The 42,876-nt window shown below is 63.3% G+C and carries 44 protein-coding genes and 1 tRNA gene (1 of these 45 cut by a window edge); 18 read left to right on the top strand and 27 right to left on the bottom strand.

Going from position 1 to position 42,876, the window contains the following annotated elements; all coding sequences use genetic code 11:
- Together HYH08_RS30730 and chpT are read right to left on the bottom strand one after the other, a co-directional pair.
- On the bottom strand, positions 1 to 672 hold a 672-nt coding region (locus HYH08_RS30730), incomplete at its 3' end, for an Hpt domain-containing protein (protein WP_220013567.1).
- A gap of 197 nt (positions 673 to 869) precedes the next feature.
- A complete protein-coding gene (gene chpT, locus HYH08_RS30725; protein WP_220013566.1) occupies positions 870 to 1,523 on the bottom strand; it encodes a histidine phosphotransferase ChpT in 654 nt (217 codons plus the stop codon).
- A 229-nt stretch (positions 1,524 to 1,752) separates the two neighbouring features.
- Between chpT and HYH08_RS30720 the strand changes: the two genes are divergently transcribed.
- Positions 1,753 to 2,541 (top strand): 3'(2'),5'-bisphosphate nucleotidase CysQ family protein, encoded by a 789-nt coding sequence (locus tag HYH08_RS30720; protein WP_220013577.1) that lies wholly within the window; start codon positions 1,753 to 1,755, stop codon positions 2,539 to 2,541.
- Here HYH08_RS30720 and HYH08_RS30715 read toward each other — a convergent pair.
- Positions 2,531 to 3,016 (bottom strand): YHS domain-containing (seleno)protein, encoded by a 486-nt coding sequence (locus HYH08_RS30715; protein ID WP_220013565.1) that lies wholly within the window; start codon positions 3,014 to 3,016, stop codon positions 2,531 to 2,533. The two genes, HYH08_RS30720 and HYH08_RS30715, sit on opposite strands and share 11 nt — an antisense overlap.
- Positions 3,017 to 3,154: 138 nt before the next feature.
- Here HYH08_RS30715 and HYH08_RS30710 point away from each other — a divergent pair, with 138 nt between their 5' ends.
- From HYH08_RS30710 to HYH08_RS30700, 3 genes are all read left to right on the top strand, one after another.
- Positions 3,155 to 3,760 (top strand): DUF1134 domain-containing protein, encoded by a 606-nt coding sequence (locus tag HYH08_RS30710; RefSeq protein WP_220013564.1) that lies wholly within the window; start codon positions 3,155 to 3,157, stop codon positions 3,758 to 3,760.
- A gap of 121 nt (positions 3,761 to 3,881) precedes the next feature.
- Positions 3,882 to 5,180 carry a coiled-coil domain-containing protein gene (locus HYH08_RS30705; protein ID WP_220013563.1) on the top strand — a complete coding sequence of 433 codons (1,299 nt, stop codon included), beginning with the start codon at positions 3,882 to 3,884 and terminating at the stop codon, positions 5,178 to 5,180.
- Between the two features lie 158 nt (positions 5,181 to 5,338).
- Positions 5,339 to 5,413: transfer RNA gene (locus HYH08_RS30700), tRNA-Val, on the top strand.
- 33 nt (positions 5,414 to 5,446) lie between these two features.
- Here the strand turns inward: HYH08_RS30700 and HYH08_RS30695 are convergent.
- Complete coding sequence (locus HYH08_RS30695) at positions 5,447 to 6,040, bottom strand: nitroreductase family protein (RefSeq protein WP_220013562.1); 594 nt, start codon at positions 6,038 to 6,040, stop codon at positions 5,447 to 5,449.
- A gap of 173 nt (positions 6,041 to 6,213) precedes the next feature.
- Here HYH08_RS30695 and HYH08_RS30690 point away from each other — a divergent pair, with 173 nt between their 5' ends.
- Positions 6,214 to 6,690: a hypothetical protein gene (locus HYH08_RS30690; RefSeq protein ID WP_220013561.1), complete on the top strand. Its 477-nt coding sequence runs from the start codon at positions 6,214 to 6,216 to the stop codon at positions 6,688 to 6,690.
- A 126-nt stretch (positions 6,691 to 6,816) separates the two neighbouring features.
- Positions 6,817 to 8,526 (top strand): glycosyl hydrolase family 17 protein, encoded by a 1,710-nt coding sequence (locus tag HYH08_RS30685; RefSeq protein WP_220013576.1) that lies wholly within the window; start codon positions 6,817 to 6,819, stop codon positions 8,524 to 8,526.
- A gap of 52 nt (positions 8,527 to 8,578) precedes the next feature.
- On the opposite strand, the gene HYH08_RS30680 is transcribed toward HYH08_RS30685, so the two are convergent.
- Positions 8,579 to 8,797: a DUF6894 family protein gene (locus HYH08_RS30680; protein ID WP_220013560.1), complete on the bottom strand. Its 219-nt coding sequence runs from the start codon at positions 8,795 to 8,797 to the stop codon at positions 8,579 to 8,581.
- Between the two features lie 192 nt (positions 8,798 to 8,989).
- Positions 8,990 to 9,169: a hypothetical protein gene (locus HYH08_RS30675; RefSeq protein WP_220013559.1), complete on the bottom strand. Its 180-nt coding sequence runs from the start codon at positions 9,167 to 9,169 to the stop codon at positions 8,990 to 8,992.
- A 173-nt stretch (positions 9,170 to 9,342) separates the two neighbouring features.
- Between HYH08_RS30675 and HYH08_RS30670 the strand changes: the two genes are divergently transcribed.
- Both HYH08_RS30670 and HYH08_RS30665 read left to right on the top strand, forming a co-directional pair.
- Positions 9,343 to 9,681 carry a hypothetical protein gene (locus HYH08_RS30670; RefSeq protein ID WP_220013558.1) on the top strand — a complete coding sequence of 113 codons (339 nt, stop codon included), beginning with the start codon at positions 9,343 to 9,345 and terminating at the stop codon, positions 9,679 to 9,681.
- A 104-nt stretch (positions 9,682 to 9,785) separates the two neighbouring features.
- The gene (locus HYH08_RS30665) at positions 9,786 to 10,310 is read left to right on the top strand and encodes a hypothetical protein (RefSeq protein ID WP_220013557.1); all 525 of its coding nucleotides are present in this window, start codon (positions 9,786 to 9,788) and stop codon (positions 10,308 to 10,310) included.
- Positions 10,311 to 10,395: 85 nt separating this feature from the next.
- Here the strand turns inward: HYH08_RS30665 and ftsH are convergent, their stop codons facing one another.
- On the bottom strand, positions 10,396 to 12,198 hold the full coding sequence (gene ftsH / locus HYH08_RS30660; protein WP_228748176.1) for an ATP-dependent zinc metalloprotease FtsH: 1,803 nt from the start codon (positions 12,196 to 12,198) through the stop codon (positions 10,396 to 10,398).
- 482 nt (positions 12,199 to 12,680) lie between these two features.
- On the opposite strand from ftsH, the gene HYH08_RS30655 reads away from it, so the two are divergent.
- The gene (locus HYH08_RS30655; protein WP_220013555.1) at positions 12,681 to 13,202 is read left to right on the top strand and encodes an Hsp20/alpha crystallin family protein; all 522 of its coding nucleotides are present in this window, start codon (positions 12,681 to 12,683) and stop codon (positions 13,200 to 13,202) included.
- A gap of 249 nt (positions 13,203 to 13,451) precedes the next feature.
- Here HYH08_RS30655 and HYH08_RS30650 read toward each other — a convergent pair whose 3' ends face one another.
- Together HYH08_RS30650 and HYH08_RS30645 are read right to left on the bottom strand one after the other, a co-directional pair.
- Positions 13,452 to 14,195, bottom strand: a complete 744-nt coding sequence (locus HYH08_RS30650) for a S1C family serine protease (protein ID WP_228748175.1) — start codon at positions 14,193 to 14,195, stop codon at positions 13,452 to 13,454.
- Between the two features lie 147 nt (positions 14,196 to 14,342).
- Positions 14,343 to 15,101 carry a CBS domain-containing protein gene (locus tag HYH08_RS30645; protein ID WP_220013554.1) on the bottom strand — a complete coding sequence of 253 codons (759 nt, stop codon included), beginning with the start codon at positions 15,099 to 15,101 and terminating at the stop codon, positions 14,343 to 14,345.
- A 172-nt stretch (positions 15,102 to 15,273) separates the two neighbouring features.
- On the opposite strand from HYH08_RS30645, the gene HYH08_RS30640 reads away from it, so the two are divergent.
- The 3 genes from HYH08_RS30640 to HYH08_RS30630 are packed head-to-tail and all read left to right on the top strand — an operon-like array spanning position 15,274 to position 19,321.
- Positions 15,274 to 16,806: a thymidine phosphorylase family protein gene (locus HYH08_RS30640; RefSeq protein ID WP_220013574.1), complete on the top strand. Its 1,533-nt coding sequence runs from the start codon at positions 15,274 to 15,276 to the stop codon at positions 16,804 to 16,806.
- Positions 16,803 to 17,723, top strand: coding sequence for a ribose-phosphate diphosphokinase (locus HYH08_RS30635; RefSeq protein WP_220013553.1), 921 nt, complete (start codon positions 16,803 to 16,805; stop codon positions 17,721 to 17,723). Before HYH08_RS30640 ends, HYH08_RS30635 begins: the two co-directional genes overlap by 4 nt.
- Complete coding sequence (locus HYH08_RS30630; protein WP_220013552.1) at positions 17,720 to 19,321, top strand: MBL fold metallo-hydrolase RNA specificity domain-containing protein; 1,602 nt, start codon at positions 17,720 to 17,722, stop codon at positions 19,319 to 19,321. Before HYH08_RS30635 ends, HYH08_RS30630 begins: the two co-directional genes overlap by 4 nt.
- Positions 19,322 to 19,357: 36 nt before the next feature.
- Here HYH08_RS30630 and HYH08_RS30625 read toward each other — a convergent pair whose 3' ends face one another.
- The 7 genes from HYH08_RS30625 to HYH08_RS30595 are packed head-to-tail and all read right to left on the bottom strand — an operon-like array spanning position 19,358 to position 25,723.
- The gene (locus HYH08_RS30625; protein ID WP_220013551.1) at positions 19,358 to 20,038 is read right to left on the bottom strand and encodes a YoaK family protein; all 681 of its coding nucleotides are present in this window, start codon (positions 20,036 to 20,038) and stop codon (positions 19,358 to 19,360) included.
- A gap of 1 nt (position 20,039) precedes the next feature.
- On the bottom strand, positions 20,040 to 21,533 hold the full coding sequence (locus HYH08_RS30620) for an alginate export family protein (RefSeq protein WP_220013550.1): 1,494 nt from the start codon (positions 21,531 to 21,533) through the stop codon (positions 20,040 to 20,042).
- A complete protein-coding gene (locus HYH08_RS30615) occupies positions 21,475 to 22,404 on the bottom strand; it encodes a VOC family protein (RefSeq protein ID WP_220013549.1) in 930 nt (309 codons plus the stop codon). Before HYH08_RS30615 ends, HYH08_RS30620 begins: the two co-directional genes overlap by 59 nt.
- Entirely contained in the window at positions 22,401 to 22,868 is a 468-nt protein-coding gene (locus tag HYH08_RS30610; protein WP_220013548.1) for a DoxX family protein, read from the bottom strand. Before HYH08_RS30610 ends, HYH08_RS30615 begins: the two co-directional genes overlap by 4 nt.
- A 1-nt stretch (position 22,869) precedes the next feature.
- Positions 22,870 to 24,756, bottom strand: coding sequence for an amidohydrolase (locus HYH08_RS30605; protein ID WP_220013547.1), 1,887 nt, complete (start codon positions 24,754 to 24,756; stop codon positions 22,870 to 22,872).
- Positions 24,753 to 25,043: a XapX domain-containing protein gene (locus HYH08_RS30600; protein ID WP_220013546.1), complete on the bottom strand. Its 291-nt coding sequence runs from the start codon at positions 25,041 to 25,043 to the stop codon at positions 24,753 to 24,755. The genes HYH08_RS30605 and HYH08_RS30600 overlap by 4 nt, the downstream gene beginning before the upstream one ends.
- Positions 25,044 to 25,072: 29 nt before the next feature.
- Positions 25,073 to 25,723 carry a hydrolase gene (locus HYH08_RS30595; protein WP_220013545.1) on the bottom strand — a complete coding sequence of 217 codons (651 nt, stop codon included), beginning with the start codon at positions 25,721 to 25,723 and terminating at the stop codon, positions 25,073 to 25,075.
- 291 nt (positions 25,724 to 26,014) lie between these two features.
- Here HYH08_RS30595 and HYH08_RS30590 point away from each other — a divergent pair, with 291 nt between their 5' ends.
- Positions 26,015 to 26,839, top strand: coding sequence for an alpha/beta fold hydrolase (locus HYH08_RS30590; protein WP_220013573.1), 825 nt, complete (start codon positions 26,015 to 26,017; stop codon positions 26,837 to 26,839).
- A 96-nt stretch (positions 26,840 to 26,935) separates the two neighbouring features.
- Here the strand turns inward: HYH08_RS30590 and HYH08_RS30585 are convergent, their stop codons facing one another.
- The 7 genes from HYH08_RS30585 to HYH08_RS30555 all read right to left on the bottom strand — a co-directional run bounded on the left by HYH08_RS30585 (position 26,936) and on the right by HYH08_RS30555 (position 32,394).
- The gene (locus HYH08_RS30585) at positions 26,936 to 27,640 is read right to left on the bottom strand and encodes an alpha/beta fold hydrolase (protein WP_220013544.1); all 705 of its coding nucleotides are present in this window, start codon (positions 27,638 to 27,640) and stop codon (positions 26,936 to 26,938) included.
- 151 nt (positions 27,641 to 27,791) lie between these two features.
- Positions 27,792 to 28,718, bottom strand: coding sequence for an AraC family transcriptional regulator (locus HYH08_RS30580; RefSeq protein WP_349631475.1), 927 nt, complete (start codon positions 28,716 to 28,718; stop codon positions 27,792 to 27,794).
- Between the two features lie 166 nt (positions 28,719 to 28,884).
- Positions 28,885 to 29,808 carry a ring-cleaving dioxygenase gene (locus HYH08_RS30575; RefSeq protein WP_220013543.1) on the bottom strand — a complete coding sequence of 308 codons (924 nt, stop codon included), beginning with the start codon at positions 29,806 to 29,808 and terminating at the stop codon, positions 28,885 to 28,887.
- 377 nt (positions 29,809 to 30,185) lie between these two features.
- Positions 30,186 to 30,863 (bottom strand): hypothetical protein, encoded by a 678-nt coding sequence (locus HYH08_RS30570; RefSeq protein ID WP_220013542.1) that lies wholly within the window; start codon positions 30,861 to 30,863, stop codon positions 30,186 to 30,188.
- 42 nt (positions 30,864 to 30,905) lie between these two features.
- Positions 30,906 to 31,388, bottom strand: coding sequence for a transcription elongation factor GreA (greA, locus tag HYH08_RS30565; RefSeq protein ID WP_220013541.1), 483 nt, complete (start codon positions 31,386 to 31,388; stop codon positions 30,906 to 30,908).
- A gap of 59 nt (positions 31,389 to 31,447) precedes the next feature.
- Positions 31,448 to 31,930, bottom strand: coding sequence for a hypothetical protein (locus tag HYH08_RS30560; protein WP_220013540.1), 483 nt, complete (start codon positions 31,928 to 31,930; stop codon positions 31,448 to 31,450).
- A 110-nt stretch (positions 31,931 to 32,040) separates the two neighbouring features.
- Positions 32,041 to 32,394 carry a hypothetical protein gene (locus tag HYH08_RS30555; RefSeq protein WP_220013539.1) on the bottom strand — a complete coding sequence of 118 codons (354 nt, stop codon included), beginning with the start codon at positions 32,392 to 32,394 and terminating at the stop codon, positions 32,041 to 32,043.
- A gap of 321 nt (positions 32,395 to 32,715) precedes the next feature.
- Here HYH08_RS30555 and HYH08_RS30550 point away from each other — a divergent pair, with 321 nt between their 5' ends.
- Together HYH08_RS30550 and HYH08_RS30545 are read left to right on the top strand one after the other, a co-directional pair.
- Positions 32,716 to 32,949, top strand: a complete 234-nt coding sequence (locus tag HYH08_RS30550) for a DUF3551 domain-containing protein (RefSeq protein ID WP_220013538.1) — start codon at positions 32,716 to 32,718, stop codon at positions 32,947 to 32,949.
- Positions 32,950 to 33,289: 340 nt separating this feature from the next.
- Complete coding sequence (locus HYH08_RS30545; protein WP_220013537.1) at positions 33,290 to 34,831, top strand: peroxidase family protein; 1,542 nt, start codon at positions 33,290 to 33,292, stop codon at positions 34,829 to 34,831.
- Positions 34,832 to 34,915: 84 nt separating this feature from the next.
- Here the strand turns inward: HYH08_RS30545 and HYH08_RS30540 are convergent, their stop codons facing one another.
- The 3 genes from HYH08_RS30540 to HYH08_RS30530 all read right to left on the bottom strand — a co-directional run bounded on the left by HYH08_RS30540 (position 34,916) and on the right by HYH08_RS30530 (position 38,473).
- Positions 34,916 to 35,902, bottom strand: a complete 987-nt coding sequence (locus HYH08_RS30540; protein WP_220013536.1) for a Bug family tripartite tricarboxylate transporter substrate binding protein — start codon at positions 35,900 to 35,902, stop codon at positions 34,916 to 34,918.
- 210 nt (positions 35,903 to 36,112) lie between these two features.
- Positions 36,113 to 36,631, bottom strand: a complete 519-nt coding sequence (locus HYH08_RS30535; RefSeq protein ID WP_220013535.1) for a hypothetical protein — start codon at positions 36,629 to 36,631, stop codon at positions 36,113 to 36,115.
- Positions 36,632 to 36,925: 294 nt separating this feature from the next.
- On the bottom strand, positions 36,926 to 38,473 hold the full coding sequence (locus HYH08_RS30530) for an acetolactate synthase large subunit (RefSeq protein WP_220013534.1): 1,548 nt from the start codon (positions 38,471 to 38,473) through the stop codon (positions 36,926 to 36,928).
- A gap of 265 nt (positions 38,474 to 38,738) precedes the next feature.
- Here HYH08_RS30530 and HYH08_RS30525 point away from each other — a divergent pair, with 265 nt between their 5' ends.
- Both HYH08_RS30525 and HYH08_RS30520 read left to right on the top strand, forming a co-directional pair.
- Positions 38,739 to 39,314 (top strand): L,D-transpeptidase, encoded by a 576-nt coding sequence (locus tag HYH08_RS30525; RefSeq protein WP_220013533.1) that lies wholly within the window; start codon positions 38,739 to 38,741, stop codon positions 39,312 to 39,314.
- A 205-nt stretch (positions 39,315 to 39,519) separates the two neighbouring features.
- Entirely contained in the window at positions 39,520 to 40,335 is an 816-nt protein-coding gene (locus HYH08_RS30520) for a DUF2927 domain-containing protein (RefSeq protein ID WP_220013571.1), read from the top strand.
- Between the two features lie 157 nt (positions 40,336 to 40,492).
- Here the strand turns inward: HYH08_RS30520 and HYH08_RS30515 are convergent, their stop codons facing one another.
- The gene (locus HYH08_RS30515; protein ID WP_220013532.1) at positions 40,493 to 41,620 is read right to left on the bottom strand and encodes a threonine synthase; all 1,128 of its coding nucleotides are present in this window, start codon (positions 41,618 to 41,620) and stop codon (positions 40,493 to 40,495) included.
- Between the two features lie 356 nt (positions 41,621 to 41,976).
- Between HYH08_RS30515 and HYH08_RS30510 the strand changes: the two genes are divergently transcribed.
- On the top strand, positions 41,977 to 42,876 hold the 5' portion of the coding sequence (locus tag HYH08_RS30510) for a GTP cyclohydrolase II (RefSeq protein ID WP_220013531.1). The gene runs 357 nt beyond the window's last position; the window shows 900 of its 1,257 coding nt (coding positions 1-900); it begins with the start codon at positions 41,977 to 41,979; its stop codon lies off the right edge, out of view.

Raw genomic sequence — 42,876 nt, 5'->3', positions numbered from 1 at the left:
GGCGGGAGCTTCAGCGGCCGGCGCGGGCTCAGCCTTGACCTCGGCCTTGACCTCGACCTTGGCGACCGGCGCGGGCACCGGGGCTTCGATCGCGGTCTCGCGGAAGGCGCGCTCGAGCTCGTCCAGCGAGACCTCGCCCGGACGCAAGGGCCGCTCCAGGGTCTGGTCGATCAGCGTGCCCTGGGTCATCTCCTTGGCGGGAGCAGGTGCAGGTGCGGCAACCGGTGCTTCCGGTACCAGCGGGGGCGCTTCGGCAACGGGAGCAGCGGCAGCGGCGCCTGCCGCCATTGCCGCCATGCCCTGCTCGACCATCGCTTCCAGCTTGTCGATGAGGTCGCGGTCGTTGCCCTCGGGCTCGGCTTCGGTGGCCTCGAGGCCGGCGAGGATTTCCTTGATGCGGTCGATCGAGGACAGGATCACCGTCACGGCCTGGCCGGTCACCGGCATGCCGTCGCGGAATTTGCCCATCAGCGTCTCGCCGGCATGCGCCAGCGCTTCGAGCCGGGGCAGGCCGAGGAAGCCGCACGTCCCCTTGATGGTATGAACCAGGCGGAAGATGTTATCCAGGATCTTGGCGTTGTTCGGCTCCTGCTCGAACTTCACCAGCTGATTGTCGACGGTGTCCAGGCTCTCGCTGGTCTCCGTCAGAAACTCCCGCAACAGATCATCCATGAAAACAGGCCTTCATACAGGGAGGGCGCACACGACTCGTGATGCGCCATTTCGGAATGGGGCCAGCTTCACCGCAAAGCGTTTAATAATGGTTGAGTATGTGCAAATGAGGGGAACCAACAAACAGATAAGGCGCTCCGGACAAGCCGAAGCGCCTCGTAAAGAATGCGTTAACGTCTCGAGCGCGGGCCGCGCGTCTACGAAGCGGCAATGATGATGGCTTCGCCTTCGGGTTTCAGCGTCACGGTGAGCCCGCAGGCCTGCGCCAGCAGCCGCGTATAATAAGGCTGGATCGCGTGCGCATCGGCGGCGGGGCCGCGTTCGCCGCTGAGCAGCTCGGAGATGTTCTGCGGCAGGCGCGCATTATGTCCGGTGGCGGTGATGCGGAAGCTCATGGTCTCGCCCTCACCGATCGGATCGATCGTCAGCATCCCGCCGCGCGGGATCGTGTGCTGGGACACCACCAGCATGTTGAGCAGCAGCTTGACGCGATTCTTCGGCAGCAGCAGCCGCGGCAGATTCCACGTGATCGAGCACTTGCCGTCCTCGATATGGCCCTTCGCCATGGTCTGGGCGTCGCCGAGGTCGATCTGCGCGCCGGACGAGCCGGCCGCGCCGAAGGCGAGGCGGCAGAACTGGAGGCGGGCGGAGGCCGTCTTGGCGCTCTTGCGGATCAGGTCGAGCGCGAATTCGCGATCTTCCGGCTTGGGGTCGTCGTCGAGCACTTCGAGCCCGTTGACGATGGCACCGACGGGGCTGATGAGATCGTGGCAAACCCGCGAGCACAGCAGCGCGGCGAGTTCGAGCATATCGGGAGCAGTGGCAGTCGCGGGCGACGAGGCGTCAGACATATAAAGGGGTCCTGGAGGGTTCCTGGAATTGCACGGCACTGGACGCCGCGAATCACGCATGCTTGACGGATGCTGCGGGTTCTAACATTCGCCAGCCTGTGGCAGCTAGCTTGGGATAGGTTCGAAGCGGCCATAAAGGGCTGCGGGCGAATCAATGGAGCGGGGAAGAGTTGCCGATGAATGAGGCACGCAAGTGAGGATCATCGACGCCAAGGCCGCATCCGGATTGATGGAGCCGCTCACCGCACTGATCGTGAAGGCAGGCGAAGCTATTCTCGGCATCAACCGCGGGGCGATGCGGGTCGACGGCAAGCAGGACGGCTCGCCGGTGACCGAGGCCGATCTTGCCGCCGATCGCGTCATCGTCGAGGGCCTTACGCAGCTTGCGGGCGACATCCCGACGCTGTCGGAGGAGCGGACCCATTTCGCCACGCCGCCGTTTCACGGCAGCTTCTTCCTGATCGATCCGCTCGACGGCACCAAGGAATTCGTCGCTGGCCGCGATGAATTCACAGTCAACCTCGCCCTCGTGACCGAGGGTGTGCCGCTGCTCGGCATCGTCAGCGCGCCCGCGCTCGGGCTGCTCTGGCGCGGCATCGTCGGCCGCGGCGCCGAGCGTGTGAGGTTTGACGGCGCGACCATCGGCGCCCCCGAGCCGATCCACACCCGCAGGCTGCCGGCACGGGGCGAGCCCTGGATCGCGGCGGTAAGCCGCTCGCATGGCGATCCCAGGAGCGAAGCCTTCATCGACGGCAGGCCCCACGCCGAACGAAAGACCTGCGGCTCGGCGGTGAAATTCGGCCGGATCGCCGAGGGCAGCGCCGACATCTATCCCCGCTTCGGGCCGACCTGCGAGTGGGACGTCGGGGCCGGCTGCGCGGTCGTGACCGCGGCCGGCGGCAAGGTCACCGACGACAAGGGCGGCGAGATCCGCTTCGGCCAACGGCAGGACACCGGCTTCATCATCCCGGCCTTCGTCGCCTGGGGCGATCCGCAGGCGGTAGGCACTACTGACTGAGCTGGTCCTGCAGCGCCGGCCAGCGCTTACCGACCTCATAGAGGAAGCGCTCGGGGTCGGCGGCGAAGGCATCGCGATTGGCTTCCCGGCTGAACAGATAAAGCCGCTGCGCCACGATCGTGAAGAATCGGGGATTGCCGGCAATGGTGACACCGCGGGCGATGTCGACCGGGTCGTAGCCGCCATACTGCGGGCCATAAACTTCAGGATGGGCCAGGAAGGAGGCCCGGTTGCCCTCGTTGCGGAAGCGCCAGACCGCGCCCCAGAGATTGGCTTCGAACTCGGCCGTGCCCTGAAGGGCCGCGCCGTCGACGAAATAGGCGACGGGATCGAACCCCTCGATGGCGACACCCGAGAAGCGGTTGACGACGATCCGCTCGGTGGTGGCCGCCTCGACCGGCAACCAGGAGCAGGCCATCCCAATGCCCGCCAGCAGGCAGATGCGGCGGCTGATCAAGGCAATTCCGGGGCGCAAAGGGCTATCTTCCTGCCGTTGTGCCGTCATAGTTGCTGCGGATAACATCCGAGTCGAGGGGACATCCGGCGCAACCTAGGACCGTGCCTGTTGGCGTCAGGTTAAGGAAGCGACGGGATTCGATACCAGGGGTTTTTTATGACTTTCGCATCACGCCTTGCTGCGCTCGCGCTTGCCGCGATGGTCGGCTGGATCGTGCCGGCTTCGGCCCAGCAGGCGCCGCCGCCCAATCTGCCGCCGCCGCAGCGAACCCCGACACCCAACACCTATGGGCCGGACGAGCTCGTCACCGCCGGCCACCGTTTCTTCGGCAACGTCTCGCGCGGGCTCGCCTCGATCATCGAGAAGGCAGTCAGCCAATGGGGCCTGCCGAACGGCTACATCCTGGGCGAGGAAGGCTCCGGCGCCTTCGTCGCCGGCCTGCGCTATGGCGAAGGCACGCTCTACACCAAGAACGCCGGGGACTTGCGCGTCTACTGGCAGGGTCCCTCGCTCGGCTTCGACTGGGGCGGCGATGGCGCGCGCACCATGACGCTGGTTTATAATTTGCCCGCCACCAACGCGATCTACCAGCGCTTCGCCGGCATCGACGGCTCGGCCTACATCATCGGCGGCTTCGGCATGACGGCGCTCACCGCCAACAACATCGTGCTCGTGCCGATCCGCTCCGGCCTGGGCTTACGCCTCGGTGCCAATATCGGCTATCTCAAATACACGCCAAACGCGACCTGGAACCCGTTCTAGCGCTTTCCTTCTCCCGCCTGCTGACGGATCAAGGTTAACGACAGAGCGGGGCTGGCTTTTTGCCGGCCCGCCATGGCATGGTCGTTGGTGAATCTTTCCTTAAGCTTGGGAGTTCTGGCCCATGGTCGAACCGATCATGTACCTCGCGATCGGTTTCCTGCTGTCGATGCTGTGCGGGCTGGCCATCGTGCCGCTGGTGCATAACCGCGCGGTCCGCCTGACCACGCGCCGGCTCGAGGCCGCCACCCCGCTGTCGATGGCCGAGATCCAGGCCGACAAGGACCAGCTCCGCGCCGAGTTCGCGATGTCGGCTCGCCGGCTCGAAATGAGCGTCGAGCAGCTCAAGAACAAGACCACGAGCCAGCTCGCCGAGCTCGGCAAGAAGAGCGATGCCATCAATCGCATGAAGATCGAGCTCGGGGAGAAGAACGCCACGATCTTCGCGCTGGAGGCGCGCGAGAAGGCGGTGAAGGAGCAGCTGCGCGCCACCGAAGAGGAATTCAACGCCAAGACCGAAGCGCTGCGCGCCGCCGAGATTGCGCTGAGCGACAAGCAGGCGGAGCTTGCCAAGATCAACTCCGAACTGTCCGACCGCTCGATGATGGCGGAGAGCCGCCAGGTCGAGCTGGTCGCCGTGCGCGCGCAGATCGAAGAACTCAAGAACCGCGTCGGCGACGCCGAGAAGGAATTTGCGGCGACCCAGGCGCGGCTGGCGCAGGAGCGCACCGAATCCGAGACCGCCACGCGCGAGCTCGGCGATGCGCGCGGCCGCGTCGAGAATCTGAGCCAGCGCGTCACCGACCTCGACCGCCAGCTGATGCTGCAGGTGAAGGAAGCCGAGATGCTGTCCGGACGCGTCGCCGACCTCGAGGGACGCCTTGCCACGCAAGGCAAGCTGCTGGCCGAGCGCGACTACGAGAACAACCAGCTCCGCCAGGCCAACGAGGCCTCCGAGCGTACCATCAAGGAGCTGCGCGTCGAGATCGCGGCCCTGAGTGGCGGCAAATCCTCGGCGGCCTTCGAGGCGATCCGCGCCGAGAAGGCCGCACTGGAGGAACAGCTCGGCATCGCCCGCGACGAGCGCGCAAAACTCCAGCGCGACATCAACGCGATCCAGCAGCAGGCAGAAAGCTCCTGGGCGACCGAGCGGATGGAGAACGCGCTTCTGCGCGAGCGCATCAACGACATCGCCGCCGAAGTGGCAAAACTCGCGATGCAGCTGGAAGGCCCGAACTCGCCGATCGAGGCGCTGCTGGCGGCCGAAGCCGGCCAGCCGCCGAAGCCGGCCCCGCGCCCCGCCAACGACGCCGCAACCCATGGCGCCGCCGCTCCCAGCCTGCCCGAAGGCGGCGGAACGCTGGCCGAGCGCATCCGCGCGCTGCAGGCCCACGCCTCCCGCGCCCGCCAGCAGGGCGCGTAAACGGGCCGAAACCCGGCCTCAAAGCCGGATGGGCCGATCGACGCAGGTTTTCAGGCCGCCGGGCCACCTCGAAACTTGACACCACCGGCCCGCACTTCTAAATCGCGGGCTTCAATGCACCGGCCGGCCAAAAGTCCGGCCGCTTGCATGATGGTCCCGGGCGCATAGCTCAGCGGGAGAGCGTTCCCTTCACACGGGAGAGGTCCAAGGTTCGATCCCTTGTGCGCCCACCATTTCCGCGCTTTGCAGACGACCAGCCTCCAGCATTACGAGAGCCAGGACAGGATGACAGGCGGTTTTCGTACGCCTGCCGGAAGCGGGCCTTTCGGCACGCCCACGATGATGGGAGCGACCGCCGCCCCGGCTTCCGGGATGCCCAACTCGCGCTTCACGTCCGGAGTGTTGAGGATACCGACGGCGAATCCGATGCAGCAGGTGCCATATCCCTTCGCGGTGGCCGCCAGCATCAGGTTCTCGGCCGCGAGCCAGCAGTCGGCTTCCACGAACGGCCCGCCTGCGGTGCAGCCGATGACGATCAGTGTGCCGGCGTCGTAGAAGATGTTGAATTCAGGATCGGACAAGACGGCAAGCGCTTGCGGCTCATGTCCTTCAAAGAACGACGTCGCCTGCTGTTGCGCGAGCAGCAGAGCCTTTGCCTCGTCCGAATATTTCCGCAGGCGTTCTCTATTCTGGATCACTGCAAAAGCCCACGGCTCGCGATGGACCGCGGTCGGGGCCTGAATGGCCGCATCGATCAGCTCTTCGACGACGTGCTTCTCGAGCCGTTCCGGCCCGTAACTGCGGATCGCTCGTCGATTCCGAATTGCACTGATCGTATCCAATTTTGTTTCGGTCAACATCGACGCCTCCTGTTGAACGAGCTCACAGTAGGCGTGACCGCGCGCTGAAGATTGAGCTGACGCAAAGTGAGGATTCCGGCGGCTGGTCCGACACCGACGCCTGGCTTTGATTCAGCGCAACAAAGCCGTCTGGTCCCCTGATAGCTTTCGCCGATCCAGTGAGGATTGGTCAAATGAAGCTACGAAATTGGTGCGCGATCCTGGCAGCCTCGGTGACGGCGGCGGCGTCTGTCGCAATTGCACAGCCCGACTTTCCGCCCTCCCCTAACGCAAAGTATACGCCTCGTCTGGTTGAGACCATGAACGCCGCGCAGAGTCAGCACCTGAAGCTCTGGTACGCCGGCAAGGCGAAAAATTGGGACCTGGCCAATTTCGAGCTACGTCAATTGACCGACAGCCTGGCCCAAGCCGCCATATTCTATCCCGGCATTCCAGTCAGCAACGTCACCACGATGAAAGATCCGCTGCTGTCGATCGCAGACGCCATTACGGCGGGCGACAGCAATCGGTTTACAGCTTCCATGCGTGGCCTGACCGACGGCTGCAACGCGTGCCACGCCTCGATGGAGCGAGGCTTCATTACCATTGGCATACCGACCGACCAGCGCCCGCCAGGAAATCAGATATTTTCGGTCCCGGGAAAGCATTAGCTCCCCGAGAGGCATCGGCGACGATCCGCAAAAACTCAAGCGAGCTATGCTGAGGCGCCCACAAAGGCGGCATGACACATGCATGTCGCACGCGTCGAAAACGGCGTCCGTGTCAGTCCAGGGCGAATGAAGCGAGTCACCTCCCATCACATGCCGTTGACGCTTCTGCTGGTGTCGCTGGTCACCATCGCCATAGCCTGGTGGTGGCTCGGCTTGCCGGTCGATCTGCCGCGCGCGCCCATCGATCCGAACAACAAGCTTCAATGCATATCATACGCCCCTTTTCGCAATCACCAGACGTCGCTTTCCCCGGCGACCCAAGTGTCGCGTGAGCAGATCGCGGAAGATCTCGCCCTGCTTGCCGGCGTATCCAATTGCGTCAGGACTTATGCGACGGATCTCGGCCTCGATCAGATCCCGGAGCTTGCAGCCAAGCAAGGACTGAAAGTCATTCAGGGCATTTTCCTCGACAAGGATCAGCAGAAGAACGCGATGCAGATAGCGACGGCCGTCCGCCTCGCGAAGCAATACCCCGAAACGATCATCGCGCTTGTCGTCGGAAACGAGACCCTGTTGCGCAAGGACATCACGGCCTCCGATCTCGCCGCCAAGATACGATCAGTCAAGGCGCAGGTCGCCGTCCCCGTCACTTATGCCGATGTCTGGGAGTTCTGGCTGAGCAACGCCGAACTTTATGACGCCGTCGATTTCGTCACCGTCCACATCCTGCCGTATTGGGAAAATGTGCCAATCCGAGCGGAAGCTGCCGCCGCTCATGTCGGCGCCATTCGCCGCCGGATAGCCTCGGCATTTCCAGGCAAGGAAATCCTGATCGGAGAAATAGGCTGGCCGAGCGCGGGACGAATGCGCGAGTCCGCCCTTCCCTCGCCGGTCAATCAGGCGCGGGTGGTCTCCGAAATCCTCGATCTGGCTCAGCGCGAGAATTTCCGGGTCAATCTGTTCGAGGCTTTCGATGAATCCTGGAAAAGGGAAATCGAAGGCACGGTTGGCGGGTCCTGGGGCCTTTTCGACGCCGCGCAGCGCCGCCTGAAATATCCGCCGGGGATTGCCATCAGCAATTTTCCAATGTGGAAGCTGCAGATGGGCAGCGGGATAGGGCTGGCAATACTGATATTCGGCGCGGCGTGGCTCTCGTTGCGCCGCAATTTTGGGAAGGCCGGGCTCGTGGCCTGGTTCGCGGTCGCGATATTGGCGACGGCATCGGGAATCTTGCTTGGAGTGGCCGCCCAAAAGATGATCGATGAGAGTTACGGAGCCGGTGGTTGGCTGCTCTGGGGTTCGCTCCTGCTGGCGGCAGGCGCTTCGCCGCTCTTTGGTGCCGCAGCCATCATGTCGGGACGTTCATCGCCCACCTTCCTGGACTTGTTGGGTCCGGGACTCTACCGAACTGGATCGATGCTCGCGATCCTGCACGGAGCGGTCTGGATCGCAACTGTCGTGATCGGCACGGCGACCGCGCTCGGCCTTGTATTCGATCCGCGCTTTATCGATTTTCCTTATGCCGCTCTGACCATGGCAGCAGCGCCCTTCGCGGCCGTGATGCTGGTCAATCCCGTCAACGGCGGGATTCGCCCTATGGCCGAGTCGATATACGCCGGCCTATTCCTGTTTGCAGCGATCTACATAGGGTTCAATGAGGGGCCGGCCAATTGGCAGTCACTGTGGACTTGCGCAGTGTATCTCCTGCTCGCCGCGACCCTGTGGCGGGTGCGCGTTCGACAGCAACGTGCGCCGTCGAACGAACATCGCCGCGATCAGCTTCGCGTTGAAAGCGCGTTTGAGCTGCCGGATCGGCAACTTCAGTACGATCGTTGATCTTACGCCCACATCTTCGGGAGCCGGCGCCAGTCAATATCCAAAGGCTCGATCAGATGCTTCGCGGGTAAACCTGCTCACGGTGAACTTCGCGGCCGCTTTCGTCGATGACGACGATCCGCAAGTCCGGATTGCCTGCCGGTCTATTCGTACGCACTTGGTCCGCCAACTGCTTGCTGTGCGCAATCGCAGCGCCATCACTGACCAGTTCAACGCCTGCCTTGTCCCGAACGGGAACACCGTCCCTCATGTCGAAATAGTAGGTGGGCATCGGCGTGATCCTGCGGCCCGGCTCAACAGGCTGAGAGCAAAGAAAAGCCGCCGAGGACTTTGGGGCGCGCGCCTCGGCGGCGACTTGGCAACGTAGTCTTCTTGGAAACGTAACCTTGGGGCAGCTACGCGAAAAAACCTAAACCGGCTCGCACCATCTCCACTTGATCGGGATCAAAGGTGGCTCGACCCGTTATCGGGATCTGGTATCGCGCGCCAACTCACCTGTCGCGCCGTTGACCAAGTGAATTCTCGTACAGGCCGGACAATTCACCACCATAATCGCTGCATCCTCTTTTTTCGAGGACGGCTCGGCGACGAAGTGTTGAACGTTCATCCCGGTGTTGGGACAGCGGAACAGGATATTGGACATGGTATCTCCGTGTCCCTTACCTCTTCCCTGGCCGCCGCCAGATCAATTCGGGAAGATCACTTAGGTGTCACACCTCAGTGGTATTTTGACACCACCCTCGAGCGGAACCTGATATCGCCGGAGCGTCCCTTGGGTGGTAACATTTAACGGTTACGCGTAACGGGGAGCGCGCCATGCACCGGTATGTCGCCCGGGCCAATGTCGACCACTACCTAGGTATTCTGAAAGATGCCACGCTCACGATGCAGCAACGGAGCACGACAACGTTGCTGCTCGTCGCCGAACTGGACAAGCTGAGCAACGATGCCGAGCACCTCGAGTTTGCCGAGAGCAAAGTTGCAGTCAGCCGGCAACAGGTCGCGCAGGCGGCATCCGTCCGCGACTCCCTCGCTGCGGGCACGCCGCAACGCCAAGAGGCAGATCGGCACTTGATCCATCTCGAGAACGTTCACACTCTGCTCGACGATTTCTGTCACCGCTTGCGAAACCAGGTCGGGCCACGCCCGGAATGACAACGAACGCGGCGCTTGGCGCTGACATGTGGCGATGTCCCTTTGATGGACATCAACATCCGCCACGGGCTCGCAGGTATGGTTAGCCAAAACAGGAGCTGGCCATGATCGGAATTACATTGACGGCGGATCAGATTTGCAACGCGCCAATCGAGGTGCGACGCTGGATCGAGCATGAAGTCATCACCGGCCTTCGCCTGGCACCGAAAGCGTCCGCTGCGTCGGAGGCGCATTCATACCGTCTGGCTATCTGCAGTGAAGACGATATGGCTGCGGTCTTCGGCCGGTTGCGCGGAATGCCTGTCGCGCTGAGCGTGCTGTTCGAGTTCAGGCATCCCGGAATCTCCTTCGGAAACCCGCCGGTAAAGAGCTTTCGGTTGATGGACATATTGCATAACAGCAAGCTGGAGAGCATCGACCAGGTGATGATCGGCCTGGGTGCCATCAGCTCGGCTCTGGCCGAGCTGCGCGGCGATGCCGGCGCACGCTTCTGCGACTTCGACAACGAAGGACATTGTTTCGTGGCTCCGGAAACCCAGGCAAGCATCGCCAAATTGTGGCATGACGTCGTGATCAGCCAGCAGTCGGCCGATGCTCGTCGTGATCCCCTGATGCACGCCGTGGGCTGACGCGCGGGCGCGCTTTCGGCAGCATATTCGGGTTGCCGGGCCGGGTCACGGCGGTGCCGACCCAACAAACACAGCCGGGCCTCGTTCACGCGGCGACCGGCTGGCTTCTTTCGACGCCCTTGGCGAGCAGCGGCGTAAACTGCTCTGCCGTCACGGTTTCATTGGCAATCAATAGTTCGACGCCGGCGTCGAGGTCGGCACGCCGCCGCTCCAGAATATCGCGAGCACGGCGATCACCCTCCTCGATCAGGTTTCGGACCGCGAGATCAATCTCGCGGCCGGTCGCTTCGGCGGCGACGACGACCGCATCCTGAGCCGCGAGAAATGCCCGAGGTTTGGGTGCATAGGTGCGCTGCCCGACCACCTCGTCCATACCGTATTTGGTGACCATCTCGATGGCGACTTCGGTGGCGCGTTGAAGATCGTCGGCAGCCCCGGTCGAAATCGCGCCGTCGAAGATCAGACGCTCCGACGCCCGCCCACCCATCAGCACCGCGATGCGGTTCTTCAGCTCCTCGATCGTCAGCAGGAACCTGTCTTCGGTCGGACGCTGAATGGTGTATCCGAGCGCACCGATCCCGCGCGGTATGATCGAGACCTTCTGCACCGGATCGACGCCGGGGAGGCTCGCCGCCACGAGGGCATGCCCCATCTCGTGATAGGCGACCCTGCGTCGTTCGTCCTTGCCGAGCACCCTGCTCTTTTTCTCGACGCCGGCGACGATCCGCTCTATCGCGGTCACGAAATCACCGAACGAGACCTCGTCACCGCCCCGCCGCGTCGCGGCAATTGCGGCTTCGTTGACGAGATTGGCGATGTCGGCTCCGGTAAAGCCGGTCGTGAGGCCAGCCACCTTGTCGAGATCGACCCCATCACCCATGCGAATCTTGCGGACGTGCACCTTGAGAATGGCGATGCGCCCGGTCTTGTCCGGGCGGTCGACGAGGACCTGCCGGTCGAATCTTCCCGCCCGCAGAAGCGCGGGATCCAGAATTTCGGGACGGTTGGTTGCGGCCAGCAAGATGACCCCGGCGCTGGGGTCGAAGCCGTCCAGCTCCGACAGGAGCTGATTGAGGGTCTGCTCCGTCTCGTCATGACTCGAGAACGACAGCGGTCCCCGGCTGCGTCCGAGCGCATCGAGCTCATCGACGAAAATGATGCAAGGAGCAGCCTTGCGGGCCTGCTCAAAGAGATCGCGGACGCGCGCCGCGCCCACCCCGACGAACATCTCGACGAATTCAGAGCCCGAGATCGAGAAGAATGCAACACCGGCTTCTCCGGCTACGGCGCGGGCGAGCAAAGTCTTTCCCGTTCCAGGCGGCCCAACCAGCAGGATCCCTTTCGGGACGTGGGCGCCGAGGCGACCGTAGCTCTTGGGATCCTTCAGAAACGAAACTACCTCCTGGAGCTCGAACTTGGCCTCATCGACGCCTGCGACATCCGCGAACGTGACCTTGATGTCTTTCTCGACATAGACCTTGGCACGAGACTTCCCGATCGCCATCAGGCCTCCAAAACCCTGGCGGCCGCTCACGCTACGCCCGAGCCAGAACCAGATGATGAAGAAGAAGACCACCGGCAAGATCCAGGACAGAAGGCTCTGAAGGAAGCCGCTTCCAGGAACGCCGGTCACGGTCACGCCCTTGGCCGCGAGCTTTTCGGCGAGCGCCATGTCAACCCGTGCGGTCACGAACGCCGATTTGCCGCTTGGAAGCTGGTCCTTCAATTTCCCTTGAATGGAATCTGGACCGACGGAGACTTCGGCCAATTTTTCTTGGCTGAGTAACTGCTCGAACTGGCTATAGGGGATGGTCTCTATCGTCTCGTAGGTCTTGACGATGAATTGCAGAACGACGAGCAGCATGCCGCCAGCGAAAATGACAGCCATCGTTATGGCCTGATTTCGCGAGACCTGATTGGGTTCCACCTGGCGTCTCCTCGTTCACGTCAACCGCAAAATGTTAGTTCGCAACAGCGAGGTGCGCTTGATTCAGGTCAACGCAGCCTTGGCCCTCCCTGAGAAGGTCTTGCGTGGCGCGTCGCTCCTTGCGGACGCAGGTCAAGCGCTCATACGTGAAACGTACTGACCGCTCGGTACCAAGATCTGTGGCATAGGATCAAACCTGGTTGGAAATCAGCGCGTGTCTCACTCTCTGCCGTACTCGTACTGACGAATGCAAAGCAATAGACGAACAAACGCGCGGCGTAATGCGCTCCTGGCTCTAACGGCGTCCTCGGATGACAAGTGGGACTGTTCGATGAATTCTCGACCGTTCAACGCCGCGCTTGAGCGAAATCAACTTTACAACCGACGGCCGCGGCTACTCTTCCTGCCGACCGAGATGGTCAAAACTCGAAGGAGACATGATCATGGCAACCGAAACCAAATTGCCCGTCACGAAATCGCCCGCTGCCCCAGCCGTCGCCGGAGAGCCCTGGCGGCCCTTTCAGGCCTTGAGAAACGAGATCGACCAGATCTTCGACGATTTCGGTAACGGCTTCTGGAATCGACCGTTCCGGTCGCTCGCCCGGCTCGAGCGCGACTTCCCGAAGTCGATCTCGGCGCCGGCCGTCGACGTCGCCGAGAGCGACACGGCGTATGATATCACCGCCGAACTGCCGGGCTTCGACGAGAAGAACATCGATATCAAGGTCACCAATGGTGGCCTCACGATCAAGGGCGAGAAGCGCGAGGAAACGGAGGAGAAGAAGAAGGACTACTACGTCTCCGAGCGCCGCTACGGCACGTTCGAGCGCTCCTTCACCCTGCCGGAAGGCGTCAACGCCGACAAGATCGAGGCGACGTTCAAGAATGGCGTGTTGAAGATCGTGCTTCCAAAGACCGAGGAAGCCCAGAAGCCGGCCAAGACGATCAATGTAAAGGCGGCTTAGCGGCGCGCCGAGGCGAGGCTGCGTCGCAGCCTCGCCTAAAGGCTGCAAACCCGACGATGCTCCGCGTCGCGGTTTTCGTCGGCTTCGCCGCCGGCCACCTGCCGGCGAGCGCCGCGACTTCTCGTTCTTGCGCTTGTGATCTTAGGAAGCGCTGTTCAGCTGCAGCGTCGCTCGGCGTTCATGGCGGCTATCGAGCTTGCCGTCGATTCGCCGTACAGCGACCGGTGAGTTCCTCGCTTGGCAGAGACTCTATTGGGCCGCGACAAAAAGCCTCCTGACCGCGGCTGTCGGCACTGCAAAGGCGAAGCCGCTCCTTCGCGCGACCACCACGCCGATCAGTCTGCCTTTGAGATTCACCAGCGCTCCGCCCGAGCTTCCTTGGCTGACGAGAACATCTGACTGTATCAGATCGCCATTCGCGATGCCCGGGTGGGAACGGTGCAAGGCAGACACGATGCCAAATGTCACGCTCTGCCCCCAATTCTGTGGATTTCCGATCGCAATCACCGGCTCTCCCACGTCGGGCACGCTCGAAGACTCGAGAGTCACCGCTTGAAGGTTGCCAGGCTCGATCCGGAGCAGCGCAACATCATCCCGCTCGGATCGCACAAGCACAACGGCATCGACCTCTCGCCCGTCCTGGAGCGATGCCTTTACGACCGTCGCGCCGGCAACCAAGTGATTTGCGGTGACAATCAGGCCGACCAGGGCGTCCACCACGACGCCCGCACCCTGCCGCTCTCGAAGCCCGGGGGAATCCGGAAAGCCCGCCTCAGGATCGAATATCCGCGGCTCGGATGGCACGCCCCAGCCTCGTATGCCGACCACGGCCGGTGAGATGCGCTTCGCGAGAGCAACGACGCCCATCGTCGGGGCCCGCTCTCTCTCGTCTGGGTAGTCATCGGCCCAACTGCGACTGGAGCCGGCGACGAGCAGCAGAGCGCAGAGAAAGACGCAAATCCCGAGATATCGGCGGAATATGTCTCTTCGCATGGCGCCCTCTCAGGCCGATCCGAGTTACGTTTACCCGCGCAGTCTAATGAACCAGGACCACGTGGGATTTGAGGATTCGCAAATTGCCTCGACTCCTCCCGGGGGCGGGCTTCGGATACTCGACTGAGACAGCCGGCGCCTCAGACGCTACAGCGGCTCGTCATCCAGCGTAGACGGCTCCGTCTGAAGCGAAACGAAATCGCCTCCGCCGTAATCATCCTCCGGGTCTGGATGGGTTGAATGGACGCAGAGGCGGTCATCTACCCGCCGAACCCCGGGAACATTCTCGCAAGTCACGACAACAGCGCGGTGTGCGTTTTCCCCCTTGACGACACCACGCAGCGTCACCGCACCGTCCTTCACGCTGACGTTCAGGCCGATCGGCTGCCATGGTGTCCTGGTCAGCGCCGCGAGAACCGAGCGGCGCAGATGATTGTCACCTTCGGAATAGCCCGAAGCGCTCGTCAGCGGCCCGGCAACGGCTGACAGGAAGTCGGACCGTGTGATCATGCCCACGATGCGGTCATCACGCATGACAGGAATATGATTCAGGTGCCGCCGCTCCATCATGTCCGCCACTGCACCGAGCGGTGTCTGCTCCTTGATGGTCACAGGCTGACGCGTCATCACCTGCTCAACCGTGCGTCCATGCTCCTTCACGAACTCACCCGCGACCCGTTCCGTCCCGAGCAGCATCGAAAGCAATCGATTACGCTCGTGCTCGGTTCCGATCTCGCTACGCCTGAGAAAATCGCTCTCGCACAGGATGCCGACGAGATTTCCCGCCGAATCCACGACCGGCAGGCCGCTGATATGATGCTCAAGCATCAATCTGACGGCATCGGCGACCGGAGCCTCGGGCCGTATTGTCAGGACTCGCCGGGACATGATGTGGTGCGCGCGCATATCGTTCACTCCGGAATGGCCAACGAGTATTTGCTGGACACAATGATGTCTTGATGGAGATCAACGCCGTATTGCGGCTCCCCCACTCCTGGCATGGGGCCACCATTGATCTGCCGCAAGCCAGCCCGCCGCGCGAGCTCTATCCTGATTCAAATTGCGAAAAGAAATGTCGATGTCCCCGATTCCTCCCGGCCGCGCCCAGCTCAAGTCCCGCCATGTCAATCTCGACACCGGACGTGAGAATGTCGTGGTGATCTCTCGCCGCTCGACGGCGCTGCGCCCGGAGCTGTTTCGGGGCTTTTCCAGAGTCGAGCTGCGCAGTGACTCGCAGACGCAGCTCGCCACCATGCTTCTCACCGATGACGACAGCCTGGTTGGACCCGACGAACTCGGCATGGCGGAACCCGCATTCAGGCGTTTTGGACGGCCGGAGGGTAGCTACATCACCATTGCCCCGGCGCCCTCCCCGCAGAGCCTCGATGCAGTTCGCGCCAAGATTCAAGGCAAGACACTCGAGGCTCCCGAGATCGGCGCAATCGTCGACGATCTGGCGCATTATCGCTATTCGGACATGGAGACCGCCGCGTTCCTGGTCAGCTCCGCCAACTTCATGACATCCGGCGAACTGATCGCTCTCACGGAGGCCATGGCAAGAGCGGGCACACAACTCAAATGGAATGCGAAAACCGTCGTCGACAAGCATTGCATCGGCGGCATTCCCGGCAATCGCACCTCGATGATCGTGGTACCGATCGTAGCCGCCCACGGTTTGACGATCCCGAAGACGTCCTCACGGGCAATCACGTCGCCCGCCGGAACAGCCGACACCATGGAGGTGCTGGCGCGGGTCGATCTCAGCGTGGACGCGATGAAGGAGGTCGTCGCTTCATGCAACGGCTGCCTCGCATGGGGTGGTCACGTCAATCTGTCGCCAGCGGACGACATCCTGATCAGCGTCGAGCGGCCGCTGGCTCTGGATACGCACGAGCAAATGGTCGCGTCCATCATGTCGAAGAAGCTGGCCGCCGGATCGACCCACCTTCTCATTGATCTCCCCGTCGGGCCTCACGCAAAACTCACGACAGCATCGGAAGCCATGCGCTTGCGCAAGCTGTTCCAGTTCGTCGGAGATCGCTTCGGACTCAAGGTCGAGGTCGTGACGACCGATGGGCGCCAACCGACCGGCAACGGAATTGGTCCTGCACTGGAGGCGGAGGATGTCATGTCCGTCCTCGCCAACGCCCCTGAAGCGCCGCGCGATCTTCGCGACAAGTCGCTGCGCCTTGCAGCCCATCTTCTGGAACACGATCCTGACCTGAGGGGCGGAGCAGGCTACGCGCGTGCATCCGAGCTCCTCAGCAGCGGAGCGGCGCTCCGTCAGATGATGAAGATCATCGAGGCCCAGGGCCCGGCGCCCTCCAAGAACGAGCTCGGCAATCTCACCGTCGACATTCGGGCCGAAAGAAGCGGGGTCGTTTCGATGATCGATTGCTTACGCCTCAACCGGCTGGCTCGAACCGCAGGCGCCCCACTCGACAAGGGTGCGGGCATCAAATTGTTCAAAAAGCTGGGCGATCGCGTCGAGCAGGGAGAGCCGCTTTACCGGATTCACGCATTCGAACCGTCCGGCTTCGACCTTGCGGTCGGCATGGCGCAGCTGGATTCTGCTTACCGGCTAGAGGCAGGAGCTGGAGTATCTCAATGACCCCGAGCGCCGTCCAATGGCTCCCCAGCTCCGCCCATTTCGGGCCTCTGCTGGCGGAAAGTCTCGGAATTCCGGGGCACGCAATCGAGCTACATCGATTTCCCGATGAAGAGTTGCGAGTGACCGTCGGCCCAGCTGCGACGACAACGATCGTCTGTTGTTCGCTCGACCGTCCCAATGAAAAACTGATCGCCCTGTTGCTCGTAGCCGAGGCCTTGCGGCGTAACGGGGCGACGCGGCTGGTGCTCGTCGCCCCCTATCTGGCCTACATGCGCCAGGATGCAGCATTCCATCCGGGCGAAGCGGTCAGCCAGCGCGCGATCGGCACGCTTCTGGCGAACAATTTCGATCGCATCATCACGTTCGACGCGCACCTGCATCGCACATCCAGTCTCGGCGAGGTCTTTCCGGGAGCCGAGGCGGATAATCTCTCCGCGGCCTCGGCAATTGAAGCGTTGCTCCGAGCCGACCCAGTTTCTCCCTCGACGGTCGCCGTCGGTCCCGACGAGGAGTCGCGAAGCTGGATAGCCGATATTGCCGGCCGATTGGGACTCGCTTACTGCATCGCACGGAAGCTTCGCAAGACCGATCAATCGGTCCAGATCACACTGCCCGACCCGAGCCTGTTCGTCGAACGTCCAGTCCTCCTGGTCGACGATATCGTGTCGTCCGGCGGGACGCTGACAGCCTGCGCCAACGCCCTGACCGCGGCCGGCGCCGCGTCCATTCAAGCGATCGTCGTCCACGCGCTATTTCCGCCGTCGCTGATGCCGATCTTCGGCCGTGACGGCATCCAGTCCATTCGATCCACCGACAGCGTGCAACATCCGACCAACGCCATCAGCCTCAACAATCTTCTCGCGCACGCATTGCGAAACGAGCTGGGTCGCAGGCCGCTGAACAGGAGCCAGACGTGAGCATCACAATCCAAATCTGCGGTGCCGCGCGTACGGTGACCGGCTCCTGCTATCTATTCGATACGCCGGCGGGGCGCTTTCTGGTCGATTGTGGATTATTCCAGGGGTCGAAAACGCTCAAGGCGCTGAACTATGGCGCGTTCCCGTTTCGCCCGTCGGACGTCAACGCCGTCTTGCTGACACACGCTCATATCGACCATAGCGGACTCCTTCCAAAGCTGACGCGCGAGGGTTTTGCCGGCCCAATCTTCGCAACTCGCGGCACCATCGATCTTTGCTCCTACATGCTTCCCGACAGCGGTAACATCCAGGAAACGGAGGTTGCGGTCCTCAACCGAAGAAATGCCGCACGCGGACGGGCCGCAGTCACACCCATCTATACGCAAGCCGACGCGATTGCGGCGCTCGATCAGTTCCGGCCTGTCGAATATCAAGCATGGTATCCGGTGATACCGGGCGTGCGCGCCCGCAATTGGAATGCGGGCCATCTGCTCGGATCGGCTTCCATTGAGCTCGAGTTTGCCGATCAAGGCGACGATGGACGCCCTTTGCGGGTTCTGATGTCGGGTGACATCGGGCCGGACGCCAAGCTGCTGGAGCTGGATCCGGAGGGCCCCACCGGCCTCGACTACGTGTTCTGCGAGTCGACGTATGGTGACACGGACCGTCCGTCCACGACTTCTGCACTTCGTCGGTCTCATCTGGCGCAGGAAGTGCGCGACGCTGCCGCTGGACGCGGTGCACTGCTGATCCCTGCTTTCGCGGTTGAACGCACCCAGGAACTGATCGCCGACCTTGCCGACCTGATGGCTCGGGGCGATATTCCCGCCGCGCCCATCTTCCTCGATTCCCCTCTGGCGATCCGCGCCACGGAAGTCTTTCGGCGACATACGGCAAGCCTCGATCCGGCCGTTGACCTCGACCGGCTCCTGACATCGAGCCAGCTGCGTTTCACGGAGACTGTCGACGAGAGCAAGTCGATCGCCAGGCTCACCGGCTTTCATATCATCATTGCCGCCAGCGGCATGTGCGACGCCGGCCGCATCCGCCATCACTTGAAACGATGGTTGTGGCGCAAGGAATGCACCGTTCTGCTCACGGGATTTCAGGCTCAAGGTACGCTCGGACGCTTCCTGCAAGATGGTGCAAAAGCTGTGAGAATCCAGGGCGAGGAAATCAAGGTCGGAGCGAGAATTCGATACATCGACGAATATTCCGGGCATGCCGACGGGCCGGAGCTCGAGCGCTGGATCGCCTCTCGCCGCCCCATTCGCCGCGGTCTGTTCATCGTACACGGAGAAGAACGCGCGCTCGGAGGCCTTCTGAACCGGATCGCGGAGCGAATCCTGCCGACCGCGCAAATCTTCACTCCGATGCTGGACGATGCCTACGACCTGTCGACAGCAGCCCCGACATCGGTCGATGTCGCCCGCCGCCGCAGACTCGCGCCAGACGCCGTCGTCAATCTCGACTGGCACAACGACATGTCGAAGCTCGTTCTCGACATCAATGATCAGATTGAATCCGCTGCCGACGATCGGGCACGCGGCGTCATCGTCCGGAGGCTGCGAAGGGCGCTCGAGCAGGCAGGGACATGACGACCGGCGGCTCGCGATGGACCTATTCCGCCGCAGTCAGGTTGGATCGCGAGGTGCCAAAAACACAGCAGGCAGGGCGATCACCGGCGGAAGGACGAAACACCAGGTGCCGAGCGCCGCATAAAGGCCTGCGCCCGCAGCGCAACCTATGGCGAACGCCACCACACTCGCGACCATCTTGCCGAGGCGCGGCTTCGCCACCGAGAGCGCGGCCGTCGGCGCGCCGCGCAGCACGTCGGCCACATCGATCATGATTTGAGTCGTGGTGCCGGTCATCAGCGTGCTTGGCGGCTCCGTCCCCATGTGGATGCGGTGCGCAGCATTCTGAATTGCCATCGCCGCAACCAGGACCATGCCGGTGCAGATCGCTTGAAGGCTGTCACCTTTGAGGAACGGGCCGTAACGTACCGCAAGAGCCCCTCCCAGTGCCAGCAGGAGCACCTTCAACGCCAGCATGGAGCGGAAGATCGGCAGCCCGACAGAGGGAAGCAGGAAGCTGAACATTCGGGTGCCAACCACGACGAGGCAGAATACCGGGAGCGCGAGCAGCTTGGCGAGGCCGCCAGACGTCCCCTGTACCATCGCGGCGCCGAAGGTGACAAAATTGCCGGTCACGTGCGCCGTGAACAGTCCCTGAAGCGCCAGGAATCCGGCGGTGTCCACGAGCCCCGCATTGAGGCTCATCAGAAGTGGGAGCGCGAGGATCTGTCGAGGCATGTTACCAACCATATTGGAGCTGAACACCGAGATAATTACCGGTGTGCCCGCTAGCGCGGATGATCGTGTCGCCCACGTCGAAGTGCACCGCCTCGACGGCGCCGGTGAGGTGATCGTTGAACGCGTAGTCGAGGCGAAGCTGGCCGTAGGACCCGATCCAGTTGCTGCCCTTGCCTGCGGTTCCCGCGATCGCCGCATTGGGCTGGACATAGATCGCGTCCGCCGTGGTTTCCCGCCACTGCAAGCCGAGCGCGGCCATGACCTTCAAACGATCGATCGGGCTGACGGTGATCGACGGCTTGAGATGCAGGATGTTGGCATAACTCGCATAGCCCGCCAGCGTGAAGTAGTAGCCGTTCGGAAACAACGGATTGAAGGTCCCGACGATACCGTCCCCCGGATGGTGATCGCCCGAGCCGGCGTCGAACTGGACGCCGAGGCGCGGCTGCCAGATCGCGCCGGCCATCGTATAGCCGGTTCGCGCGCCAACAGCCCACGCACGAATATCCGTCGTGCCGACTTGCCCCACCTGTCCCATGGCCTCGAGGTCCCAGTCGAATCCGCTCTTCTTGCCCGCGAACCTCACGTCGAAGACATGGCGGTGCTCTTCTCCGGAAGCGTCGAGGTATTTGGCGCTGCTCCGCTCGTATAGCGAGTAATAGCCCGACAGTTCGTCATCCCCGAACACCCTGCGTTCGACCCGCAGCGTGCTGAAGCGGAAACTGTCGTTCGAGATATCGTCGAAGGGGCGAACATCGAAATACTGCACGGGGCGGCTCACAAATCCGATGAAACGCCAGTCGCCAGTCTCCCAGTCCACCCACAGGGCGTCGAAGGATTGGCGCACGTTCGGCCCGTCTCGCGACGATACGAAGCGTTGCAGGTCGAATGCGAAGTCCTGGCGCCCTGCGCGAGCTTTCAGAGTGCCACTGCCGAACGTGTTGACGTACTCGACGAAGGCCAGGCGCAGGTCGAGGCGATCCTGATCCACCGGAGAAATGGTCTTCTTGTCGAAGGCGCGATCGTCCTCCAGCTGAACGAAGGCGCGCCAGTTCTCATTGAAGTGCACGTCGGCGTGGATCTGCAGGCGCTGCAGCAGGTAGCTGTCGCCCGGTGTCTTGCCTGTTCCGAAGCCGGCTGCGTCGTTCGTCTCGAAGCGCTCGCGCAAGGTGGCGCCGAGCGAGATGTAGCTCTTCGGATCCGTTGCCCACAGCGGAATGTACTTGAGACCATCGAACGGTTCAGTCCGCAGTCCCGGATCGGCGAGGACCGACCAGTCCTCGGCCCAGCGGTTCGCCTGGATCGCCGGCCGCTTCGGAGATGCAACCTCCTCGTCGGCCGCGAGCGCGCAGTCGGCCCCGATACCGAAGCTTGCCAGCGCAAGCACGATCCGGAAGCCGCGCAAAGCGGCTCGAGGCGGCCTGACTACCTTCACCTCATTTGCCGCCAGTCTGCGCCGCGCTCTTCTGCGCTTGAGAATGAATTTCGGCGACATAGCCGCCCGGGAACATCACGATAGCCGCGGAGCGACCCTCCGACGTGGAGGGTTCGACGAGCACGCTTGCTCCGGCCTCCTTGGCCTTTCCGAGAGTGGCCGCCAAATCGGTAACTTCATAGCCCGTCGTCTCCCGCCCGTACGGATAGGGCAGATGACCATCGGTGACCAGAACGGCCATCTTGCCAAACGCGGACTCGATCCGGATCCGGCGGAAGGTCGCGTCGGGCCGCCCGATCTCGACACCCGGCGCCTTCGCTTCGTCGGAAACCACCTTGCCATGCGAGAAGGCAAGGAAGCTGCGCGTGAAGGCGGCTGCCCGATCCGCTGAAACGTAGACGCGGTTTTCCGGGACATGCTCGAAGGCGGCGTAATCGGGCTTGGTGGTGTGCCAGTAGATCTGCAGATTGACGCCGCCCGGCCATTGGATGACAGCGTCCCGTCCGATCGGATCGGGGAAGGTTGACACGATCACATCAGCGCCCGCCGCGCGCGCCTGCTTGATGGCAACGTCGATGTCGGTGACCAGATAGCCATTGCGCTCCGCGCCGAACGGATACGGGATCGGAGTCTTGAAGCCGAACAGAGACACGGTGCCAACCGGCGTCTGGAGCAGTTGCGATGTCGTGCTGCTCGGCGTCGGCGTCACCGTGGCGACGACCTGCTTGGTGCTCTTGCCGCCGAAGGTCGCAAGAAAGCTGCTGACGAACTTGTCGACGTCCTCGGGCGCGACATAGACGTGGGTGGTGTCGTATTGCGGGGCGACGGCAACCAGCGCGTCGGTCTTCGCCGGCTCCCTGGCAACGGCAGGTCCGACCGCAGCGACCGCGACGACGGCGCCCCAAAGCAAGATGGATCTGGTCAATTTCATCGGGAAGCTCCTTGGACGATTGTCGATGGCCCAACCACGGCCGGGCGGCAAGAGGTTTGCTCGGACATGATCGCGACGACGACCAGTCCCGCGATCAGTCCGAGATGTTCGAAGAAGCTGTTGGTGGCGATGAACCGTTCGTGACCGTTCATGGTCCAGAAGGCGTTTGCCGTGAGCATCGCCACGAAGGTCAGAACGCCGAGCCCGCCCGCTCCCAGCCAGACCAGCCTGTTGACCACCACGAGCAGAGAGCCGCCGAGTTCGATGGCGATCGCGGCCGAGGCCCATAACCATCCTGGACTTAGCCCGAAATGCTCCTGCTCGGCGATCGCGCCCGGGACGTCGAACAGTTTTTCGAAACCGCCGAGGATATAGGCGGAGACGAGGGCAAGACGGGCCGCATGCCCCAGAAGCGGCCGGCGCAGGATCCAGGCGATCGCGCTCGGGGTCGTGCCGGACGCCATGTCAAACCGCCCAGCACGCGCATCCGAGAGCGCCCCAGAAGCTCCTGAGGTCCGAGACCGGCAAGCGGCTCGCAAAGGCCGACGCATGATCGTGCCCGTGCACGCCACAGGAATTCGAGCAGCCGCACGCCTGCATGGCGCGCATCGCCAGATTGCCCTGCTTCCCTTTCGCCTTGTCGTCCGCCCAGGCGGCGTAGCCGCCGAAGCGGCGAACGGGCGACCAGTCCGGCATTGCCGGCGGCGGCGTGACGGCCTCCAGTTTCGAGAAATCACCGGCTCCGTAAACGATCCGGCCCCCGACCATGGTCAGCAGCGCCGTCGTGTCGGCGATCTCGGCCTCGCTGCAGGAGAAGTAGTCGCGATCGGGAACGACGAGGTCCGCGAGCTGGCCGACCTGGATACGCCCCTTGTTGCCCTCCTCGTTCGAGAACCAGGTGACGTTCTCGGTCCACATCCGCAGCGCGGTCTCGCGGTCCAGGCAATTGCGTTGCGGCGTGATCCGCAATCCGCCCACGGTCCGCCCGGTCACGAGCCAGGACAGCGACACCCAGGGATTGTAGGAGGCCACCCGGGTCGCATCGGTGCCGGCCGACACCTTGACGCCCTTGTCGATGATCTTGCGGACCGGAGGTGTCGCCTCGGCGGCGCCGGCGCCGTATCGTTCGACGAAATATTCGCCCTGATAGGCCATCCGGTGCTGCACGGCGATGCCGCCACCGAGCGCGGCGATGCGGTCGATCGACTGGTCCGAGATCGTCTCGGCGTGATCGAAGAACCAGTGCAGGCCCTCGAGTGGCATGTCCTGGTTGACCCGCTCGAACACGTCGAGCGCCCGCGAGATCGTCTCGTCGTAGGTCGCATGCAGCCGCCACGGCCACTTGTTCTGCACGAGGACCCGAACCACCTCTTCGAGCTCGCCCTCCATCTCCGGCGGCATGTCCGGTCGCGCGACCCGGAAATCCTCGAAATCCGCGGCCGAGAACACCAGCATCTCGCCGGCGCCGTTGTGACGGAAATAGTCGTCGCCCTGCTTGTACTTCGACGTCTTCGTCCAGTTCAGGAAATCTTCCTTCTCGCCCTTGGGCTTCTGGGTGAAGAGATTGTAGGCAAGACGGATCGTCAGCAGGCCCTCATCGCTCAGCTTCTGGATGACGGCGTAGTCCTCCGGATAGTTCTGGAAACCGCCGCCGGCGTCGATCGCCCCGGTCACACCGAGCCGGTTGAGCTCACGCATGAAATGCCGGGTCGAATTGACCTGGTAGTCGAACGGCAGCTTGGGTCCCCTGGCAAGCGTCGCATAGAGGATGTTCGCGTTCGGCTTGGCCAACAATAAACCGGTCGGATTTCCGTTCGCGTCGCGGACGATCTCGCCGCCGGGCGGCTCCGGAGTGTCCTTGGCATAGCCGACGGCGCGTAGCGCAGCGCCGTTGAGGATCGCCCGATCGTAAAGATGCAGCAGGAACACCGGCGTATCCGGCGCGACCGCGTTGAGCTCGTCGATCGTGGGGAGGCGCTTTTCCACGAACTGGTGCTCGGTGAACCCGCCGACGACCCTCACCCATTGCGGCGGTGGCGTGATCGCCACCTGGCGCTTGAGCATGTCCATCGCATCGGCGAGAGATCGAACCCCGTCCCAGCGCAGCTCCATGTTGAAGTTCAGCCCGCCGCGGATGATGTGGAGATGATTGTCGATCAGACCGGGCAGCACGCGATGCCCCTTGAGATCAACGATCCTGGTCGAGGGGCCCGCCAACTTCATCACGTCGTGATCGTGTCCGACGGCGACGAAGCGGCCGTCGGCGATGGCCACGGCAGAAGCCGTGGGGTTCGAGTGATCGAGCGTCGTGAACAGGCCGCGATGCAGGATGATGTCGGGTGCCGGGCTCATGAATGCTTCTCCGTGCCTTCGCGCGAAGGCTTGCTGTTCGCTTGATCGCTATGACGCCCCGGCAACATTCCGAAGATGTGCGGTGCGCACTTGGCCTGGTGCCACGCGGCCGCGAGGCCCTCGCCCGAGAGCAACTGGCGAGCGACCGGGACGATCTGCTCGCCAGCAAGGATGCCGAGAAGCCCGACCAGCGCCACAAGTGGTGGAGCGGGCGAACGCACGTTGAGCAGGCTGTAGATGACGCCGACCAGAAGGCCGGCGCCCAACGACAGGATGTAGATCTTCATGGCATCACTCGCGGCAAGAGCGGCCGATCTCAGGCCGCCTTCGTGCCGCCCTCCGAGGCGTGCTCGCCGAGCGCCCATTTCGAGAAGCGGATCTGGATTCCATAGGGCGAGTGAGCGCGCTGGATGTCCATCATGCCTTCGTAGGTCTCGCTGCGCGCCCAATCCTGCTGAAGCTCATAGGCGTACTGCGAGGACGTGATGGGGACCGCACCGGCCTGGATCGCGCGCTCCATGGCCCGGTTGTGCGCTTCCAGCGAGAGATCGCCGCAGGCGTCGGCGGAGATGTAGATCTCATAGCCTTCCCGCAGCATGTCCAGGGTCGGGAACAGCACGCATGCTTCGGTCCAAAGACCCGCCAGCACGAACTTCTTGCGGCCGGTCGCAGCGACCGCATTACGGAAATTGGCATCGAGCCACGAGTTCATCGAAGTCCGGTCGATGATGTCGTGGTCCGGAAACAGCGAGGTCACTTCGGGAATGAACGGGCCGGAAAAGGACGCTTCCGCGACCGTGGAAAGAACGGTCGGAATTTTGAAGAGCTTGGCGGCCTTGGCGAGGATCTGCACATTGTTGAGCGTCACCAGGCGGTCGTGCGACTGGACGCCCTGAAACATCGCGGGCTGATAATCGATGAGCGCGATCGCGCTGTTTTCAGGGGTGAGCATTTCGAGCTTGGACATCAGGATGGCTCCTTGCGATCGGCAGTTGCGATCGGACGACCGGGAATGGGTTGCGAACGCGCGCATGGTGGGCAGTTCATGCCTCTGCGGCTTGGACGATTTTGCCGTGGCTTGGATTCCAGCGCGGTGATCGATACCGGTGCGGCGGATTAACCAAGTCGTCGACGGCGCCCGGGCCGGGATCGCAAGCCAGTCCAAACGGCGCATAAAGCGTCCAAGAAATCTGCTCTACCGCCCGTATTTTGAAGCAGTGGCCGGCTTTTTGGCCGCGCGATGATCAGGAAACGAATGATGCCGACGATAACGACGAATGACGGGGTCGAGATCTTCTATAAGGATTGGGGCTCCGGCCAGCCCATCGTGTTCAGCCATGGTTGGCCGCTGTCATCCGACGATTGGGACGCGCAGATGCTGTTCTTCGCAGGCCAGGGCTTCCGCGTGATCGCTCACGACCGCCGCGGGCACGGCCGCTCGGCCCAGGTCGCCGACGGTCACGACATGGACCACTATGCTGACGACCTTGCCGCCCTGACGGCCCATCTCGACCTGAAGAACGCCGTCCACGTCGGACACTCCACCGGCGGTGGCGAGGTCGTCCACTACCTTGCACGTCACGGCGAGAGCCGGGCCGCAAAAGCCGTTTTGATCGCAGCCGTTCCGCCGATCATGGTCAAGACGGCCGCAAATCCCAGCGGATTGCCGAAGGACGTTTTCGACGGGCTGCAGCAGCAGGTCGCGACCAATCGCGCGCAATTCTACCGCGATCTCCCCGCAGGGCCGTTCTACGGCTTCAATCGGCCCGGTGTGAAGACGATCGAAGGCGTCGTCCAAAACTGGTGGCGGCAGGGCATGATGGGCAGCGCCAAGGCGCACTATGATGGCATCGTCGCCTTCTCGCAGACCGACTTCACCGAAGACCTCAAGAAAGTCGGGATTCCGACGCTGGTCATGCACGGCGACGACGACCAGATCGTTCCTTACGCCGATTCCGGACCATTGAGCGCCAAGCTGCTCAAGAACGGCACGCTCAAGACCTACAAGGGATTCCCGCACGGGATGCCGACGACGCAGGCGGACACGATCAACGCCGATCTGCTTGCGTTCATCAAGGGCTGATCGAGGATTGTCACGGGCGGTCGCAGCGATCGCCCGCGACATGGGTCAACGCACGTGCCGCCAAGGGCGGAGACGGCTTTCAGACGGCGGCCAGGTTCACACCTTAGCGGCGTTGAAGGCATCGACGATGACCGTCGCGACCGCCTCCGGCATCGACAGCAAGGACATGTGACTTGCCTTCAGTTCGGTCGTCTTCGCCTTCATTGTCACGGCGAGATTCCGCTGCAGTTCGACGCTTACAGCCCGGTCGTCGGCAGAGACGATGTACCAGCTCGGTCGCGAGCCCCAGGCAGCGGCGGTGATCTTCTCACCGAATGTCGTCTTGGACAGCGGCGCCTGGACGACCGACAAGACGCGCGCGTCTTGCGCCGGAAGATCCTGGGCGACGTCGCTGATCCAGCCCTCCTCGCTCAGCTTGAGGAAGCCGTCGCCGCTGTCGACGATTCTGGACAGTGCCGGCGGAGACGCATGCGCCCCGACCTGATCACCGACCGACTCGCCGGCTTTGGGGGCAAACGCCGCGACATAGACCAGCGCTTTGACCTTCGGATCGTTTCCGGCCTCAGTGATCACTGCACCGCCCCAGCTATGGCCGACAAGGACGACCGGTCCCTCGATCGCGGCGAGCGCCTGCTTCGTGACGGAGACGTCCTGTGCAAGCGACGTCGTCGGATTTTGCACGGCCACGACAGCAATGCCCTGATCCAAGAGGCGCGGAATGACGAGCCGCCAGCTCGAGGCGTCCGCCCAAGCGCCGTGAACCAGAACGACGGTGGGACCAATCGACTTGGCCTTATCCATATTGAACTCCTTTGATAACCGACGGAAATGATGCCTGTCGGATCTAGGAGACGATCGGGCCCGCTTCTTGTGGGCTTGGAAGCCGGATTGGACCTTTTTGCGCTATCCGCCACGTCAAGGCGAGAAGAACACTGCGCCTGCTCGCTGCCGATCAGCTGGCGGTCCGGTCTCTTCGCCAGGCTCCTGGACTGGCGCCGACGCTGCGGGAGAAGACCCTCGTGAAGTAGCTCTGATCGGCGAAGCCGCAGATCAATGCGATGTCCGCGAGCGGGAGCTTGGTCGTCAGCATCATCCGCTTGGCTTCCTCGATGCGAAGCTGCGAGAGATATTGATGCGGAGCGACACCGGTGCTGCGCCGGAACGACCGCGCGAAATGGCTGGGCGTCAATTTGCACTCGGCCGCGACGTCGGCGATCGTCAGGTTGCTCGACAGACGAGCGCGCATGATCTCCTTGGCACGACGCTCCTGCCAGGGCGCCAGACCGCCCTCCGCCGTCCCATTGCGGCGGCGCATGCCGCCATAGGTCTGCGCGAAATGGGCCAACAGGCTCAACCCGAGATGATCGACGAAGAGTTGGTTTGTGGAGGGATCCTGCTCGATCGCGGTCAGCAGAACGCTCGACAGCGTGGACAGGAAGGGGTCGCGGGCATCGCGCTTCCACGCCAGCGTCGATACGGGCTTGGCGCCATTCTCGTAGGCGAACTCGTCCAGCGCCTGGTGGGGCACGTAGTATTGGATCGCATCGAAAGGCCCGCGGAACTCGCACTGCGGATTGTCCATCAGATCGATGACACTGACGGTCCCTGCTCCGAAAGACCCGGAATATCGTGGACGCCCGGTCAGCCAACAGGCGTGTCGGTCCAAATCGCCCAACTGGTGGAGGATGCTGTAGGCCGGCTCCGACGGGATCGGGGCGGTTCTGCCTCGCAGGAAGCTTTGGCAGGTCAGATGGGTTGCAGCCAGAGCGAGCTTTTCATGCCGTCTCACCTGAAGGAGACAATCACCTTCCATCCCGAGGTGCTGGCTCAGGCGCTTTCCGAAGAATCCATCATTGGCATGGTCGAATTGACCGGTCACGTGCATCGATCCGCGGTTGGAAATGCTCACAAATTGAGCGAAAAGCCGAGACCTCGGTGCATTTCGCGCAGCGGAACGATATATCCGGCACAGCATGTCAAAGACAAGACGCGGATCGCCGAGCCCGTCCGTTAATGCAAATCAGACGTGCGAACGTAAAAAGATATCAGTCCAAGGGCGAGAGAAGCATCTCGAGCTCCGGCCGGCGCTCTTCCAGAAAGGCAGGAAGCTTGAGGACCTTGCCGAGGCTCTCGCGGGGTTCGTCGACGGAGAAGCCGGGACCATCTGTCGCAATCTCGAACAGAACGCCACACGGCGCCCTGAAGCCCACTGCATTTAGATAGGTTCGCTCGATGGGAGCGCTGACTGAAATGCCATACGTGGACCGGAGCTTCTCCACCATCAGGGAGCGGTCCTCCTCGTCGGCCGCCCGGAAAGCCACATGCCGGATCGTGCCGCCGCCCAGTCGTCCGCGTGACGATTTTCCTATGGTCCTCAACGTCAGTGACCCGCCGACGCCATCGTGGGCCGCAAACCGCACCGCCCCGTTGGCCCGGGAGAGCAGGGAGAAGCCGAGCACATCCTGAAGGATCTCGGTCGTCGCATCTTCGTCCCTGACGTTCAACGTGACCCCGTGGAGTCCGCTCAATGTCCGGGTATCGGCAGCTTCGACCGCTGGCGCCCCGGTCTCCACGAGCGCGATGGCTGTACCGTCCGGATCGGCTATGCAGACCATGCGCTCGCCGAACGGCGTCGCTTCCAGCCGGTGTGGAATGTTCAAGGACTCGAACTTCTCGGCCCAGCTCTCGAGCGAATCGGGAGCGATCCGAAAGGCGGTCTGTACGACTTCGCCAACGCCGATCATGCCCGGAGTTACGCAATTCCAGGCGAGCGTGCTCATGATGGCGCCCGGATTGCCGAGGTCGTCGCCGTAATACAGGTGATAGCTGCCCGGATCATCGTAGCAGACCGTCTTCTTGACCCGCTTCAATCCCAGGACGTTGCCGTAAAAATCGGAAGAGCGGCGAACCTCACGAATGATTGCCGTAACGTGGTGAAGTCCTCGCGCATTTGGATGGTTGCTTGCCAATGAGGCGCCCTCGCCCGTTTCTGCCCGTCCTGTTCTGATGCCGCCGCACGCTCAAGTGCTGATCGCCGGTGGTTCCGAAGACAGAAGCGCGAAAAATGTCCCAAATCTTGGACTTTTTCCCGATCTCGAGAGTGCCGCAAGCCGTTCTCCGTTGCAATTGGCAAACAGCCGCCCCGGAGCGACGCAATCGTACAAGCCGCCGCCAAAATCTCCAATCGTCCCAGGACGGGTTGGGCGAACTTGCCCCCCGACATTGGCGCGCGAAGGGTCGTGTCCCCGGTGATGGGGTCGCTCCGTAGAGCAAGCCGCCAATGCACTCCCCATGGAATCTTCGTCGCAAGGGCTCCTCGCGATGACGGAAGGGGCGACGTCAAATCTCAATCGCCTCGACTCGGCCGCAAGGCCGCGTAGAGCCCGACCAGCGTCCCGATGGCGACCAGCGCTGCCGCGAGCAGCACTTGCAACTCTCCGTCGTCAGTGGCGCCGACGGACGACACCAGTCTGGTCACGATGACGAACAGGATGCCGACGGCGGCTGCGGCGCCCGCGCAGAGATAGGCGAGTTCGCGCGACAGGCGGCGGCCGAGAAGGCCGAGCGCCGTGAAATACATTGCGGACGCATTGGGATGCACGAACAAGGCGACGCGCGCGTAGGGGCCGTAGGCGTCGAACAGCGACTCGCATCGGTTCAGTGCCGCTTTCGAGGCGACCCGTTGGAGGAACGGTCTGAAGAAACGTGCCTGTCCGTAACTCAGGACGGCACCGACGATGATGGCCAGCCACGCCCCGATGAAGACGGGAGCATCCGCAGGTCTCGGATTGAGCGCCACGGACATCAGGATCAGGGCTGTGCCGGGAAAATAGCCGAAATACGGGAACACCGATTCCAGCAGCACGCAGACGAACATAAAGACTGGAAACCATGGTGAACCGGTCGCACCCTGGACGACGGCGTTCAGGTCGAACAGGTCAGCCTTGTACATGACGAGGTACATGCACATGGCGAGGCCCGCCAGCGCGTAGAACGGCAAGGCGCCCGACAGAAACCGCCTCATGCGGCCATCGCGCTTTGGTTCGCGGACACCGTGGAGATCATCTCACGCAATCGACAGGATCTCGATCTCTTGCGCGCCCGCTCCCACGACATCGCCCACCGCCTTCCCCATCAGCGACTTCGCGACCGGCGCGACGAACGAGATCGAGCCGGCCTTCGGATCTGCCTCGTCCTCGCCGACGATGCGATAAGTCTGCACGCGGCCGTCGGGGCGGCTGAAGGTGACGGTACTGCCGAAAGCGACCGTATCGTTCGATTGGGGCTTCGCAACGAGCTGCGCGGTGCGCAACCGCTCCGTCAGATAGCGGGCATCGCGCAAGGGCACCGCGGACTGGCGGCGCTTCTCGTTGACGTCCTCGATGGTTTGCGCGGCTTCATAGGCTTCGCGCGCCTCGGCAAGCTGGGTCTGCAACGCATGCAGGCCGGCTTCGGTCACGAGGTTTGGATGCGGCGAGATCGGGCGATCGGGCAGCAGCGTCTCGGACGCGGTCTCGGCGCTTTCTTCCTTGGTAAAGGCGACGCTCAATTCAAAAATCCTGTCGAACGGTTCGGGCGGCAGCGCAACGCGCGGCCAGATCGAGCGGACTATATCTCAAGTTCGACGAAACGGCGGAGCTTGACGACGAGATCCGGCATGGCCTGGCGGAACCGCGTCGCGTTCTGGAAACTGGTCGAGAACGGCGCAAAGGTGATCATCGCGTTCCAGTGCCTGTAACCGTAGACCGTGACGGAGGCCCCGGTTGCCGGAAAATCCTCCAGCTTGCGCAGCTCGCCGAGCACGAGATCGGCGATGGCCTCGGCCGGCAGCAGCCGCTTACCATCCGCTGTCGTGGCGATTTTCGCAGGCGGCTCGACCGGCGAAGCCTCGGGCGCCGTGCTGGGCGCGTCCTCCGGCTTGACCGGTGTCGCGTCGGGGACCGGCGCAGCAACCGCTTCGGCTTCGTACGGCGGTGCTGTTGGCGGAACCTCCGCGAGCGGCGGCGGCGTCACGCTGTCGGCGCGCTTGCCGCCTCCCAGGATGCTGCTGATCATGGCCACAAGGCCAGCATCCTTCACGTCGTCGCTCATTACTCCCCCCAGGATTCGGCTACTCTAGCACCGCTCGCGCGGACCGCCACAGGGGGTGTATTGCCCGATTCGCCGGCGCGACGCCTCTTCGCGCCAGGCCGCACGATCCGTCACTGCTTCTCGAACGGAATATATTGCTGGTACTGCTTCGGTACCGAGTTGCGATAGCGCGCGGGCACCGTGCCGGTGTCGACCGAATGATCGATCTCCTGCTGCCGGGTCATCTTCTTCTTGGCCGGCTTTTTCGATGCGCTCTTCTTCGAGTCGGATGGCTGGCTGGCATCGGTTGCGGCCGGCGCGGTCGTTGTCGCGGCCGGCGCAGTCGTCGTCGCCGCAGGCGCTGTGGTCGTCGCTGCAGGCGCCGCGGCTCCAGCGGCGGCCGGCGCGCTCTGGGCCAGCGCGAGCGGGGTCTGCAGGAGAAGCGCCAGCGCTGCTGTCGCGGCGAGCCAATATGACCTTTGCATCAAAACCTCCAAAATGACCTGATCCGAGTGAGATGAAGCGTAAGCTTCCAGGATCGGCGCGTGCAGATCTGCACACGACAAGTCTGCGCACGATAGGCGCGAACCCGGACGCCAACTGTGGCCGAGATCACATAGCTCATCGCGGCCTGCCCCATCATAGGCGCATGTCGAACGCAGTGCCCAGTCCAGACACCAAGACAAGCACGACAAAGTGTCGGCCACGTCCCGGAACAGGCGGATTGAGCCGGTGTTCCCATCACCAGCGTCCCAGCAAGCGTTCATCAAACGGCTCTTGCGGACGCTCCCGACAAGGAGATTGAAATGCGTCACACCATCCTTACCCTCGCATCGCTTGCAGCCTTGTTGGCCGCCATCGCCCCGGCGGCCCAGGCCCATGCTGCAAACGATCGATATTGCCTGCAAGGGCGCATCTGGGGCTATCCCGGCAACTGCCAGTTCTCAAGCTATCAGCAGTGTCAGGCCAGCGCCTCCGGCACGTCGGCCTATTGCGGCGTCAATCCGCGCTACGCGTTCTCGCAGCGGCGCGACTACTGAGTTTCACCACAGCGTCGCGCGCATCAGGCGCGCGACGCCACACTTTTTACGTGAAGGCCTCTGGCTTCGCCGACAGTCCGGCGAACTAACATTGCACGAAGCCGTGCACGCCCCGACGATGACGAGAATGTTATCCGTCATCCCTTCCGGAAGAATTTGCAAAGCGCAGCCGCAGCTTGCTCGCGACACCCGCTCCCGGAACAACATCGCTCTCGCGCAATGTGTGAAGCAGCCGACTTGTGGCGCCGGATTGGCTGATCTAGCCTCGCCTGCATATTCTGCTGCAGACAACTTTAGCTTTATTCGATTTCCAGCGCGATATTTCATGGAGGTGTTTTCAATGAGCAGTCGTCACGCAGTTAAGCCACGTGGATTGAACGTCACGCGTTCGCAGCTTTCGCAAGGCCGCTTCGGCCGCATGTTCCGCAAAGCCAAACCGGCGACATTCGGAGCGAAGGATTCCGACAACATCGCTAACCTTTCGGCGCTGGCCGACAAGGTGGTCGCCGGGTTCGATCCGCCGAAGGACGGACCGGATGCGGAGGAGAGCGGCATCCCCGCGCTCTATACCTATCTCGGCCAGTTCATCGATCACGACATCACCTTCGATCCCGTGAGCTCGCTGACCAAGCAGCAGGATCCCGACGGGCTCGTCGACTTCCGCACGCCGTCATTCGACCTGGACAATGTCTACGGCCGCGGTCCGGACGACCAGCCCTACATGTATGACGGCAAGAAATTCCGTCTCGGCGAGAAGCTGACCGGCGCGGGCGTGCCCGATGCCAGCGACCTGCCGCGCTTCAGGGGCCGCGCACTGATCGGCGATCCCCGCAACGACGAGAACAGCATCGTCTCGCAGTTCCAGGCCCTGATGCTACGCTTTCACAACCGCATGGTCGACGACAACGACAGCCTGTCGTTCGACGAGGTGCAGCAGCGCGTCCGCTTCCACTATCAATACGTCGTGCTGAACGACTTCCTGCCGCGCATCGTCCACGCCGACGTGCTGGACGCGCTGAAGACCGCAGGTCAGTACGACCGCAGCAAGCTCGCCTATTATCACTGGAAGACCTATCCATTCATGCCGGTCGAGTTCTCTGTCGCCGCCTACCGGCTCGGGCACTCCATGATCCGCCCCGGCTACCGGCTGAACGATGCCGACAACATGCTGCTGCAGATCTTCCCCGACCCCAACAATCCCGACAAGAATGCGCTGACCGGCTTCCGCGCCATGGGACCGGGACGCGCGATCGACTGGGGCCGCTTCATCGATCTCGATACGCGCGCTTACGGTGTCGAGGACGCTCCTGACAACGCCGACAACAAGCGGCGGCTGCAGTTCGCCTATCGCATCGACACGGCGCTGGTCGATCCGCTCGCCCATCTGCCGCCGGAGGTCGCCTCCAACCCGGCCTCCCTGGCCCTGCGCAATCTCGAGCGCGGCTGGCGTCTCGGCCTGCCCTCGGGCCAGGCCGTCGCCCGGGCGATGAACCTGACACCGCTGACCGACGACAAGATCATCATCGGCAAGGCCGTCGACGAGCCCGATCCGATCGGCGATCCGCAAGTCAAGATTGCGAGCATCGCGAACGGCGTGTTTGCCGGCAACTGCCCGCTCTGGACCTACATCCTGGCCGAGACGCGGTGGTCGCAGATCAAGGTCCAAATCCCGGCCACCGGCGCGCCGGCCGATGGAATCAACACGCCCCAACTCGGGCCCGTCGGCGGCCGCATCGTGGCCGAGGTCTTCCTCGGCATGATGTTCGGCGACAACTCTTCGGTGCTGTCGCTCGACCCGCAATGGACGCCGGTGACCGGCTCCGGCTTCGCGCTGAAAGACATGGTCGCCTACGCGCTCGGCCAGGGCGATCCGCTGCACTGAACGGATGACGGAAGATGAAAGGCCGCTCGCATTGTGCGGGCGGCCTTGTTTCTGGCACACATCGCGCTGGCCAAAAATCCGACGTCAGAAGACCTCGACGTGCGAATCCTTGATCACCTTGCCCCAGCGGGCGTGATCGGCCTTGATGATGTCGGCAAATCCCTCGGGCGTCGAGGTGGTGACGAGCAGTCCCTGAGCCTCCAGGCGATCTCGAACATCTGAGAGCGCGCCGATGCGTACGATTTCCCCGTTCAAGCGCTGAACGATTTCCGCCGGGGTCCCTGCCGGCGCAACCAGGCCGAACCAGGAATCGACGACGAAGTCCGACACGCCGGCCTCAGTTGCGGTGGGGACATCGGGCAGCTGCGGCGAGCGCTCGCGGCTGGTGACGAGAAGGCCCTTGACCTTGCCGTCGCGGATCTGCGGCGCGAGCACGGTGAGCGTGTCGAACGACAGATTGACGACGTTGCCCAGCAATGCGTTGACCGCCGGAGCGCTGCCCTTGAACGGCACGTGCAGGAGCTTCACGCCGGTCTGGCTCTGGAACAGCTCGCCGCTGAGATGGCAGAGCGTTCCGGGACCGCAGGACGAGTAGGTCAATTTGCCGGGATCCTTGTTCGCCGCAGCGACGAGCTCCTTGATGTTCGAGACCGGCGTGTCCGGGCTGGCTGCGAGCACGTAAGGCACCGTCGCCAGGTTCGACACCGGCACGAAGCTTTTGAAGGGATCATACCTGATCTCCTTGTTGATATGCGGCAGGATGGTGAGCTGGCCGGCCGGCGCGAGCGACAAGGTATAACCATCGGGCTCCGCGGCGGCGACGGCCTCGGCGGCAATGGCGGTGCCGGCGCCCGCCTTGTTCTCGATCACGACGGGCTGCTTGAGCGCTTCGCTCAATTTGTCGGCGTAGACGCGGGCAACGGTATCGGCGGCGCCCCCGGGAGGAAACGGCACAATCAGCTTGATGGTCCGGCTCGGCCAGCTACCTGCGCTCGCACCGCTCGCACTCACGAGCACCGATGCGGCAAGGATGGACGCGGCGAGGACGCGAAGAGATCGGACGAAGCGCACGGCAGGAATCCTTATTGACGTACGACAAGTCGCTCGCGCGTTCCGTTCACTGGAACGTCGCCTCACGACCCGCCATGAAAGCGCACTCAATAAATGCTATCCGGCCGGGCTCGCGGCAATGGAACCGCGTTGCAAATGCGAGTTGGACGCGAGAGGATTACTTCTGTCCGATGCGTGATTACGAGAAAAAGCGCCTCATCGCGCTTTAGTTTAGCGCGCAGCTCCTGATCCGCCCTCCGCAAGCCGCGACGCGAACCAGAGCGACAGCGGCTGATCGACCATGCCGCTGACATAGACCTCCGACATCGTCACGCCGTGCTTGTCCAGCACCAGCAGCACGCCGATCCAGTAGGCGAACCAGACATGCGGGTCGGTCAGCGCCCGCAGCTTGTGCTGGTCGTGCTCGAGCGGCGTGTGGTTGCTGGCCTTGCGGATCTCGACGGTGAGCAGATTGTTCGGGATCTCGCGCTGATGCACGACGACGTCGGGATAGATCGACTTGCCCAGGTGATCGTCGGTGGAGATGATGGTGCCGTGCGGCAGGTGCAGCGTGCGCTCGCCGAGCCGGTCATAGTTGCAGTCGACGGACCAGCCGGAAAATTGCCGCTCGAGGTGGACGGCGAAGCGGTGCGTCACTGCGCGCTCGCCGACATCCTTTGCGAACAGGAACTGTTCGTGGGCGTAGAAGTCCCTTACAGCCGCGATCACCTTGTTCAGCTCGGTCTGCATCGTGCCTCCGGGCCTGTTCCGACCTCCATGCGTCCCGACCGGTCTCTCGCTCCCTCGCCTCGTTCCGACGGGGCCGCGACGAGCTTTGCTCGCGCTGAGAGGGTCGGGTGAGGGGCCGCTTCCGCAAACGCGATCGAATGATAGGTGGAATGCGCGCGGCGCGCGAGTCGGATAGACCTTTGCCCGGACCGGCAGCGTGCCTTGCCCCTCACCCGGATTGCTCCGGACGATGCTGCGCATCGCCGGGGGCAATCCGACCTCTCCCCGCAGAAGGGCGGAGAGAGGTGAAGAGCCTTACATCTGAACTTCGATCAGCCGTGGGCCGGGCTCGGCGACGGCTTCGGCGAGCGCCTTGTTGAACTCGTCGGCATTGGTGACGGCGCGGCCCGGCACGCCCATGCCCTTGGCGAGCGCGACGAAATCGAGCGTCGGACGATCGAGGCGGAGCATGTCGTTGGCGCGCTGGCCGGGTTCGCCGGCACCGACATTGTCGAACTCGCCGCGCAGGATCTGGTAGATGCGGTTGGCGAACACGATGGTGACGATGTTGAGATTCTCGCGCGCCTGCGTCCACAGCGACTGGATCGTGTACATCGCGCTGCCGTCGCCGACCATGGTGATCACCTTGCGGTCCGGACAGGCAACCGCCGCGCCGATCGACAGCGGCGTGGAGAAGCCGATCGAGCCGCCCATGTTCTGCAGCCAGTCGTGCGGCGCGGCGGCGGCCGTCGGCGGGAAGAAGGCGCGGCCGGTGGTGAGGGACTCGTCCACCATGATCGCGTTTTCGGGGATTGCATAGGCGATCGCCTGAGCGATCGAGGCATGGGTCAGCGCCCCGGTCGGCTTGACCAGCTCAGCCAAGGCCTGCGGCTTGACGTCCTTGGCGCTGGCCTTGACGGCACCTGCGAGTGCTTCCAGCGCCGCCACCGAATTCTCGCCCCAGGAGGTCATGCGATGGACCTCGCAGCCTTCGGGCTTGAGCATGCTCGGCTTGTTCGGATAGGCGAAGAACGCGACGGGATCGTCGGACTCGACCAGCACGATGTGACGGAACTTTGCCAGCATCGGCAGCGCGTTCTCGATGACGTAATGGATGCGGTCGATCGAATAGCGACCGCGGCCGCGCGCCATTTTCGGACGGAAGGTCGGGCCCATCACGGTGCAGCCGGTCTTGGCGGCGATGCGCTCGGCCAGCGCCAGGCCCTGCTCGCTCAGGGCGCTGCCGGTCATCAGCAGCAGCGTGCCCTCGCCGTCGCCGTGCAGGATTTTTGCGGCCTGCTCGACCGCCTGCGGCGAGTAGCTGGCGCGCTGCTGCTCCGCCGGGACCTCGGCGATGCCGTCGGCCTCGTTCCAGGCGGTGTCGGCGGGCAGGATCAGGGTCGCGATCTGCCCCGGTGCGCTCCTGGCCGCGGCGATCGCCGCGGCGCCGTCAGCGGCAACCGACTTGGAATTCGGCGAGGTACGGACCCAGGACGACATCGGCCGGGCCAGGCCCTCGATGTCGGAGGTCAGCGGCGCGTTGTAGTCAATGTGGTAGACGGCGTGCTGGCCGACGATATTGACGATGCCGGAATTGGCCTTCTTGGCGTTGTGCAGATTGGCAAGGCCATTGGCGAGGCCGGGGCCGAGATGCAGCAGGGTCGAGGCCGGCGTGCCCTTCATGCGGTAATAGCCGTCGGCGGCGCCCGTCACCACGCCCTCGAACAGGCCGAGCACGCAGCGCATACCCGGCACCCGGTCGAGCGCTGCGACAAAATGCATCTCGGAGGTGCCTGGGTTGGTGAAGCAGACATCCACCCCACCCTTGACCATCGTCCGCACCAGGCTTTCCGCACCGTTCATTCTTTTTGCTCCGCAACCGGTTATGTCCAGCGATCCGTTCGATCAATCATTGTTCGCCGATTTCGTCAAAGCAATAGCCGGCATTGCGGCCCTGCCCCGCATCACGACCCGCCGGTTTGGCTAACGCTTTCGGACAAATTGGCGCGGTTGCCGATTTGGTAACGCCATCCGTTAAGGATGAGCTGCCTCACGCGGCCGTGGCTTGCGGAAAGCCCGCAAATATGGCCTCTGGCATCGGTTGAATCGAATATTTGTGGGGGAAACAATGATCCGGTTTTTTGCCGCACCGCTTGCCGCCATTGCATTGCTGTCGGCCACCGCCGGCGCATTCGCCGAAGAATACGACTCGCGCGACATCATGGGCGGCGGCCCGAACTTCTTCCGTGGTGGCTCGAGCCCGATCCCCCGCACCACCGTCATGTATAACGGCAACTACGCCCCGGGCACGATCGTGGTGAACACCTCGGAGCGCCGCCTGTATCTGGTGCTCCAGAATGGCCAGGCGCTGCGCTACGGCATCGGCGTCGGCCGCGACGGCTTCCGCTGGGGCGGGGTGCACAAGATCACCGCCAAGAAGGAATGGCCGGACTGGACGCCGCCCTCGCAGATGCTGGCGCGCCGGCCCGATCTGCCGCGCCACATGAAGGGCGGCATCGAGAACCCGCTCGGCGCACGCGCGATGTATCTGGGCTCGACGCTCTACCGCATCCACGGCTCCAACGAGCCGGAGACGATCGGCCAGGCGGTGTCCTCGGGCTGCTTCCGCATGACCAACGACGACGTCACCGACCTCTACGGCCGCGTCGGCGTCGGCACCACCGTGGTGGTGCTGAACAACTAAAGCGCACTCTCCCGCTTGCGGGAGAGGGTTGGGGAGAGCGTGTCTCCGCAATGGGACAATCCCCGGAGGAAAAAACCCTCACCCGCCGCTACGCGGCGACCTCTCCCGCATGCGGGAGAGGTAAAGGACGGGCAGCCGAAACCCGCTGGCCGCGTGAATTTGCGGACTTGTGCGCGGGGCGCGAATACGGCAGCGTCGCGTGACGATGAGTGCATTCAACCCGGCCTCGCCCGCCTTCCGCACCGCCTTGCTGGCGTTGGCCGCGTTCACATTTGTCTCTGACACCGCTACCATGGCCGTCGCGGGCGAGCTGCCCGCGATCGCCTCGCGCCAGCGCGCCGAGAAGAAGAGCTTTACCGACGGCGAGATCGTCGAGGGTTTTCTCAAGACCGCCTTTGGCGCCGAATACCACCTCGCTGGCCGCGTCGACCGCATCCGCAAGTTCGACGGGCCGGTGCGCGTGTTCGCCGAGAGCGACCGCGCCGACCGCAAGACGCAACTGGCAAAAGTCGTCGCCGACATCGGCGCGCGCGTGCAGCATCTCGACATCGCGATGACCGCGACCAGCGAGGCGGCGAATGTGCGGGTGAAACTGGTGCGCGACCGCGACCTCTTCCGCACCATCTCGAGCTTCTACGGCGTCGACAAGGCGCGCGAGATCCGCACCTCGCTCGATCCGCAATGCCTGTCCGGCTTCCGCAAGAACGACAATTTCGAGATCGAGCATTCCGACGTCATCCTCACCGTCGACAATGGCGACTTCACTTTCCTCGACTGCGCCTATGAGGAGCTCTTGCAATCGCTCGGGCCGATCAACGACACCACCAGCGTGCCGTGGACGATGTTCAACGACAACGTCTCGATGGGCTATTTCGACGTCTACGACCAGTACATCCTCAATCTGCTGTACGATCCCCGCGTCAAGGCGGGCATGACGGTCGCCGAGGTCAAGGCGGTGCTGCCCGCGGTGCTCGCCGATGTGCGGGCATGGGTGAAGCGGGTGAATGATCTAAGAGATTAGGCGATCCGTCATCCTGAGGTGCGAGTGGCGCGATGCGATCGCATCGCGCCGGGAGCCTCGAAGGATGCACGGCCCGCTGCAGCAGTCGGGCCGTCGCCCTTCGAGGGCCGCTGAAGGAGCGGCCACCTCAGGGGGACGGGGAGGAATTGTCGCTCGCCTACCCCACCAGATCGGCCACCGTGCTCGCGGCTTTCAGCCCGGTGCCGGTGAGCACCGCCACCGTCGTTTCGTTCGCCTTGATCGCACCCGTCGCGGCGAGCTTCTCCAGCGCCGCGGCGGCACCGGCGCTCGTCGGTTCGGCGAACAGGCCCTGGCGCGCGAGGCGGCGAAGCGCGGCGACGATCTCGTCCTCGGTGAGCGCGACGGTGCCGCCGCCGCTCTCGCGCAAGGCGGCGATGATCTCGCGCAAGCGCAGCGGGTTCTTGATAGCGGTGCCTTCGGCGATGGTCTTGCTGACTTGACGGGCAACGGGCGTATCGACACCAGCCTTGAAGCTTGCATCGATCGGCGAACAGTTGAGCGGCTGCGCCGCGAATAGACGCGGCAGCTTTGCGATCTGGCCGGCTTTCAACAGCTCACGAAAGCCGAAGGCGCAACCCAAGAGACTGCTTCCGGCGCCGACGGGAACGATGACGCTGTCGGGCGCGCGAAAACCGAGATCTTCCCAGATCTCATAGGCGAGCGACTTGGTGCCTTCGAGGAAGAACGGTTGCCAATTGTGGCTGGCGTAAAAGGTCTGGCTCGACTGGCGGATAGCTTCGGCCTCAGACTCTTCGCGCGGACCTTCGACGAGCTGCACCTCAGCCCCGTAAGCGCGCACCTGCGCGATCTTGGCCGGCGACGTCGAGGCCGGCGCGAGAATCTTCACGCGCATGCCGCCGGCCGCACCCAGGCCCGCCATGGACGAGCCACCATTGCCGGAGGAGTCCTCGAGAATGGCATCGACGCCGATCTGGCGCAGGAAGGACAGCATCACGGAGGAGCCGCGGTCCTTGAAGCTACCGGTGGGATTGAACCATTCGAGCTTGACGAACGGCCGCAAATCGCCCCACCCCTGCTGCACCAGCGGCGTGCAGCCGACGCCGAGCGAAATCGGATCCTTGATTTCGACCGGCAGCGCCGCCCGGTAGCGCCACAGCGAGCGCGTCCCCTTGTCGATGTCCTCGCGCGAGATGCCCGCCCCCGGCGTCACCAGCAGCGGCGTGCGCTCATCCGAGCACCAGCGCGGCTGGTCCAAGGGATAGAGCTTTCCGTTGCGGGGATCGATGTAGCTGGCGGCGGGCATGGGAGTCTCCAACACGAAGGCGTCTGTACGACGGGCTTGATTACACGGTTTATGCCGAACCCGACAGCCGCCGCGCCAACCATTTCGCGCCCTTGAAAATTGGAAAACTATAACTACTTCAGTATCTTAAAAAGATCGCCGGGATCGGGCGACAAGGCCTGCCCGCGCTGGAGCGCGGTGCCCGGGCACACGATTTTGGCAACGAACGGCCCGGCGCCGCGCAGCACGATTAACTTGTCTGTCGCCGATCGCCGCTACAATATGTTGGATTGAGCTTGCGTCGCCGGTGCTCCGGCAGCGTCAAGCGAGCCAGGCCCGTCCGAGCGGCGGGCCGTTGGCTTTTTGGGAGCCTGGACATGAGCCGCGCGAACCGTACCGACCACATCCGCCTGACCTCCCATCCGGAGCCGGGCCGGAAGGCCGCCTTTCCGATCCATTGGGGCGCTGCGGATGCGCGCGCCCGTGGACCGATCATCGGCACCGTTTCACGCGCCGGGGACCGCAACGTGATCGGCAGCCATGGCGGCTCCTATGCGATGTACCGCGCGCTTGCGGTCTCCGCCGGCGCGCTCGATCCGATCCGCCGGCCCGATCTCACCAACACGTTTCCAGCCGCGACCATTGGCCCGTTCGAGCAATGGCGCGATCCCGCAAAGATCGTCGCGCTCGACCCCTGGGGGCATCTCGTCGCGGAGAATTTTGGCAAGGATATCGCCGAGGGCGTCGACATCCGCCCGAGCATCGCAGTGACGCGGGCGCGGCTCGACCTGCCGGAGATCCGCGAAGCGCTCGCGGCAAAACGGCTGCGTGCGGACGGCGAGGTCGTGCATGCCAATGGCAGCGTCTCGGTGGTGAAGATCGCGATCGATCCGGTCTGGTACCTGCCCGGCCTTGCCGAGCGCTTCAAGACCAACGAGACCGAGCTGCGCCGCACGCTGTTCGAGCAGACCGCCGGCATGTTCCCCGAGCTCGTGACGCGCCCGGACATGAAGGTGTTCTTGCCGCCGATCGGCGGCACCACGGTCTACCTGTTCGGCGATGTGACGAAGCTGCCGGACCATCGCACGAAAATCACCTGCCGCGTGCATGACGAGTGCAACGGCTCGGACGTGTTCGGCTCCGACATCTGCACTTGCCGGCCCTATCTGATCCACGGCATCGAGGAATCCGCGCGCGGTGCGCAGGAGGGCGGGCTCGGGCTCGTCGTCTACAACCGGAAAGAGGGGCGCGCGCTCGGCGAAGTCACAAAATTCCTG

Origin of the sequence: Bradyrhizobium sp. BR 10289, assembly GCF_019455385.1 — a bacterium.
Classification (GTDB): Bacteria; Pseudomonadota; Alphaproteobacteria; order Rhizobiales; family Xanthobacteraceae; genus Bradyrhizobium.
Note: the sequence above shows the minus strand (reverse complement) of the source record. Positions and strands in the feature narration are given on the sequence as shown.

What these genes read in the sequence shown, in the direction of transcription:
- HYH08_RS30550 (WP_220013538.1), top strand. Translation starts at nt 32,716, where the DNA reads ATGCGTCACACCATCCTTACCCTCGCATCGCTTGCAGCCTTGTTGGCC.
- HYH08_RS30655 (WP_220013555.1), top strand. Translation starts at nt 12,681, where the DNA reads ATGGCAACCGAAACCAAATTGCCCGTCACGAAATCGCCCGCTGCCCCA.
- HYH08_RS30595 (WP_220013545.1), bottom strand. Translation starts at nt 25,723, where the DNA reads ATGTCCAAGCTCGAAATGCTCACCCCTGAAAACAGCGCGATCGCGCTC.
- HYH08_RS30705 (WP_220013563.1), top strand. Translation starts at nt 3,882, where the DNA reads ATGGTCGAACCGATCATGTACCTCGCGATCGGTTTCCTGCTGTCGATG.
- HYH08_RS30645 (WP_220013554.1), bottom strand. Translation starts at nt 15,101, where the DNA reads ATGCGCGCGCACCACATCATGTCCCGGCGAGTCCTGACAATACGGCCC.
- HYH08_RS30530 (WP_220013534.1), bottom strand. Translation starts at nt 38,473, where the DNA reads ATGAACGGTGCGGAAAGCCTGGTGCGGACGATGGTCAAGGGTGGGGTG.
- HYH08_RS30600 (WP_220013546.1), bottom strand. Translation starts at nt 25,043, where the DNA reads ATGAAGATCTACATCCTGTCGTTGGGCGCCGGCCTTCTGGTCGGCGTC.
- HYH08_RS30710 (WP_220013564.1), top strand. Translation starts at nt 3,155, where the DNA reads ATGACTTTCGCATCACGCCTTGCTGCGCTCGCGCTTGCCGCGATGGTC.
- HYH08_RS30570 (WP_220013542.1), bottom strand. Translation starts at nt 30,863, where the DNA reads ATGAGGCGGTTTCTGTCGGGCGCCTTGCCGTTCTACGCGCTGGCGGGC.
- HYH08_RS30720 (WP_220013577.1), top strand. Translation starts at nt 1,753, where the DNA reads ATGGAGCCGCTCACCGCACTGATCGTGAAGGCAGGCGAAGCTATTCTC.
- ftsH (WP_228748176.1), bottom strand. Translation starts at nt 12,198, where the DNA reads ATGGCTGTCATTTTCGCTGGCGGCATGCTGCTCGTCGTTCTGCAATTC.
- HYH08_RS30640 (WP_220013574.1), top strand. Translation starts at nt 15,274, where the DNA reads ATGTCCCCGATTCCTCCCGGCCGCGCCCAGCTCAAGTCCCGCCATGTC.
- HYH08_RS30680 (WP_220013560.1), bottom strand. Translation starts at nt 8,797, where the DNA reads ATGCCCACCTACTATTTCGACATGAGGGACGGTGTTCCCGTTCGGGAC.
- HYH08_RS30625 (WP_220013551.1), bottom strand. Translation starts at nt 20,038, where the DNA reads ATGCCTCGACAGATCCTCGCGCTCCCACTTCTGATGAGCCTCAATGCG.
- HYH08_RS30590 (WP_220013573.1), top strand. Translation starts at nt 26,015, where the DNA reads ATGCCGACGATAACGACGAATGACGGGGTCGAGATCTTCTATAAGGAT.
- HYH08_RS30585 (WP_220013544.1), bottom strand. Translation starts at nt 27,640, where the DNA reads ATGGATAAGGCCAAGTCGATTGGTCCCACCGTCGTTCTGGTTCACGGC.
- HYH08_RS30685 (WP_220013576.1), top strand. Translation starts at nt 6,817, where the DNA reads ATGAAGCGAGTCACCTCCCATCACATGCCGTTGACGCTTCTGCTGGTG.
- HYH08_RS30650 (WP_228748175.1), bottom strand. Translation starts at nt 14,195, where the DNA reads ATGCGAAGAGACATATTCCGCCGATATCTCGGGATTTGCGTCTTTCTC.
- chpT (WP_220013566.1), bottom strand. Translation starts at nt 1,523, where the DNA reads ATGTCTGACGCCTCGTCGCCCGCGACTGCCACTGCTCCCGATATGCTC.
- HYH08_RS30605 (WP_220013547.1), bottom strand. Translation starts at nt 24,756, where the DNA reads ATGAGCCCGGCACCCGACATCATCCTGCATCGCGGCCTGTTCACGACG.
- HYH08_RS30635 (WP_220013553.1), top strand. Translation starts at nt 16,803, where the DNA reads ATGACCCCGAGCGCCGTCCAATGGCTCCCCAGCTCCGCCCATTTCGGG.
- HYH08_RS30515 (WP_220013532.1), bottom strand. Translation starts at nt 41,620, where the DNA reads ATGCCCGCCGCCAGCTACATCGATCCCCGCAACGGAAAGCTCTATCCC.
- HYH08_RS30670 (WP_220013558.1), top strand. Translation starts at nt 9,343, where the DNA reads ATGCACCGGTATGTCGCCCGGGCCAATGTCGACCACTACCTAGGTATT.
- HYH08_RS30560 (WP_220013540.1), bottom strand. Translation starts at nt 31,930, where the DNA reads ATGAGCGACGACGTGAAGGATGCTGGCCTTGTGGCCATGATCAGCAGC.
- HYH08_RS30665 (WP_220013557.1), top strand. Translation starts at nt 9,786, where the DNA reads ATGATCGGAATTACATTGACGGCGGATCAGATTTGCAACGCGCCAATC.
- HYH08_RS30555 (WP_220013539.1), bottom strand. Translation starts at nt 32,394, where the DNA reads ATGCAAAGGTCATATTGGCTCGCCGCGACAGCAGCGCTGGCGCTTCTC.
- HYH08_RS30545 (WP_220013537.1), top strand. Translation starts at nt 33,290, where the DNA reads ATGAGCAGTCGTCACGCAGTTAAGCCACGTGGATTGAACGTCACGCGT.
- HYH08_RS30695 (WP_220013562.1), bottom strand. Translation starts at nt 6,040, where the DNA reads ATGTTGACCGAAACAAAATTGGATACGATCAGTGCAATTCGGAATCGA.
- HYH08_RS30520 (WP_220013571.1), top strand. Translation starts at nt 39,520, where the DNA reads ATGAGTGCATTCAACCCGGCCTCGCCCGCCTTCCGCACCGCCTTGCTG.
- HYH08_RS30690 (WP_220013561.1), top strand. Translation starts at nt 6,214, where the DNA reads ATGAAGCTACGAAATTGGTGCGCGATCCTGGCAGCCTCGGTGACGGCG.
- HYH08_RS30525 (WP_220013533.1), top strand. Translation starts at nt 38,739, where the DNA reads ATGATCCGGTTTTTTGCCGCACCGCTTGCCGCCATTGCATTGCTGTCG.
- HYH08_RS30675 (WP_220013559.1), bottom strand. Translation starts at nt 9,169, where the DNA reads ATGTCCAATATCCTGTTCCGCTGTCCCAACACCGGGATGAACGTTCAA.
- HYH08_RS30620 (WP_220013550.1), bottom strand. Translation starts at nt 21,533, where the DNA reads ATGTCGCCGAAATTCATTCTCAAGCGCAGAAGAGCGCGGCGCAGACTG.
- HYH08_RS30615 (WP_220013549.1), bottom strand. Translation starts at nt 22,404, where the DNA reads ATGAAATTGACCAGATCCATCTTGCTTTGGGGCGCCGTCGTCGCGGTC.
- HYH08_RS30535 (WP_220013535.1), bottom strand. Translation starts at nt 36,631, where the DNA reads ATGCAGACCGAGCTGAACAAGGTGATCGCGGCTGTAAGGGACTTCTAC.
- HYH08_RS30610 (WP_220013548.1), bottom strand. Translation starts at nt 22,868, where the DNA reads ATGGCGTCCGGCACGACCCCGAGCGCGATCGCCTGGATCCTGCGCCGG.